At 37.6% G+C, this 57,671-nt stretch carries 53 protein-coding genes (2 of these 53 only partly in view); 37 read left to right on the forward strand and 16 right to left on the reverse strand.

Translation table 11 applies throughout. From position 1 onward, the window contains the following. From dusA to AC27IF_RS01695, 8 genes are all read left to right on the forward strand, one after another. On the forward strand, nucleotides 1-625 hold the 3' portion of the coding sequence (gene dusA, locus AC27IF_RS01660) for a tRNA dihydrouridine(20/20a) synthase DusA (protein ID WP_487051535.1). It extends 362 nt beyond the left edge of the window; only the last 625 of its 987 coding nucleotides appear in the window; its start codon lies beyond the left edge, outside the window; the stop codon is at nucleotides 623-625. 885 nt (nucleotides 626-1,510) lie between these two features. Then, on the forward strand, nucleotides 1,511-1,816 hold the full coding sequence (locus AC27IF_RS01665) for a hypothetical protein (RefSeq protein WP_487051537.1): 306 nt from the start codon (nucleotides 1,511-1,513) through the stop codon (nucleotides 1,814-1,816). A gap of 34 nt (nucleotides 1,817-1,850) precedes the next feature. Continuing rightward, nucleotides 1,851-2,525, forward strand: a complete 675-nt coding sequence (gene pspA, locus AC27IF_RS01670) for a phage shock protein PspA (RefSeq protein WP_487051539.1) — start codon at nucleotides 1,851-1,853, stop codon at nucleotides 2,523-2,525. A gap of 32 nt (nucleotides 2,526-2,557) precedes the next feature. Further along, complete coding sequence (locus tag AC27IF_RS01675; protein ID WP_487051541.1) at nucleotides 2,558-2,779, forward strand: PspC domain-containing protein; 222 nt, start codon at nucleotides 2,558-2,560, stop codon at nucleotides 2,777-2,779. Nucleotides 2,780-2,811: 32 nt separating this feature from the next. Beyond that, nucleotides 2,812-3,165, forward strand: coding sequence for a hypothetical protein (locus AC27IF_RS01680; protein WP_487051543.1), 354 nt, complete (start codon nucleotides 2,812-2,814; stop codon nucleotides 3,163-3,165). A gap of 337 nt (nucleotides 3,166-3,502) precedes the next feature. Further along, nucleotides 3,503-3,997 (forward strand): copper chaperone PCu(A)C, encoded by a 495-nt coding sequence (locus tag AC27IF_RS01685; protein ID WP_487051545.1) that lies wholly within the window; start codon nucleotides 3,503-3,505, stop codon nucleotides 3,995-3,997. Nucleotides 3,998-4,018: 21 nt separating this feature from the next. After that, on the forward strand, nucleotides 4,019-5,020 hold the full coding sequence (locus tag AC27IF_RS01690) for a DUF2333 family protein (RefSeq protein ID WP_487051547.1): 1,002 nt from the start codon (nucleotides 4,019-4,021) through the stop codon (nucleotides 5,018-5,020). A 4-nt stretch (nucleotides 5,021-5,024) separates the two neighbouring features. Beyond that, nucleotides 5,025-5,801, forward strand: coding sequence for a TIGR04219 family outer membrane beta-barrel protein (locus tag AC27IF_RS01695; RefSeq protein ID WP_487051549.1), 777 nt, complete (start codon nucleotides 5,025-5,027; stop codon nucleotides 5,799-5,801). A 59-nt stretch (nucleotides 5,802-5,860) separates the two neighbouring features. Here AC27IF_RS01695 and AC27IF_RS01700 read toward each other — a convergent pair whose 3' ends face one another. Further along, nucleotides 5,861-6,487: a lytic transglycosylase domain-containing protein gene (locus tag AC27IF_RS01700; RefSeq protein WP_487051551.1), complete on the reverse strand. Its 627-nt coding sequence runs from the start codon at nucleotides 6,485-6,487 to the stop codon at nucleotides 5,861-5,863. A 190-nt stretch (nucleotides 6,488-6,677) separates the two neighbouring features. On the opposite strand from AC27IF_RS01700, the gene AC27IF_RS01705 reads away from it, so the two are divergent. From AC27IF_RS01705 to AC27IF_RS01715, 3 genes are read left to right on the forward strand one after another with little or no spacing between them, the layout of a single operon-like run. Next, nucleotides 6,678-8,504 (forward strand): assimilatory sulfite reductase (NADPH) flavoprotein subunit, encoded by a 1,827-nt coding sequence (locus AC27IF_RS01705; protein ID WP_487051553.1) that lies wholly within the window; start codon nucleotides 6,678-6,680, stop codon nucleotides 8,502-8,504. Next, nucleotides 8,504-10,219 (forward strand): assimilatory sulfite reductase (NADPH) hemoprotein subunit, encoded by a 1,716-nt coding sequence (cysI, locus tag AC27IF_RS01710; RefSeq protein WP_487051555.1) that lies wholly within the window; start codon nucleotides 8,504-8,506, stop codon nucleotides 10,217-10,219. Before AC27IF_RS01705 ends, cysI begins: the two co-directional genes overlap by 1 nt. Continuing rightward, a complete protein-coding gene (locus tag AC27IF_RS01715; RefSeq protein WP_487052203.1) occupies nucleotides 10,212-11,015 on the forward strand; it encodes a phosphoadenylyl-sulfate reductase in 804 nt (267 codons plus the stop codon). The genes cysI and AC27IF_RS01715 overlap by 8 nt, the downstream gene beginning before the upstream one ends. 43 nt (nucleotides 11,016-11,058) lie before the next feature. Here the strand turns inward: AC27IF_RS01715 and AC27IF_RS01720 are convergent, their stop codons facing one another. Beyond that, nucleotides 11,059-11,955: a TIGR03899 family protein gene (locus AC27IF_RS01720; RefSeq protein WP_487051557.1), complete on the reverse strand. Its 897-nt coding sequence runs from the start codon at nucleotides 11,953-11,955 to the stop codon at nucleotides 11,059-11,061. Nucleotides 11,956-12,205: 250 nt separating this feature from the next. Here AC27IF_RS01720 and AC27IF_RS01725 point away from each other — a divergent pair, with 250 nt between their 5' ends. Next, on the forward strand, nucleotides 12,206-14,431 hold the full coding sequence (locus AC27IF_RS01725; protein WP_487051559.1) for a bifunctional diguanylate cyclase/phosphodiesterase: 2,226 nt from the start codon (nucleotides 12,206-12,208) through the stop codon (nucleotides 14,429-14,431). Between the two features lie 123 nt (nucleotides 14,432-14,554). Here the strand turns inward: AC27IF_RS01725 and AC27IF_RS01730 are convergent, their stop codons facing one another. Next, nucleotides 14,555-15,685: an MFS transporter gene (locus tag AC27IF_RS01730; protein ID WP_487052205.1), complete on the reverse strand. Its 1,131-nt coding sequence runs from the start codon at nucleotides 15,683-15,685 to the stop codon at nucleotides 14,555-14,557. A 379-nt stretch (nucleotides 15,686-16,064) separates the two neighbouring features. Here AC27IF_RS01730 and fadB point away from each other — a divergent pair, with 379 nt between their 5' ends. Further along, the gene (gene fadB, locus AC27IF_RS01735; protein ID WP_487051561.1) at nucleotides 16,065-18,233 is read left to right on the forward strand and encodes a fatty acid oxidation complex subunit alpha FadB; all 2,169 of its coding nucleotides are present in this window, start codon (nucleotides 16,065-16,067) and stop codon (nucleotides 18,231-18,233) included. 16 nt (nucleotides 18,234-18,249) lie between these two features. After that, a complete protein-coding gene (gene fadA / locus AC27IF_RS01740) occupies nucleotides 18,250-19,413 on the forward strand; it encodes an acetyl-CoA C-acyltransferase FadA (protein WP_487051563.1) in 1,164 nt (387 codons plus the stop codon). Nucleotides 19,414-19,518: 105 nt separating this feature from the next. Here fadA and AC27IF_RS01745 read toward each other — a convergent pair whose 3' ends face one another. Further along, nucleotides 19,519-20,439, reverse strand: coding sequence for a manganese-dependent inorganic pyrophosphatase (locus AC27IF_RS01745; protein ID WP_487051565.1), 921 nt, complete (start codon nucleotides 20,437-20,439; stop codon nucleotides 19,519-19,521). 161 nt (nucleotides 20,440-20,600) lie between these two features. Between AC27IF_RS01745 and AC27IF_RS01750 the strand changes: the two genes are divergently transcribed. Continuing rightward, complete coding sequence (locus AC27IF_RS01750; protein ID WP_487051567.1) at nucleotides 20,601-20,984, forward strand: hypothetical protein; 384 nt, start codon at nucleotides 20,601-20,603, stop codon at nucleotides 20,982-20,984. A 71-nt stretch (nucleotides 20,985-21,055) separates the two neighbouring features. Then, nucleotides 21,056-22,267: an EAL and HDOD domain-containing protein gene (locus tag AC27IF_RS01755; protein WP_487051569.1), complete on the forward strand. Its 1,212-nt coding sequence runs from the start codon at nucleotides 21,056-21,058 to the stop codon at nucleotides 22,265-22,267. A gap of 76 nt (nucleotides 22,268-22,343) precedes the next feature. Here AC27IF_RS01755 and AC27IF_RS01760 read toward each other — a convergent pair whose 3' ends face one another. Beyond that, complete coding sequence (locus tag AC27IF_RS01760; RefSeq protein ID WP_487051571.1) at nucleotides 22,344-23,312, reverse strand: class 1 fructose-bisphosphatase; 969 nt, start codon at nucleotides 23,310-23,312, stop codon at nucleotides 22,344-22,346. Between the two features lie 334 nt (nucleotides 23,313-23,646). On the opposite strand from AC27IF_RS01760, the gene AC27IF_RS01765 reads away from it, so the two are divergent. Next, entirely contained in the window at nucleotides 23,647-24,138 is a 492-nt protein-coding gene (locus AC27IF_RS01765) for an RNA polymerase sigma factor (RefSeq protein WP_487051573.1), read from the forward strand. Continuing rightward, the gene (locus tag AC27IF_RS01770) at nucleotides 24,139-24,780 is read left to right on the forward strand and encodes a hypothetical protein (RefSeq protein ID WP_487051575.1); all 642 of its coding nucleotides are present in this window, start codon (nucleotides 24,139-24,141) and stop codon (nucleotides 24,778-24,780) included. Between the two features lie 85 nt (nucleotides 24,781-24,865). Here AC27IF_RS01770 and AC27IF_RS01775 read toward each other — a convergent pair whose 3' ends face one another. Further along, nucleotides 24,866-25,780 carry a DMT family transporter gene (locus AC27IF_RS01775; protein WP_487051577.1) on the reverse strand — a complete coding sequence of 305 codons (915 nt, stop codon included), beginning with the start codon at nucleotides 25,778-25,780 and terminating at the stop codon, nucleotides 24,866-24,868. Nucleotides 25,781-25,914: 134 nt separating this feature from the next. Between AC27IF_RS01775 and AC27IF_RS01780 the strand changes: the two genes are divergently transcribed. From AC27IF_RS01780 to elbB, 3 genes are read left to right on the forward strand one after another with little or no spacing between them, the layout of a single operon-like run. Beyond that, nucleotides 25,915-27,402, forward strand: coding sequence for an aminotransferase-like domain-containing protein (locus AC27IF_RS01780; protein ID WP_487051579.1), 1,488 nt, complete (start codon nucleotides 25,915-25,917; stop codon nucleotides 27,400-27,402). Continuing rightward, nucleotides 27,399-28,607: a multidrug effflux MFS transporter gene (locus AC27IF_RS01785; RefSeq protein WP_487051581.1), complete on the forward strand. Its 1,209-nt coding sequence runs from the start codon at nucleotides 27,399-27,401 to the stop codon at nucleotides 28,605-28,607. The genes AC27IF_RS01780 and AC27IF_RS01785 overlap by 4 nt, the downstream gene beginning before the upstream one ends. After that, nucleotides 28,604-29,257: an isoprenoid biosynthesis glyoxalase ElbB gene (gene elbB, locus AC27IF_RS01790; protein ID WP_487051583.1), complete on the forward strand. Its 654-nt coding sequence runs from the start codon at nucleotides 28,604-28,606 to the stop codon at nucleotides 29,255-29,257. Before AC27IF_RS01785 ends, elbB begins: the two co-directional genes overlap by 4 nt. 135 nt (nucleotides 29,258-29,392) lie before the next feature. On the opposite strand, the gene AC27IF_RS01795 is transcribed toward elbB, so the two are convergent. The 3 genes from AC27IF_RS01795 to AC27IF_RS01805 all read right to left on the reverse strand — a co-directional run bounded on the left by AC27IF_RS01795 (nucleotide 29,393) and on the right by AC27IF_RS01805 (nucleotide 32,372). Beyond that, on the reverse strand, nucleotides 29,393-29,584 hold the full coding sequence (locus AC27IF_RS01795) for a hypothetical protein (protein WP_487051585.1): 192 nt from the start codon (nucleotides 29,582-29,584) through the stop codon (nucleotides 29,393-29,395). Nucleotides 29,585-29,737: 153 nt separating this feature from the next. Beyond that, the gene (locus AC27IF_RS01800; protein ID WP_487051587.1) at nucleotides 29,738-30,919 is read right to left on the reverse strand and encodes an anhydro-N-acetylmuramic acid kinase; all 1,182 of its coding nucleotides are present in this window, start codon (nucleotides 30,917-30,919) and stop codon (nucleotides 29,738-29,740) included. Further along, nucleotides 30,912-32,372: an OapA family protein gene (locus AC27IF_RS01805; RefSeq protein ID WP_487051589.1), complete on the reverse strand. Its 1,461-nt coding sequence runs from the start codon at nucleotides 32,370-32,372 to the stop codon at nucleotides 30,912-30,914. Before AC27IF_RS01805 ends, AC27IF_RS01800 begins: the two co-directional genes overlap by 8 nt. A 189-nt stretch (nucleotides 32,373-32,561) precedes the next feature. Between AC27IF_RS01805 and tyrS the strand changes: the two genes are divergently transcribed. The 14 genes from tyrS (at nucleotide 32,562) to AC27IF_RS01875 (ending at nucleotide 48,397) form a co-directional block, all read left to right on the forward strand. Continuing rightward, nucleotides 32,562-33,761, forward strand: a complete 1,200-nt coding sequence (gene tyrS, locus AC27IF_RS01810; RefSeq protein WP_487051591.1) for a tyrosine--tRNA ligase — start codon at nucleotides 32,562-32,564, stop codon at nucleotides 33,759-33,761. 28 nt (nucleotides 33,762-33,789) lie between these two features. After that, a complete protein-coding gene (locus tag AC27IF_RS01815) occupies nucleotides 33,790-34,869 on the forward strand; it encodes a hypothetical protein (RefSeq protein ID WP_487051593.1) in 1,080 nt (359 codons plus the stop codon). Nucleotides 34,870-35,237: 368 nt separating this feature from the next. Then, a complete protein-coding gene (locus AC27IF_RS01820; protein ID WP_487051595.1) occupies nucleotides 35,238-35,849 on the forward strand; it encodes a PEP-CTERM sorting domain-containing protein in 612 nt (203 codons plus the stop codon). Nucleotides 35,850-36,182: 333 nt separating this feature from the next. After that, on the forward strand, nucleotides 36,183-38,336 hold the full coding sequence (gene nosR / locus AC27IF_RS01825; RefSeq protein WP_487051597.1) for a transcriptional regulator NosR: 2,154 nt from the start codon (nucleotides 36,183-36,185) through the stop codon (nucleotides 38,334-38,336). A gap of 41 nt (nucleotides 38,337-38,377) precedes the next feature. Continuing rightward, nucleotides 38,378-40,276, forward strand: coding sequence for a TAT-dependent nitrous-oxide reductase (gene nosZ / locus AC27IF_RS01830; protein WP_487051599.1), 1,899 nt, complete (start codon nucleotides 38,378-38,380; stop codon nucleotides 40,274-40,276). A gap of 450 nt (nucleotides 40,277-40,726) precedes the next feature. Beyond that, complete coding sequence (locus tag AC27IF_RS01835; protein WP_487051601.1) at nucleotides 40,727-41,947, forward strand: Nramp family divalent metal transporter; 1,221 nt, start codon at nucleotides 40,727-40,729, stop codon at nucleotides 41,945-41,947. A 113-nt stretch (nucleotides 41,948-42,060) separates the two neighbouring features. Continuing rightward, nucleotides 42,061-43,434, forward strand: coding sequence for a nitrous oxide reductase family maturation protein NosD (locus AC27IF_RS01840; protein ID WP_487052207.1), 1,374 nt, complete (start codon nucleotides 42,061-42,063; stop codon nucleotides 43,432-43,434). Beyond that, nucleotides 43,427-44,377 carry an ABC transporter ATP-binding protein gene (locus AC27IF_RS01845; protein WP_487051603.1) on the forward strand — a complete coding sequence of 317 codons (951 nt, stop codon included), beginning with the start codon at nucleotides 43,427-43,429 and terminating at the stop codon, nucleotides 44,375-44,377. Before AC27IF_RS01840 ends, AC27IF_RS01845 begins: the two co-directional genes overlap by 8 nt. Continuing rightward, nucleotides 44,374-45,192: an ABC transporter permease gene (locus tag AC27IF_RS01850; RefSeq protein WP_487051605.1), complete on the forward strand. Its 819-nt coding sequence runs from the start codon at nucleotides 44,374-44,376 to the stop codon at nucleotides 45,190-45,192. Before AC27IF_RS01845 ends, AC27IF_RS01850 begins: the two co-directional genes overlap by 4 nt. 12 nt (nucleotides 45,193-45,204) lie before the next feature. Next, the gene (locus tag AC27IF_RS01855) at nucleotides 45,205-45,717 is read left to right on the forward strand and encodes a nitrous oxide reductase accessory protein NosL (protein ID WP_487051607.1); all 513 of its coding nucleotides are present in this window, start codon (nucleotides 45,205-45,207) and stop codon (nucleotides 45,715-45,717) included. A 527-nt stretch (nucleotides 45,718-46,244) separates the two neighbouring features. Next, the gene (locus AC27IF_RS01860; protein WP_487051609.1) at nucleotides 46,245-46,790 is read left to right on the forward strand and encodes a DUF4136 domain-containing protein; all 546 of its coding nucleotides are present in this window, start codon (nucleotides 46,245-46,247) and stop codon (nucleotides 46,788-46,790) included. Between the two features lie 19 nt (nucleotides 46,791-46,809). Beyond that, entirely contained in the window at nucleotides 46,810-47,277 is a 468-nt protein-coding gene (locus AC27IF_RS01865; protein ID WP_487051611.1) for a hypothetical protein, read from the forward strand. Between the two features lie 103 nt (nucleotides 47,278-47,380). Continuing rightward, nucleotides 47,381-47,704, forward strand: coding sequence for a ribonuclease E inhibitor RraB (locus tag AC27IF_RS01870; RefSeq protein ID WP_487051613.1), 324 nt, complete (start codon nucleotides 47,381-47,383; stop codon nucleotides 47,702-47,704). A gap of 30 nt (nucleotides 47,705-47,734) precedes the next feature. Further along, nucleotides 47,735-48,397 (forward strand): lysophospholipid acyltransferase family protein, encoded by a 663-nt coding sequence (locus AC27IF_RS01875; RefSeq protein WP_487051615.1) that lies wholly within the window; start codon nucleotides 47,735-47,737, stop codon nucleotides 48,395-48,397. Nucleotides 48,398-48,420: 23 nt separating this feature from the next. Here AC27IF_RS01875 and AC27IF_RS01880 read toward each other — a convergent pair whose 3' ends face one another. Genes AC27IF_RS01880 through mtnN form a run of 4 tightly spaced genes read right to left on the reverse strand, consistent with a single transcriptional unit; the run spans nucleotide 48,421 to nucleotide 51,223 of the window. Next, the gene (locus AC27IF_RS01880) at nucleotides 48,421-49,044 is read right to left on the reverse strand and encodes a trimeric intracellular cation channel family protein (protein ID WP_487051617.1); all 624 of its coding nucleotides are present in this window, start codon (nucleotides 49,042-49,044) and stop codon (nucleotides 48,421-48,423) included. Between the two features lie 8 nt (nucleotides 49,045-49,052). Beyond that, nucleotides 49,053-49,448: a rhodanese-like domain-containing protein gene (locus AC27IF_RS01885; protein WP_487051619.1), complete on the reverse strand. Its 396-nt coding sequence runs from the start codon at nucleotides 49,446-49,448 to the stop codon at nucleotides 49,053-49,055. A 46-nt stretch (nucleotides 49,449-49,494) separates the two neighbouring features. Beyond that, nucleotides 49,495-50,478, reverse strand: a complete 984-nt coding sequence (locus AC27IF_RS01890) for a cobalamin biosynthesis protein (RefSeq protein ID WP_487051621.1) — start codon at nucleotides 50,476-50,478, stop codon at nucleotides 49,495-49,497. 34 nt (nucleotides 50,479-50,512) lie between these two features. Next, nucleotides 50,513-51,223 carry a 5'-methylthioadenosine/S-adenosylhomocysteine nucleosidase gene (mtnN, locus tag AC27IF_RS01895; protein ID WP_487051623.1) on the reverse strand — a complete coding sequence of 237 codons (711 nt, stop codon included), beginning with the start codon at nucleotides 51,221-51,223 and terminating at the stop codon, nucleotides 50,513-50,515. 195 nt (nucleotides 51,224-51,418) lie between these two features. Between mtnN and AC27IF_RS01900 the strand changes: the two genes are divergently transcribed. Further along, entirely contained in the window at nucleotides 51,419-53,500 is a 2,082-nt protein-coding gene (locus tag AC27IF_RS01900; protein WP_487051625.1) for a M13 family metallopeptidase, read from the forward strand. Between the two features lie 80 nt (nucleotides 53,501-53,580). Here the strand turns inward: AC27IF_RS01900 and AC27IF_RS01905 are convergent, their stop codons facing one another. The 3 genes from AC27IF_RS01905 to AC27IF_RS01915 all read right to left on the reverse strand — a co-directional run bounded on the left by AC27IF_RS01905 (nucleotide 53,581) and on the right by AC27IF_RS01915 (nucleotide 56,279). After that, nucleotides 53,581-54,231 carry a DUF2726 domain-containing protein gene (locus tag AC27IF_RS01905; protein WP_487051627.1) on the reverse strand — a complete coding sequence of 217 codons (651 nt, stop codon included), beginning with the start codon at nucleotides 54,229-54,231 and terminating at the stop codon, nucleotides 53,581-53,583. A 153-nt stretch (nucleotides 54,232-54,384) separates the two neighbouring features. After that, on the reverse strand, nucleotides 54,385-55,029 hold the full coding sequence (locus AC27IF_RS01910) for a dUTP diphosphatase (RefSeq protein WP_487051629.1): 645 nt from the start codon (nucleotides 55,027-55,029) through the stop codon (nucleotides 54,385-54,387). Between the two features lie 212 nt (nucleotides 55,030-55,241). After that, entirely contained in the window at nucleotides 55,242-56,279 is a 1,038-nt protein-coding gene (locus AC27IF_RS01915) for a GlxA family transcriptional regulator (protein ID WP_487051631.1), read from the reverse strand. 129 nt (nucleotides 56,280-56,408) lie between these two features. On the opposite strand from AC27IF_RS01915, the gene AC27IF_RS01920 reads away from it, so the two are divergent. Continuing rightward, nucleotides 56,409-57,671 carry the 5' portion of a beta-ketoacyl synthase gene (locus tag AC27IF_RS01920; protein ID WP_487051633.1) on the forward strand. Its footprint extends 633 nt past the window's final position, so 1,263 of the gene's 1,896 nt are visible here — the first part of the coding sequence; its start codon is at nucleotides 56,409-56,411; its stop codon lies beyond the right edge, outside the window.

Raw genomic sequence — 57,671 nt, forward strand, 5'->3', positions numbered from 1 at the left:
GGCGGCTACTAGTATTCCTGTTACCGTAAAGTCTCGTATTGGTATTGATGATTTAGACTCATATGAATTTTTACACACCTTTATTGAGCAAGTTGCTCAAGCAGGGTGTCAGCATTTTATTATTCATGCTCGTAAGGCTTGGCTTACTGGTTTAAGTCCTAAACAAAATAGAGATGTTCCACCTCTTGATTACAGTCGTGTATATCAAATTAAACAAGATTTTCCCGCGTTAGAAATCTCAATTAACGGTGGTATTAAAACGCTTATTGAGACCAATGAACATTTACAGCATATTGATGGTGTGATGATTGGTCGAGAAATATACAATAATCCCTATATGCTCGCTGAAGCAGATCAATCAATCTACGGCAGCAATAAAACTAAAATATCTAGGCAAGAAGTTGTAAATTTAATGGCTGAATATGTAGATGATTATGTTAGTACAACACCTGAGCACGGAAGTAATCGAGCATGGCATGTACTTCGTCATACATTAGGTCTTTGCAATGGTTTAGCCGGTGCTCGCCAATATCGTCGATATTTGAGTGAATGTGCAGGTCAGGCGAATGCCAATGGCGATACACTTAAAGAAGCGTTTTTAAAAGTAAGCTCAATTTCAGCGTAATTGGTATCCTTCTAATTTGGTAAAATTGTAATACAAACTATTTTGTTACATATTTTACCAATAATTGGTTTTTTAAACCAAATCAGTGTTGTTTTAGCGGATAAATTAAAAGAATGTAAAAAATAATACAACTTTATTTCCTTTAAAATCAGTGTGTTGTTATTTTTATTCAACAATGGCACAACCTTTGTAACATTTGTTGCGACTTAACTTATATAGCTAACCATTATTAACCTAAAATTTTAGGCAAAAATATTTGGAGAAGTTATTAAAGTTTAAACAAATGATTAATAAGGAACCACCATGATAACTTCAGCGACTCTTTTTACTTTGATGATAGTACCTGCTGTTGCAATGCTAGCATTTTCTTTAGTCGTAGCTATTTTTGAACAAAAATCGTTATAGTGGCAAAGTCAATTTACCACTATAACCTTATACACTAACGTTACTACTTAGTTTCTTCCACTCAATAAAACCTGCTCTATTGCAAATATATCGATCCTTTCCTAGCAATATACTTTCCTAAATTCTTATATACCAAACAGCTTACGCATATATCCTCAGTTTACTTTCCTTTTATGGCAAATGACTACGTCAGCATAGCTGTTTTAAATCTCCTTAATCATCACAATATTTTATGTGGTTAATTTGACCACACTATAGGTTTATTTAACCAAAAAGTCGCATGACATATTATGTCTTTTTTTGTACTGTCTAGTGGTTTATTTATTTTATCCTTATAAATCATTAGTTTGAAAAATATTTTGCGGTTGGCACGGCACTTGTAATAGTTAAATCACAAATGATAACAACCAATACGTTGTTAGTTATTTAAACAAATTTTTATTTAAACCAATTAATAGATACATAAGAAGGAATTTCAACATGAACACATTTAACCGTAAAAATATTAGCGTTGCATTATTAATTACTTTAGGTGCAATTTTCAGTGTTAATGCCAATGCAGAACAAACTAGCAGCATTGAAAGCTCATTAACTGAGATGGTTGTCGAACAAAGCCAACAAGTAATGTCTGATTTATCAATGCAAGTACAAGAATCAATTAATGAAGAGTTAGCAAGTTTTAGCATCGACTTTTCTTTTGAGGAGTCAATTGCTTGGTTAACTGATGAAGAAGCTGAGCCAGAAGTAGTAAAAGTTAAACAAATTACACAAGTGAAAGTTAACTAAGAAAATATAACCATTGAAATACTAGGAGAAAGTTATGGGATTGTTTACACGTTTTACCGATATTGTTAATGCCAACATCAACAGCATGCTTGATAAAGCAGAGCAACCAGAGAAAATGATCCGTTTGATCATTCAAGAAATGGAAGAAACTTTGGTAGATGTTAGAGCTACAGCTGCTAAAAATATAGCAGAGCAAAAAACGCATGCAAGACGAGTGAAAGCGGCTCAAGCTAGCGTTGAGCATTGGCATAGTAAAGCACAGATAGCGTTAACTAAAAATCGTGAAGATCTTGCTAAGTCAGCGCTAGCGCAAAAGCACAAATATCAACATGATTTAACTCAGCTTGAAGAGGAAGCACAGCATATCAGTGAGTTTCTTTGCAAGATCCAAGAGGATGCTACGCAATTACAAGAAAAGTTGTCAGAAGCTAAGCGTCGTCAGGAAGCATTAACGCTTCGTCAAGAATCAGCGCATGTTCGTTTAAAAGTAAGAGAGCAAGCGGTTGTTTACAATATTGAAGAAGCGATGAGTAAGTTTGAACGATATCAACAGAAAATAGATAGAGTTGAAGCACAAGTTGAAGCTTACGATCTCACTCAAACTAATAGCAAAGATCAAAGCTTAACAGCTCAATTTGCAGAATTAGAACAAGATGAGAGTATCGAGCAAGAACTTGCCGAAATGAAGAAGCCAACGGTTAGTGCTTAAACGCATTAACCTAACCAGTAAGAAGGAAAAACATGATGAGATATGAAAAAGAGTACGTAGTTAATAATAAGCTAGCCAAAGACAGTATTCATAAGAAGTTAACTGGAGTTTGTGCAGGTATTGCCAGGCATTATGATCTACCAAGGTTAGCAGTACGAATAGCCGCTATTGCAGCGCTTATTATGGTTCCTGTAGCGACTGGTGTTGCTTATGTTGTTGCTACTTTGTTACTACCTGAGGGGAGATCTCGTTAATTTAAGCGTTAACGTGAAAATAGGAGTTAGTTATGTCATTTTTCAAATCTTTATTGTTAGCTATTTTAGCTACGTTATTTTTAACCTATGTATTAGGGATAAGCTTTTTACAGCTACTTGATATTAATGTTTATATGGATGGCGAATTAATTGAACCGTTAAAAGCAATAGGAGTATCCGCTGTGGCAACCGTTATTTTGGTGTTAATTGCACTAGCAATTGTATTAAGTGTTTTTGGCTCATTAATATTTCTAAGTTTATTACTGGTTGGCTCTTTAGCCATGGTAGCTGTAGGTGTTTTTTGGCCAGTACTATTGATTGCCGTGGTGATTTGGTTAATGACTAGAAATAAGAGTGGTCATCAAGAACATAGGCAATACAATTAACGTCACTCATTATAATATGAAATGCGTTTAAACCTCTTTGTTACCTATATCGCTCTTACACAGAGCGAGTAATAAACTATTTAAATCAAGATAAGTAATTCTCAAAGGTTTAATTAGCGTTACTTTCTATGGTAATGACAAAACCTAATCTCACGTTCACCTCGTTAATCATTGTATGTAAATTAATTAGCTGACTAAGTGAAATGAGTTTAGGTTATATATTACTTTATTAAGTCGCTTGAATTTCTTTGTTTATCATTAAGTAAGTCGTTTTTTTACTTGTGATTGAATGCTATGGTTAGCTAACTATTTTGTAAGCGAGGATGTTAAGCGTCAGATGAAAAATTACTATTTTATTTTATTATCTTTATTATGCAGCCAATTGAGTTTAGCTCATTCATCAAAAGCAGAAATTAGTGTTGAAAAAGCTTATGCCAGAGCCTCTATACCTGGTAGTAATATTTCTTCAGCATATATGATAATTACAAATAATGGTGAAAAAGCAGTGACTTTACTTGGCGCTAGCAGTAATATTTCACCGCGAGTTGAAATTCATCAACATACAATGTCAGATGGAATGATGCGTATGCGTAAAGTGGATAACGTGCAAATTAAAGCAAACGAGCGCGTTGTTCTACAGCCATCAGGTTTACATTTAATGTTATTTGATGTTACAAAGCCCCTGCAATCCCAACACAAGGTTGAACTAACCTTGCGTTTTTCCGATAAAAAGTCTGTATTAGTACAGGTTCCTGTGTATAGCCCCATACAGGAAAAATCAGCACAGGAAGCTGATAAAACGTTAACAATAATGCAGCATCACCACCACTAGATGCATTACTAGGAGCAAACAATGAAAATGAATTTTTCTGCAAAGACCATTAGCTATATTGTTATTGGTACTTTTTTATTTTTTTACTTTATTGGTGTTTATTGGAGCCTTATCCCAGATGATATTGATATCAAGAAAGAGGTAACTGCTGCGGCAACGGCTGAAAATGTCTCGCCAGTGGTTGGCTACACAACTACGACTACATTGATTAAAGCTGCACAAAGCATTCTAGATAAGCCGGGCGGCTATTTATCTAATGATGCATTACCTCCAGGAGTGTTTTTAGATAACATGCCTGCGTGGGAATTTGGTGTATTAGAAATGGTACGTGATATGGCATTAGTTATGCGAAAAGATCTAAGCCGTTCGCAATCACAATCATTAGCCAATAAACATATTAAAGTAGCGCAGCCAAAGTTTAATATTGACCATAAAAGCTGGGCCATGCCAAGTGCTGAGTCGGAATATAAACAAGCGATAAAAAGCTTATATGATTATCGAAATGCGTTGGTGGGTATTAGTAAAGATAAGGATGATCATGCACAGTTTTATGCAAGAGCTGATAATTTAGCTTCTTACTTTGAAGAAGTGCAAAAGCGTTTAGGTGGCTATTCACAGCGCTTAAGTGCTAGTGTTGGTCGTGAACAAGTTAATACCGATTTAGCGGGTGATAATGTTGCTCAACAATCAAGTTATGAGGCATCTCACGTTCAGTTGAAAACTAGCTGGTGGCAATTAGATGATGTTTTTTATGAGTCTCGCGGTGCCGCATGGGCATTAGTGCATTTTCTAAAAGCAATTGAGATTGATTTTGACAGTGTACTAGAAAATAAAAATGCTAAAATTAGTCTGCAACAAATAATAAGAGAGCTAGAAGCAAGCCAGCAAACGCTATGGAGCCCAATGGTGCTAAATGGCGATGGTTTTGGTGTTTTAGCCAATCATTCACTTGTGATGGCTAATTATATTTCTCGCGCCAATGCCGCATTAATCGATTTAACTGAATTACTAAGAAAAGGGTAACTTAATGAAAAAGGCAATATTAGCCGCAGGCTTAAGCACATTACTTTGTACGGCTGCACAAGCAGATACATTACTAGGTCTATACATAGGCGCTCAAGCATGGAATGTCGAGACTACGGGCAGTGTCGGTGAATTTAATAGCGGCGTGGACGAAGCTGTTTTACAAAAGCTTGACTTTAATGATCAAACTCAAGGCAGTTTTTACATAGCCCTTGAGCATCCAATTCCATTAATTCCTAATATCAAACTTGCTTCAACTACGTTAGATACTGATGGCCAAACCGTAATTACAGAAAGTGATTTTGAGTTTGGTGGTATTTCTTATCCAATTGATACAGTAGTGGACACTAAATTTAATGTTAGCTACTTAGATTATACTTTCTATTACGAGATTTTAGATAACGATTTAGTCACTGTTGATATAGGTATCACAGCTCGAGATTTTGATGGCGATATTACTATCACAGATGATATCGGTATTCTGTCAATCTCAGAGGAGAAGTTCTCAGCTATTGTTCCTATGTTATATGGCTCAGCAATTATCGGTTTACCGTTAACCGGTTTCAGTGTGTTTGCCCAAGGCAATTACACAGGGTATGACGATAGCAGTATTTATGATTTTCAAGCCGGTGTAAGTTATGCCATTTTAGATAACTTAGCGGTAGATTTAAATGTGGAGCTAGGTTACAAAGTAGTATCAATGGATATCGAAGATATTGATGATGTTTATGCTGATATGGAATTTAAAGGTTTGTACGCTGGCGCAACAGTACACTTTTAATCTCAGATCATACTAAATACTAGAGGCACTTAATTCGTTTTAAGTGCCTTTTTTTATCCTTAAAGGTTTGTCACCTGTTGGTAGCGTTTATGTAAAATTTCTACACGCTCTACATACACGCGTGTTTCAGCAAAAGGTGGAATACCAGCATACTTTTTCACTGCTCCTTCGCCAGCATTATAAGCTGCAGTCACTAAACGTTTATCACCTTGATATTTCTTAAGTAAGGTGGATAAATGTTTTACCCCGCCATGGATATTTTGCTGGGCAATAAATGCATTATGTACGCCAAGCTCTCTAGCGGTATCAGGCATAATTTGCATTAAGCCTTGGGCTCCTTGTTTGGAGATAGCATTAACGTCAAAGTGCGATTCAGCGTGGATAATAGCCCTTATAAAAGCGGGTTCAACGTTATAGAGGTAGGCTGCTTTATTAATCGTTTGTTGATATTGAGTAATATATAGTTTTGCATTATGCCAATCGATAAGTGAATTAACTTCGCATGCATAACAGCCCACTTTCACTTCTTCAAAATCGGCATTTAATGGTTCAATATCTGAAAAAGAAATGACACCGTCAGCAGATTTATATTTGTAAACACGAGCCTCTTGTCCAAAAGTGAGAGCACAAGGAAAAAATATAATGATTACCATCACAATAAACCGATTTTGTATTGAGGTAGTCATGTTGATTGAAAGCCCATAAAACTGTTATTTAACTACAACATAGCGCTTTAGTTTTTTGTTGTCTAAAAATATTTATATTCAAAGAAAAACTCTTATTCATTTTTGGAATAAAAAATCGTCATCTATTCTTTTTGGTTTTTATCTATATTGACTAAAATAGCTTTATAAATTGTTATAGGTGACTATTCTCATGACGAAAGAGCTGCTAAATATACAGCAAAATACAACGACAACATCAAGCGCACTTGATGTTAATCAGCTAAGTTTACTTCAACAAGCAACATCGAGTTATTCTTCGTTGCAGCTTGCATGGGCAAGTGGTTATTTAGCAGCAAAAAGTGAGCAAGGACAAACTGCACAAGTGAGTGTAGCGAGTGCGGCAACTGTGTCTAAAACACTGACTATTTTATATGCATCGCAAACAGGTAACGCTAAAGGTGTTGCTGGCCAAGTTGAAAAAAGTGCTAGTGCAGCGGGTATAACGACTAAGCTAATCAATATTAGTGATTTCAAAGCTAAATCATTAAAAAATGAAACACATATACTTATCGTTGCCAGTACTAATGGTGAGGGTGAGCCACCAGATGATGCTATTGAGTTTCATGAGTTTTTATTAGGTAAAAAAGCACCGAAATTACCAAACTTAAGCTACAGCGTATTAGCGCTTGGTGACAGCAGCTATGAGTTTTTCTGTCAAACAGGTAAAGATTTTGATGATCGTCTTAAAGAGCTAGGCGCTAAACAAGTATTACCTCGTGTTGACTGTGATGTTGATTATGATAGCGACAGTGAAAGCTGGACAGTTAGCATTGTTGAAAATCTTAAAGAAGAGTTGACTCAAACGGATGCGCCTTTAGCACCTGTAATTGACTTGCCTGTGGCTGCAGTAAGTCAATATAGCAAGCAAAACCCTCTTAGTGCTGAGTTTACCTTAAGTCAAAAGATCACTGGCCGAGATTCTGCAAAAGATGTTCGTCATATTGAAATAGATTTGGGTGAGTCTGGCTTAACCTATCAAACGGGTGATGCTTTAGGTGTTTATTTTGATAATAGCAGCGCATTAGTTGCTGAACTATTAACGACGCTGAACTTTAGCGGTGAAGAAAAGGTGAGTTTAAAAGTTAGTGGTGAACAACAAACTTTCTCACTACAAGAAGCCTTAACGACTCAATTAGAAATTACTCAAACGGCTCCTGCCTTTATTGAGTTTTGGGCTCAGCAAAGCGGTGATGAAAAATTAGCTAAAATTGCTGAAGATAAAAACGAAGCTAGAGAATTTGCTGGTAATCATCAAATTGTTGATGTTGTTGGTTTAGCAAAAGCTGAAATAGATGCTCAAACATTCGTAGATGCCTTACGTAAAATTACCCCTCGTCTTTATTCTATTGCCTCGGCTCAAGCTGAAGTGGAAGAAGAAGTACATTTAACGGTTGGCTTAGTTAATTATGAATATAAAGGTAAGCAACGTTTTGGTGGTGCTTCTCATTTCTTAGCTGAAGGTGTAGAAGAAGGACAAAGTGTTCGAGTATTTGTTGAACACAATGATAACTTCCGCTTACCAAGTGACGGTAATACTCCTGTTATTATGATTGGTCCAGGCACTGGTGTAGCACCATTTAGAGCCTTTATGCAACAACGCGAAGCTGATGAAGCCAGTGGTGATAACTGGATGTTCTTTGGTGATCAAACTTTCACGCAAGACTTCTTATATCAAGTTGAGTGGCAGAATTATTTAAAATCGGGTTTGCTATCTCGAATGGACGTTGCTTTCTCTCGCGATCAAGCTGAGAAAGTATACGTACAAGACCGGTTAAAAGAGCAAGCCAGTGAAGTTTTTTCTTGGCTTGAGCGTGGCGCACATCTTTATATTTGTGGTGATGCAAATCGCATGGCAAAAGATGTACACCAAACATTACTCGATATTATTGCCGAGCAAGGCAACTTGAGTGGTGAAGACGCAGAGCAATATTTAAAAGATTTACGTAGTAATAAACGCTACCAGAAGGATGTTTACTAATGACAAGCGAACTTATTGTAAAAGGCAAATTAGCCGATAATGAACGCCTAAAAGCAGAAAGTGATCATTTACGTGGCACTATTACTACCGATTTAAAAGATCGTATTACTGGCGGCTTTACTGCGGATAACTTTCAGTTAATTCGTACGCATGGTATGTATCAGCAAGATGATCGTGATATTCGTGCCGAACGTCAAAAGCAAAAGCTAGAGCCGTTACACAATGTCATGCTTCGTGCACGTTTACCGGGTGGTATTATCACCACTAAGCAATGGTTAGGTATTGATAAGTTTGCCGATGATCATACCTCATATGGCAGTATTCGTTTAACTACGCGTCAAACTTTCCAGTTTCACGGGGTATTAAAGCCAGATATCAAATTAATGCACCAAACTTTAAATAGCATTGGTCTTGATTCTATTGCAACTGCCGGCGATGTTAACCGTAATGTCTTGTGTACTTCGAACCCAGTAGAGTCAGAATTGCATCAAGAAGCTTACGAGTGGGCGATAAAAATTAGTGAACATTTATTACCGAAAACTCGTGCTTATGCTGAAATTTGGTTAGATGAAGAGCGCGTAGAAACTACTGAAGGTGAAGAGGTAGAGCCAATTTTAGGTAGTACTTACTTACCGCGTAAGTTCAAAACCACAGTAGTTATTCCACCAAATAACGACATTGACCTACATGCCAACGATTTAAACTTTGTTGCAATAAGCGATAATGGCAAGTTAATTGGTTTTAACGTGCTAGTTGGCGGTGGTTTAGCGATGACACACGGAGATAAGTCAACTTATCCACGTTGTGCAGACGACTTAGGTTTTATTCCATTAGAGAAAACTTTAGATGTTGCTGCTGCTGTTGTGACTACCCAACGTGACTGGGGTAACCGTGTTAACCGCAAAAACGCAAAAACTAAATACACATTAGACAGAGTTGGTATTGATACTTTTAAAGATGAAGTTGCTCGCCGTGCTGGTGTTGAATTTGGCGAATCTCGTCCGTATGAATTTACTCACCGTGGCGATAGCTTTGGTTGGGTTGCCGGTATTGATGGTAAGCACCATTTAACATTGTTTGTTGAAAATGGTCGTTTACTCGATTATGAAGACAAAACCTTAAAAACAGGTATGGCAAAAATTGCGGCAGTGCATAAAGGTGACTTCCGACTAACTGCTAACCAAAATATTATTATTGCTGGTGTTGCCGAAGCAGACAAGGCTCAGATTGAGCAACTGGCTCGTGAACATGGTTTACTGAACGACGGTGTTTCAAATCAACGTAAAAGCTCAATGGCATGTGTAGCATTTCCTACTTGTCCATTAGCAATGGCTGAAGCTGAGCGCTACTTGCCAACATTAGTTGATAATGTTGAAGATATTTTAGCAAAAAATGATTTAGCTGAAGAAAGCATTATTTTGCGTGTTACTGGCTGTCCAAACGGCTGTGGTCGTGCCATGTTGGCTGAGATAGGTTTAGTAGGTAAAGGTCCAGGTAAATACAATATGTATTTAGGAAGTGATTTAGCCGGTACTCGTGTTCCAAAACTTTATCAAGAAAATGTGAGTGAAAGTGACGTTCTAGAGCAAATTGATCTATTATCTTCGCGCTGGTCTAAAGAGCGTAATGATAAAGAAGCTTTCGGTGATTTTGTTATTAGAGCTGGCATTGTTGATGAAGTGAAAATTAGTATGAGAGATTTTCATGATGAGTAATTCACTTATCACTGCCAAACCTGACGTGGTGACGCAGTTATCAACAAATCAAGCGCTAAGTGTGAATCCGGTAAGTAATCGCTTTCCGGCATCACTGCCTAAGCCTTGGCTTGCACAATGGAATGAAGATTTAGAAGCTAAAACACCACTTGAGCGTATTGAATGGACAATGGAAAACTTGCCTAGTCAATTTGTGCTTTCTTCAAGCTTTGGTATTCAATCTGCGGTTATGCTGCATATGATGACACAGGTAGATCCCAATATTCCTGTGTTGTTAACAGATACAGGGCATCTATTTCCAGAAACGTACCGTTTTATCGAAGAAATGACGACACGTTTAAAACTGAATTTACATGTTTACAGTGCCGTTGAAAGTGCAGCGTGGCAAATGGCTAAATATGGTGAGCAATGGGACCAAGATGAAGAAGCCCTTAAGCAATACAACCGTAAAAATAAAGTTGAGCCATTAGAGCGAGGGCTATCAGAATTAAACAGTGGTACTTGGTATTCTGGTGTTCGAAGACAGCAGTCAGAGCATAGACAAGGTTTATCTGTGGTGGGTATATTACGTGGCCGTTTTAAAGTGCACCCAATTATTGATTGGAGTAACAAAGACGTCCATCAGTACCTTACCAAGCATGGTTTACCTTATCACCCATTATGGGAGCAAGGTTACGTTTCTGTTGGTGATGTACACAGTACAAGACCGTTAACTCTAGGCATGGATGAGAGTGAAACTCGCTTTGGCCCAGGTCAAAGAGAATGTGGTTTGCATACCGATGGTGATGGCATATAAAAAGTAGCGAAGTATTTATACTTATTAAGCTAATGTAAATTTATTATTTATCACTCACTTCAAAATGATGGTTTAATTGCTGCTTTAAATGGCTAAAAAAATCATCATTAACTTTATCCGCTATCAGGTGCGCTAACTCTGTGCCAATAGCGGTAAATTTATAAAACTGTACGCTTACATTGGCTTTTTTACTGGTTAACTTCAGTGGTAAGCCATTATAACTAAAGTTAACCGGCTCACTTGCTGCCATCATGCTCGACTCACTTTCTTGTAAGAAGATTAAGTGATTATCAGCAAGGGACAATAAATCGGCATAATTTAAGCCATGGCTACTCAAATTGACATATTGCTGTCGTTCTTTTGAAAAGAAATTAAACAAGCCCGGTTGCTGATAACTCCCCGTTATAATTCTGATATTTTTTCGACTTTGATCTTTAACCGCGAGTGAGCAGGCTTTAGCAAGTAACTTTGCATCAACAATACTCATGTCTCGAAAGACTTTCAGTGCTTTAAGAGAATATGAGCCTGGACGAGACAATTCACCCGCTAATATCTTAGCCCATAAATCTTGCATGGTATTATTGCCCACATCTTCTGCTAAGGCGATAAAGCGATTAAACCAGTCTAAATCTGTGCGTTTATCGATAGTCTTGCTGGCACAAAAACCGTAAGTTTTCTCCATGATAGCTTCTATATTCTTTTGCTTTCGCTGGCTAGATAGTCGTGCACGCTTAATACTACGATCTTCAATAGGCATTTGCTTCGTTTGCGGCAAAAGAGCTGCTTCAAGTCCAAACTGCTGACTAATACTAAAGAACTGTTTGTGAGCAGCAGACTCAGAGGTTTTTTTTGAGGACTCTTGTTTAACTATTTCTTGAGAGTCGCTCTGGATCACTTCTCCTTCAATAATTACTGCTGATGCTTTATCAAGTTTTGCCATAATATCTCATGCCTTGTCGGGGCTTACAGGTCTTTTATTTACGAATTTTACAACGATAGGTAAAATTTATTGTATTGATTTATTGAATATTGTCAAAGTGCCTTTTATTATGTAGAAGAATAGAGTAAAAAAGTAGCTTTAGTGAATAGTTAAGTTATAGTTATATAATTAATATCAAAATCAATTTTAGTTAATCGTGGGTTATTACATTTTTGTGAGCCATTAATGTGATTAATTACTTGAGGGCAGTATGCAAGCATCAGAAAATTCTAATGATGACTTCCTATTTATCGACGATAGCGATGAAGATGAAATTTTAGACGGCGACGGCAAAGAGACTTGGCAAGTTCTCATTGTTGATGATGACCCAGAGATCCACTCTGTCACTCAATTAGCCCTGTCTGATCTCGTCGTTTTAGGTCGTCGTCTCGAGTATTTGCATGCCTATTCAGGTCAAGATGCTTGCGCGTTAATTGAAAAAAACCCAGATATTGTCTTGGTACTGCTTGATGTCGTTATGGAAACAGATGATGCAGGCTTGAATGTTGTTAAACACATTCGTGAAAATTTACGCAGACAAGATATTCGTATAGTCTTACGTACAGGGCAACCTGGTTATGCACCAGAAGAAAGTGTTATTAAAGAATATGACATTAATGATTATAAAACTAAAACTGAATTAACTCGCCGTAAACTCGTGACAACTGTTTATGCTGCGATACGCTCATATCAACAAATTGCCACGGTTACTGAAAATAGAAAAGGTTTAGAGAAAATTGTTTCTGGCTCAGCTAACTTGTTAGAGCTGCATTCAATGACTGAGTATTGTCAGGGCGTTTTACAGCAACTGACTAAACTTATCGATTATGATGTTGAGTGCTTACTTTGTGCCCGAGGACAAGGCATCATCGACAACGCAGATGATTTAAGCTTTTATATCATTGCTCAGCAGGGTTTTTCTACGGTACTGACGAAACAAAAATTAGACACGCTTAAAAATGAGCAAATTAGCCAACAAGTTAAGTATTGTTTTACTCAGAAAACTCATCAAGACCAAGATCTTTCTCAATATTATTATTTGGCCAGAGGCGGGTACCGCGCCGTAATCTACCTTTCATTGCAAGAGCCATTAACAGAAATTCAGCAACAATTGATTGAGGTTTTTTTAACCAATGCCGCTGTGGGTTACGAAAACGTACACCTATTTCAAAAATTAAGTAGTGCGGCCTATAAAGATTGGTTAACTAATTTACCTAATCGTCTTGAGTTTGTACGCTTATTAGATCTCTTTGCAAAAAATGACACCGAGAATGAAGTAGCGGCACTAATTGACTTAAATCATTTTAGCGATGTTAATGACGGTTTAGGTCAAGATATTGGAAACATGTTGTTGGCTGCGGTTGCACAGCGGTTACAAGGTTTAAGTTGTGCTTGTAAAGTTGCCCGCGTTGGCGCGGATGTGTTCGGTATTATCGGTACTGAAAAGTGTTTATCACCAGAAGTGTTAATGGAGTTATTTGAACAGCCGTTTGTAGCAGGCGAGCAAAAATTACCTATTAATGCTTGTTTTGGTTTTTGCACTAAAGAACATGCTAGTGGTAGCGGCGTACAAGTGTTGAATCAAATCAACATCGCCTTGAACCTAGCCAAAAAGCAACGTAATGAACACTTTGCTTTTTATAACCCTGAAATGGAAGATGCCACATTGTGGCGTTTGAATATGATTCGGGAGTTAAGAACAGACTTTGCCAATAATAGATTGGAGCTTTGGTATCAACCACAACTTTCTCTAGATACAAGTAAAGTGATTGGCGCAGAGGCCTTACTAAGGTGGCGAACAGCTGATGGTAACTTTATTTCACCTGCGGTATTTATCCCTTTGGCAGAATACTCAGGGTTAATTGTTGATATTGGTGATTGGGTTGTCAATCAAGCGTGTCAGCAAATTAATGATTTAAGCCAACAGAATTTTAATGATATTACCATTTCGGTTAATGTTTCAATACCACAATTTAGACGTGGTAACTTTGTTAATACCGTTTTGAGTGCGATTCAAAACCATCAAGTGCAGCCAAATAAGCTTGAGCTAGAAATTACCGAAAATATTTTAATGGATGATCCTCAAGTAGTTATTGATGCTTTGGTCAAATTAAAATCTCATGGTATTCATATTGCTCTTGATGATTTTGGTACTGGTTTCTCTTCCCTAAGTTATTTACAAAAACTACCGCTTGATCGATTAAAAGTTGATCGGGCATTTATTACCGACATCGCGAAAGATGGTCAGTCAGTTATTGCTGAAACGATCATAGATTTAGGTAAGAAAATGGGTTTAAAAGTTATCGCTGAAGGTATTGAAGAGCTTGAGCAACAAGAACGTCTTATAGAGCTTGGTTGTGATGAGGTACAAGGTTTTTATTACGCTAAGCCTATGCCACAAGAAGAGTTTTTAGATTTTCTTAAGAAGAATAGCTAAAACCAATTACACTAATTTATTGTTCGACTTAGCGTTACATTAGCGAGTTTATAACAACAATTAGATGAATATAAAAGCTAACAAATGTAATTCATTTGTTAGCTTTTTTTATGGTAACTGCTGCTAAGCTTTAGCTAATAACCTTGTCTCAACACCTTGTTGTGGTTGATCAGGGATTAATGTTGCTAGAAATAACGAACATAAAGCAAAGCCGGCACCAATATAGAATACCCAAGCAGGTTCAACAATCCATAAAAGGCCTAAAAGAGCAGGAATGAAGACAGCGGCAATATGGTTAATAGAAAAACTTACACCAGCGCTTGAGGCAATATCTTCTGGTTTAGCTATTTTTTGAAAATAAGTTTTAATGGCTATGGCCAGTGCAAAGAAAAGGTGGTCAATCACATAAAGTGCAGCAGCTATATTAGCGTTATCGACTAAGCCATAACTGATAAAAATGACTATTAAACCAATATATTCTATACGTAATGTTGCTCGCTCTCCTATTTTACCAATTAACTTGCCAATTTTAGCGGCGAACAACCAGTTAAATACATAGTTAATCAAAAAGAGTGCACTAATATCTGCAACACTATAGTTAAACTTTTCTACCATTAAAAAGCCGGCAAACACTACAAATATTTGTCGACGTGCGCCACTAAAAAAAGTTAAAGCATAAAATAGCCAGTAACGCTTTCTTAATATTAATTTTTTTGTCTGAGGTGTTTTCTCTGGAAAATGCTTGAATGATATAGTTAATAAAAGTGTTAACAATAAACCTATGCTGCCAAACAATGCATAAGTGACTTGATAGCCCCAGTTAAATTGCTCCATTAAAATCCAAATACTCGAGAATGCTAGTAATGAAGCCACTGCTTTAACCGATAACAAACGTCCCATAAAGTGGGCCGTTTTTTCTTTGTCTAGCCATTGGAGCGTCAGGGACTGGCTTAAAGTCTCGTAATAATGAAATCCAACAGACATTAACACCGTCGTTAAATATAAACCGAGCACACTTGGGAAAAATCCAGTGAGCAACACACCTAAGCTAGTTACAGCTAACGAAATCAACGCCAAGCGTTGTTCTTTAATGAAAATTAATGCGTAAATAACAGTGAAGGCTAAAAAGCCAGGTATTTCTCTAAGGCTTTGTAAAATCCCTATTTCAATACCGGTAAAATTAGCTTTTTCAATAACAAAATTATTGAGTAAAACCATCCAAATAGAGAAAACTAATGGCATGGTAAAAGCCATTGCTAATAATAAATGTTCAGGTTGATTAAAGCGCTGGAATATTTTTTTCACGTCGTTGGCTACTATCGGAAATCTTTAAGGCTGTATATTTTACGCGCTTTTCCATGACATTCAATTATTGATCTCAACTATGGTAAAAATAACATCAAGCTATAGTACCTTTATTGCTAGCGGCTGTTAAACACCTGATTAAAACAGGTGTTTAAAAAATATTGCATTTATCTTTCTTTCAAGGCACACTCAGTCGTCTATTATTAATAGGCACAGCTATTTAGTATTAGAATATTCAATTAGACAAGTGGGTATAACTACCGGTTTGACTAGCAAAAAATGAAAATCATCAAACATCAACACCACTTTTAGGTGAAGGAGACAAAGTATGATATATCAAGGCAAAAGCCTTAGTGCCCAATTACTCGACGACGGTATTATTGAACTTAAGTTCGATGCCCAAGGCTCAGTAAATAAATTCGACCAAGCAACTTTTTCAGAATATACAGAAGTCGTTGCCGCTATTAATAACTGCAGTGAAGCAAAAGGGGTATTGGTTACCTCTGGCAAATCAACATTCATTGTTGGTGCAGACATCACAGAATTCTTAGAAACCTTTAAACAACCTGAAGAAGCTTTAGTGCCTTGGGTAAGAAATGCCACAGACGTTTTCGACTCGTTTGAAGATATTGAATTACCTTCCATTGCCGCTATTAATGGCGCAGCACTAGGCGGTGGTTGTGAAATGACTTTAGTGTGTGACTATCGTATTGCCGATACCAACGCCACTATTGGACTACCAGAAGTTAAATTAGGCTTAATGCCTGGTTTTGGCGGCACAGTGCGATTACCTCGTGTTATTGGTGCAGATAATGCTGTTGAGTGGATGAGTACAGGTAAAGCTTATAAACCTCAACAAGCATTAGCGACAGGCTTGTTGGATGCTGTTGTAGAGCCAGAAAAATTGAAAGACTCTGCGATTAGCATGTTAAAACTTGCTATTGACGGTAAGCTTGATTGGCAAGCTAAACGTCAACCTAAACTAGATCCTTTAGGTTTAAGTAAAATTGAAAGCGTGATGACTTTTACTACCTGTAAAGGCATGATTGCTGCAAAAGCGGGTAAACATTATCCTGCGCCAATGATTATGGTAAAAACCATTGAGACAGCTTCGACTCTTGATAGAGCAGGCGCAATGGCTGTAGAAAATGCTGGTTTTGCAAAACTTGCTAAAACTGATGCTGCTACAGCGCAAATTGGTTTGTTTATGTCTGACCAAGTGATTAAAGGTAAGGCTAAAAAAGCAGCTAAACAAGCAACTAAAGCTGTCAATAAAGCGGCTGTGTTAGGTGCAGGTATTATGGGGGGCGGTATCGCTTACCAGTCAGCCTACAAAGGCACGCCAATTGTAATGAAAGATATTAACGATCAAGCGCTTGATTTAGGGTTAACTACCGCTGCCGGTATCTTAACTAAACAAGTTGATCGTGGCCGTATGAATGCTAAGAAAATGGCTAGCGTATTAAACAATATTACCCCAAGCTTAAGCTATGATAGCGTTAAAGATGTCGATGTTGTTGTTGAGGCTGTTGTCGAAAACCCGAAAGTAAAAGGTATGGTATTAGCTGAGGTAGAAGGTGTAATTGCTGATGACGCAATCTTAACTTCTAACACGTCAACTATATCTATCGACTTATTAGCACAAAGTGTTAAACGTCCGGAAAACTTCTGTGGTATGCATTTCTTTAACCCAGTTCACAGAATGCCTTTAGTTGAGGTTATTCGCGGTAAAGATACTTCAGATGAAACCGTTGCAGCTGTTGTAGCTTATGCTGCAAAAATGGGTAAATCTCCGATTGTTGTCAATGATTGTCCTGGTTTTTATGTAAACCGTGTTTTGTTCCCTTACTTTGCAGGATTTAGCCATTTAGTACTTGAAGGTGCTGATTTTGCTGCGATTGATAAAGTGATGGAAAAACAGTTTGGTTGGCCTATGGGCCCAGCATTTTTACTGGATGTTGTCGGCGTAGATACTGCTGATCATTGTACTGGTGTAATGTCTGCTGGTTTCCCTACTCGTATGAAAAAGTTAGCCAATGATCCTGTTAGCACCTTATACAGCAACGATCGTTTTGGTCAGAAGAATGGTAAAGGATTCTACGATCATATTAAAGATAAACGCGGTCGTCCTAAAAAGGTTGCAGCACAAACGGCTTATGAGTTATTTAGTCCACATTGTGCAGATAAAAAAGAATTTTCAAGTGAAGAAATTATTGCTCGCTTAATGATTCCTATGGTGAATGAAGTGGTACGCTGTTTGGAAGAAGGTGTGGTTGATACTGCAGCTGAAGCTGATATGGGCTTGATTTATGGCATTGGTTTCCCTCCATTTAGAGGTGGTGCAATTCGCTATTTAGAAACGCTAGGTTTAGATAATTTTATTGCTCTAGCTGATAAATATGCTCACTTAGGTGAAATTTATCATGTAACTGATGGCCTACGTGAGATGGCTAAATCAGGAAAATCTTACTTTACCACTAACGTTAAAACTGCGTAACCAAAGGAGAATTATTATGAAAGAAGTCGTTATTATTGATTGCGTTCGAACTCCTATGGGGCGTTCAAAAGCCGGTGTTTTTAGAAATGTTCGCGCTGAGACATTATCAGCACATTTAATGGAACAAATTTTAAAGCGTAACCCAGGACTTGATCCAAATGAAATTGAAGATGTTATTTGGGGTTGTGTAAAACAAACTAAAGAGCAGGGCTTTAATATTGCACGTAATGCTTCATTGCTTGCCGGTTTACCAAAGTCTATTGGTGGCTTAACGGTTAACCGTTTATGTGGTTCATCAATGCAGGCACTTCATGATGCAGCAACGAGTATTATTGCTGATCAAGGGGATGTGTTTTTAGTGGGTGGTGTTGAGCACATGGGCCATGTACCTATGATGTATGATATTGATTTTGATCCAGCATTAAGTAAACACATCGCACGTGCTTCAGGTAACATGGGTTTAACTGCTGAATTACTTGGTAAACAACACGGAATTACTCGTGAAATGCAAGATGCTTTTGGTGCTCGTTCACATCAACGTGCTCATCAAGCAACCCTTGCAGGTCGTTGGGATAATGAAATTGTACCTACTTTAGGTCACGATGCTGATGGTGCATTAACACTTGTTGAACATGATGAAGTTATTCGTCCTGATACAACCGCAGAAAGCTTGTCTACACTACGACCTGTATTTGATCCGGTTAACGGTACGGTAACTGCTGGTACTTCATCAGCATTGTCTGATGGTGCTTCTGCTATGTTAGTCATGTCTGCTGACAAAGCTAAAGAGCTAGGTTTAACACCACGCGTTAAAATTCGTGGTATGGGTATAGCCGGTTGTGATCCTGCTACTATGGGTTACGGTCCAGTACCAGCAACGAAAAAAGCATTAAAACGTGCTGGCTTATCTATTGAAGATATTGAGTTGTTCGAATTTAACGAAGCGTTTGGCGCGCAAGCATTATCATGTGTTCGTGCATTAGGCGTTGAAGATAAATTAGATGACAAAATTAACTTAAATGGTGGTGCCATTGCATTAGGTCATCCACTAGGTTGTTCAGGTACTCGTATTTCAGGTACTTTAATAAACTTAATGGAAGGGCAAGATGTAAACCTAGGTTTAGCGACTATGTGTATCGGACTCGGTCAAGGCATAGCAACTGTCTTCGAACGCGCTTAATTAATTTTTCTCTTCGAGAAAAGTAATTAATTTCAATTAGACTTTAAGTAATAAAAAACCAGCAATTGCTGGTTTTTTTGTTACTTGAGAAGCTGAAACTAGCTATTAAGCAAACACTGCTTGTAGTGGCGGTACAACTTGTTTCTTTCGGCTAAGTACGCCATCAAGCCAAACTTTGCCATCGGTAGTCGCTTTATCGAAAGCCGATTGTGTCAGGTCTGCATTGTCACTAATAACTAATAATTCAGAGCCTTCTTTCATAATGTCAGTAAGAAGTAATAACACACTGTGACGATTGCCTTCAGCTTTTAATTTAGCTATATCTGCTTCAAGATCTGCTTTCATATCATCAAAAATCGCTAAATCGATGACTTCTAATTGACCAATACCAACCAGCTCACCGTTCATATTGAAATCTTTAAAGTCACGTAATACTAGATCACGAACCGGCGTACCTTCTACAGCAGACTTAACTTTAAACATTTCCATGCCTAAGTCAGTAGGATTTTCGATACCTGCAATTTCAGCGAGTGCTTCAACACACTTGATATCGGCTGTTGTACAAGTTGGTGATTTAAAAATCACAGTATCACTTAAAATAGCGCACATCATGGCGCCAGCAATATTTTTTGGAATCTCTACATTGTGAAAGTCATACATCATTTTAATAATGGTGTTAGTACAACCTACTGGGCGAACCCATATTTCAAGCGGTGTTGAGGTAGTAATATCACCTAATTTATGATGATCGATAATGCCTAAAATAGTGGCATCATCAATATCATCAGGTCCTTGGGTACGCTCAGAGTGATCAACAATGTAAAGGTTTTCACCAGCATAGCTAGTTTTTAACTCTGGCTGTTCAAAACCAAATTTATCTAAAATAAATAAGGTTTCTGGGCTTAATTCACCTAAACGTGCAGGAACGGTTTCTTCACCTAAGGTGGTTTTTAAATATGATAAAGCGATAGCAGAGCAGATAGAATCTGAATCTGGAATCTTGTGACCAACAACATAATTTGGCATGAAAGTACTCTCCTATAATTTTCCTATATTCTAACAAACTCTTTATAGCTTGTGTATATAACAAAAAGCTAACTTAGCCCATATTGGGCTTAAGAAGTTTTGTTAGATTGAGTGGAAATATAGAAGAGATTCACTAAGCTTAGATTATAGATAAAACAAACATGAGCCATCAAATGTCATCGTATTTATTTTGGCAAACTATCACAACACATATTCGAGAGTTTACCTTGGAAGATTTTGACTTTATTAAGGAAAAATTTTCATTATCTACTAAACAGTCATTATTAGACTATGTTTCGCAAGAATATAATATTACCAATCCTATTCTAAATATTTCTTTATTGCATATAACACCTTCAGTGAAACGACAGATGCACTTACTAAGTTATGAATACGCGGATACAGAATTTGAAGGGCTATTATTTGCTATTGCCAGTTATATTTTTTCTACTTGGAGTGTGGAATTGCACCAAGCATTAGGTAATAGTCAGTTTACTACAGAAGAAGATGTTAGCGACGATTTTGGCGATATTGAGCTTTTTTAGCGGTTATATTTGTTTATATACGGTATATTAATTCAATAGTAAAATCAGCAGTTATGTTTTAAGGGGATAATTTGTATTCATATATCGCAAGACAGCCCATATTAAATATCGAACAAGAAACAGTTGGTTTTGAATTGCTTTTTCGTGACGGAGAGAGCAATAGCTTTCCTGGCATATGCCCAGATAAAGCAACCTCTCAAATTATTGTGGATAACCAACTTACGCTAGGAATAGAAGAGATAACTGGCGAACTACCTGCATATATTAATTTTCATGCAGATACACTCATCTATCATTTTCCTGAATTTTTAGATCCTAAAAAAATTGTTATTGAAATCCTAGAAGATGTGCCCATTAGTGATGAGCTTTTGGCCGCTTGCAAGCGATTAAAAGAGAAGGGTTATACTCTTGCTTTGGACGATCATGACTTTGATACTAAGTGGGATGTTTTTCTGCCTTTTGTTGATATTATAAAAGTCGATGTTCTTGATGTAAGCTTGCTTGAAATCAGTCGATATATATCAAGGTTGAGCAATTATGATATTACCTTTTTGGCTGAAAAAGTTGAAACATTGACAGAATTTGAACGCTTAAAAATGTTGGGTTTCACTATGTTTCAAGGCTACTTTTTTGCAAAACCTGAAATGGTAAAGCAAAAAAATATCCTTTCTTCTAAACAACACCTTATTGATTTACTAGAACACTCAAGCCGCTCTGAATTTGATTTCGAAGCGATCAGTGAAATATTTAGACGGGATTTAGGACTGACCTACAAACTCTTACGATTTATTAACAATCCAGGCTATGGGCCTAGTAAAGAGATAAGCTCTTTGAAGCACGCTTTAGTCTATATTGGTGATCTTGAGCTGAAGAAATTTATTGCTTTATTGGTACTTGCTGACTTAAATGAGAGCAAACCTAATGAAATAATTAGAGTTTCTTTAATTAGGGCTAAATTTAGTGAGCAAATATCAGTATTGAAAAAAGAAAGTGAGGATCCCCCAAAGGCATTTTTAACAGGTATGCTATCGCATATCGATGGTGTATTAGATCAAAGTATAAATGATGTAATGAATATTTTGCCTGTGCACAGTGAAATTAAAATAGCATTAGTTAAGAAAAATAATTACTTGGCTAAGTATTTAGAGCTTTATTTATCGATAGAGCAGGGGAACTGGTTATTAACTAAAGTTCTTTCTGATTCTATTGGTCTAAGAGAGTCCGAGTGTTTAGATGTATATCAAGACGCTATTTGTTGGTCTGACAGTATGCTAGCTCTCTAATTTATAGATAAAAATAAAGCCTCAAACAGTCATTGTTTGGGGCTTTTTTTTAAATAATTTAGAATTAATTTATCGTTTACTTATAGTAAGAAAGACAGGCTTCAACTTCATTTTTAGAACCCATAATAACTTCAACACGCTGATGAATACTTGAAGGGGCTATCTCCATGATTCGTCCTTCACTAGTTACAGCAGCACCGCCCGCTTGCTCTATTAAAAATGCCATTGGATTGGCTTCATACATTAGGCGCAGTTTATTGGGTTGATCAGGATTTTTACTATCAGTAGGGTAAGTAAAAATACCACCGCGACATAAAACACGATGAATATCACCAACCATGGCAGCAATCCAACGCATATTAAAGTTCTTTTCTCTCGGGCCAGTATCACCCGCTAGTAAGTCTTTTATGTAGTTTTGCATTGGCTCTTGCCAAAAGCGCTGATTGGACATGTTAATAGCAAATTCTTGTGTCTCGGTAGGTACCTTCACATTACGATTAACTAAAAGGTAGCCACCGTGAGTTCTATCAAGTACATAAAAGTGCGTACCGCTACCTGTAGTCATTACCAACATTGTTGATGGACCATATAAAACATAACCAGCACAAACTTGTCTATCACCTGCCTGCTTAAACATATCTGGATTACTTGCTTCCATATGCTCTGGTGCTTCATGAATAGAAAAGATAGTACCGATAAGTGAGTTAATATCGATATTTGAGCTACCATCTAGTGGATCAAACGAAACTATGTACCTACCAGTTTGTTCTCCGGCAACAGAGCTATCTTCTTCTTCAGAAGAAATGGCTTTAACAAAACCTGATTCAAGCAAAATATCTTTAAATAATTCATTCGCGACTACATCTAATTTCTTTTGAACTTCACCTTGAATGTTTTCATCCAAAGTTGAACCTAATAAGCCACCTAAGTGTGCTTGGCTAACACGAAAAGAGATTTCTTTAGTTGCCGCCAAGATAGTCTTTATAAGGGCAATAAGATCTAAAGGAACATTGTCTTGGCGTAGAGCTGGTGCGAGTCGTTGCATTGGGTTACCTAATATCGTTAAATTTGTGTACGATTGATAATAGCCATTAATGAGGGTGCGTACTTGTTAATAGCCGTTTATATTTACAAAGTGTTAAGTAATATTTTTTGTAATCATTTATTTTTACTTTCAACAGCGCTGATTATAACAAGTTTATAATTGCTTTCTAAAGCCCTAACTCGTATTAATTATATGTTTATTAACTAATCAGCGTTTAGTTAATAAATCTTCGGTAAATTTTCGCTGTAAATAAAGTTGTTTATTGGGTGTAATAAATTTGAATTTAAGCCACTAACTAAGAAAACAAATAAAGTGAAGGGAATATCAAAAGGTTATGAGTAGTGATTTCTATACCAATTTTATCCTACCTTACGCCGCTATTATCATAAAAATTTGTCGAGCATATACCAATAATCAAGAAGACTTTGAAGATTATTATCAAGAAGTGTGTTTACAAGTTTGGCGAAGTAGGGAGGGCTTTAAAAAGCAATGTGAGTGGTCAACTTGGATTTATAAATTATCATTGAATGTGTGCTTAACTTACTTAAAAAAAGCGAAAAATAATCATCAGCATTTTGTCTCTGATAGCTTACCGGAAGCATTGATTGCCGATAGTCAAAGTTATTCAGAGCAGTCAATAGATCAACTGTATGGTGCGATAAAGCAATTATCTGAAATTGATCGTGCTGTGATCTTACTGTACCTAGAAGACAAGTCGTATCAAGATATTGCCGAAATTATAGGTACTAATCCAAATAACATTGGTGTTCGAATTAAGCGTATTAAAGCAAGATTAAATAAAATTTTAAATTTACAGGAGCAATAAATGACTCAGTCAATTGAAAAAATTTGGCAAGAAGGCTTTATTAACGATAAAGCGTTAGTGGCACCTAAGCTGAATGACTTGTATAACCAAAAATCGAAGAATATTGTCGATAAATTCGAAAGGGTCTTTAAATGGAACTTGATTGGATTAATGATTTTTGCATTGGCGGTAGTGGTATATCTAACCTTTATGGGCATTCCTTACTTAGGGGTATTTATTGCCGCTATGCTAATTGTCTTGGTGATTAGAGGTAAAAAGGAGTTAGAATATTTAGCTTTACTCGATAAAAATGTCAGTAGTTATCAATATTTAAAATCATTTGATAGTTGGCTTAAAAATCAAATGAAAGTCTACGCAAAGTTATACAGTTTTTTTTATCCGGCATTATTTTTATCGATAGTACTACAAGTCAGATTTATGGAGTTTGGTGAAAAAGTGATTTCAGGATTAATTTCTAAGTTTCCACAGGCACCCTTGTTATTTTCCATGCCTTTATATTTATTGATTGGAATAGCTGTAGTAGCGGGACTGTTATTTTATTTTTCAGGGCCTTTATATCGTTTAGACTTTAATTCACTTTATGGCCGGATGTTCAATAAGTTGCAAGAGCTTATTAGTGATATGGAAGAGTTGAGGAAATAAAAAAAGTAAAAAAAAACGACATAATTAGAAGGAGTAATTATGTCGTTTGCCATTGGCAATACCATAGGTAATGGTGCCTTGAGCATTAAACCTTTATTGCTTGTTTAACATTTAACAAGCGTTTCAATGTACTTGGTTTGCTTAAAACAACTAAGTTTCCAAGCAAGACAAAGCTTAATCCGATAACTGTGTATTCACTCCAAACAAACCCTTCAACAACGGTTGAAATAAGCACGGCAATTGCAGGAAAAATAATATTGGCATATGAGGTTTTGTGTGAGCCAATACGTGTCATTAAACTTAAATAACAGCCGAATGCGATCACCGAGCCAAAAAGTGATAAATATAGCAATGAACTTAGGTAAGGTAGCTCGAATGAAAAGTTAAATTGCTTACCTTGCGCGAGTACTATCAAAGCAGTGAACAAAGCGCCATAGAGCATTCCCCAAGCATTAGCTTGCACAATAGGAACATTATTCTTTTGGTTTTTTATGGATAACATATTTCCGATGGAGGCCGAGAATGTTCCCACCAAACATAGCCCTAATCCCAAGAACGTTGCGGCACTCAGTTGAACATCTGTTAATTGTGGCCAAAATAGCGTGACTATCCCAAATAGGCCAAAAGCACCGCCAAAATACACTTGTTTGGTGATTTTAGTATTATAAAAAAGCCGAGTATTGATTATGTTCATCAACATTAAAGTGGAAAACGCAATACAAGTTAATGCTGAATTTATGTGCTGTTGAGCGGTATACAGTAATAAATAGTTCATGCCAAATAAACAAACACCAAAAGCTGCGAATAAACCATGTTGTTTAAGTGAAAAAGCCAAAGGTAGGCGTTTAATTATTGCAAATAAAAACAATATTCCGGCAGCTAGTGCAAAGCGATAAGATACGGAGGCTTCGGGAGCAACATCACCTAACTGGTAATTAATGGCAATCCAAGTAGATCCCCAAATCAGTACGGTGATCAAATACAGTAAGCTGTTACTCATTCTTTACTCCCTCATTGTCGCTTTATTTATGATAGCTGATGACAGTGTAGAGTTTTTTTGTTTTAATAACATATACAAAATAATGAAAATGAAACCTATACAGTTTGTTTCTTCAATAATGTAAAGATAACGCTATGAGATTACTCGATAAAACATCACCAGCTTTTTTATATCAACAAGTTATAGATTTTGTCGAACACCAACAAAAGATCGGCGCATTATTACCTGGTGATAAACTACCGAGTTTACGCAAGCTAAGTCGACAATTTGAGATCAGTGTTCCGACAGTAAAACAAGCTTACCTTGAGCTAGAGCGTCAGGGGAGAGTGTGTGCTAGACCTCAATCTGGATACTATTTAACGGCTTTACAAGCTAGAACCTTAAAACCCAGGCCGGCAAAGTGGTCTCATTGTGCACCGGCAACTGTGCAATGTCGTAGTATGATCGAGCAAGTTCATGAAGCTGTGCATTTACCTGAAACTGTGGCTTTAGGTATTTCAAATCCTATTCAAGCGAATCCACCAGATAAAACCCTAGCTAGATTAATGCGCTCAGTTATCTCAAAAGTGGCTGAGAAGGCTGTGAGTTATGGTCCACCTTCTGGTGATCAAAAATTACGTATGCAGTTAGCGTTTCGCTATCAAGATCAAGGAGTGGCGATAAATCCTGATGATATTTTGATGACTAATGGTGCTCAAGAAGCACTGTCGATTGCATTACAGTGTGTAGCTAATCAAGGGGATGTTATTGCGATAGAGTCGCCGTGTTTTTTCGGTATGATCGAATTGATTGAAACCCTTGGCATGAAAGCGTTAGAAGTATATACCTGCACCGAAGATGGTGTGGGTTTGGATGAGCTTACTAAGGCGATTCAACAACACCCTATTAAAGCCTGTTTATTTTCTACTGCTATTAATAATCCTTTAGGCTCAATGAAAACCGATCAACAGCGCCAAGCGATCGTGAGTTTATTAGAGCAACATGACATCCCTTTAATAGAAGATGATGTATACAGTGAATTATATTTTAGCGAGCAGAAACCAAAACCTGCACAGTTATATTCTGAAAAAGGTTTAGTGATGACGTGCTCATCATTTTCTAAAACAGCAGCGCCGGGATACAGAACGGGTTGGTTATTACCAGGGAAATATGAAGAACAAGCAAAACGTATCAAACGGGCGCAATCTTGTTCGACACCTATGTTGCAACAATGGACGTTAAATGAATATATACAAAGTGGCGATTATGATCGACATTTGAGCGTGTTGCGTAAGAAGTTAGTTTATAACTGTGAGCGTATGCGAGCCCTTATTGCAGAGAATTTTCCACCTGAAGTATGTATCTCCAAACCTCAAGGAGGCAGCGTTTTGTGGGTTAGATGTCAGTCACATGTTAATACCAGTGAATTTTTCCATGCAGCCCTAGAGCAAGGAGTTAGTTTTGCTCCAGGGGTTATTTTTTCACCGTCAGGTAAATATGCTAATTACATGCGCATCAGTTACGGGGTGCAATGGAATGAACAAGTGGAACAAGCGATAGAAAAGCTAGGTCGTTTAGTCTTTGAGAACTCGTATAAATCTCATGGTGTTGAACAAAGTGAATTGAAAAGAGCATCATCATGATAAATAACAATAACGCGAGTCATGTCTCACTGAAGTTATTACTGCCTTTACTCGCGTCTATCATGGCTTTGTCACCATTAGCTATTGATATGTATTTACCGGCTATGCCTGTATTGTCAGAGCATTTAAATACCGATATGCCGATGATTCAAAATAGCTTGAGTATTTATTTATTTGGTTACGCTTTAGGGCTCATACTTTTTGGGCCGATGGCAGATAAATACTCTCGACGTACACTTGTCATATTGGGAGTCAGTGGCTTTTTAATTGCCAGTATCTTATTGCCTTTTGTAAGTAATATAGAGCAATTTTTAACATTGCGATTTGCACAAGCATTTATCAGTAGTGCGGCAACGGTAGTCGTGCCTGGAACCATTAGAGAATATTATCAAAAGGATACTGCCAAAGGACTTTCTTATGTGTCAATGATCATGATGTTAGCACCTATGATTGCTCCTAGTATCGGTAGTGTTTTGTTAGTCGCTCATAGTTGGCAGCTAATATTCTATGTTCTATCGGCATACAGTATTTGTGTGTTATTGCTAGTGATTAAGTATTTGCCTGAAGTGATAAGAGAGAAGAAGGAAGCAGAAAAGGAAATTAGTTTTTTAACTCGATATAAAATTGTATTTTCAAATCGTGAAGCACGGTTAGACATTGTTAGCTCGATGATGATTTCATTAGCCTTTTTTTCCTATATTACAGCAATACCCTTTGTGTATTTGAGTGTTTTTAATGTGTCAGAGTACAGTTTTAGTTTGTTATTTGGCATCAATGTTCTGGCATTAATGATCGCTCACTTTATCAATACTCGATTAGTCACTCGTATGGGCTCAAGAAAAATGCTCAGGTATGGACTCACTTTATCGGTGGTTACTTCAACGGCACTAGTGATGGTTAATGTTTTATCAATGCCGCTTATGTTTACTGTAATTGCAATTTTACCTTTAATGGGCAGTATTTCGATGGTTGCTGTCAATTCGGATGCTTTAGTACTGACCAAATTTCCGCAACAGTCGGGTACTGCTACAGCGGTTATAGGAACATTACGCTTTGGTATTGGAGCGCTAGCCGGACCAATATTGGCATATTTTTATGACGGTAGTGCGTTGCCATTTGCAATGTTAATGTTTTCATCTGTACTGGTGGTGCTAATATGTCAAATAACAATTTATTTCTTAGATGTTAAAAGGAAGTCAGCATGAAAAATGTGGCGGTGATTTTAAGTGGTTGTGGTGTATATGATGGTAGTGAAATTCATGAGACGGTTATCACCTTATTAGCCATAGAGCAATGTGAGGCGAAATATCGTTGTTTTGCTCCAAATATTTCTCAACATCACGTTATTAACCATTTTACTGGCGAAGTCAGTGAGGGTGAAAGCCGTAATGTTCTGGTAGAGTCAGCTCGAATTGCACGAGGTGATTGTGAAGATTTAACTGAGCTTAATGTTGAAGAGTTTGATGCTTTGATTGTACCGGGTGGTTTTGGTGCGGCAAAAAATTTATCCAGTTTTGCTCTTAACGGTGAGAATTATCAAGTCAATGAGCAAGTATTAACTGCCTGTCAGGCCTTTTCTGCAGCTGACAAACCGGCGGGATATATGTGTATTGCTCCAGCTATGTTGCCATTTATTTACCCAAATGGTGTACAAGGAACTATTGGAACTGATGTAGGGACAGCGTCATTGATCAGTGCAAAAGGCATGGTGCATAATGATTGCAATGTCGATGAAGTAGTGATCGACCATGCTAATAAGTTAGTGTCGACGCCAGCTTATATGTTAGCAACGACAATGACTGAAGCAGAAAGTGGCATCAAAAAACTGGTGAAAAGCGTGCTATTAATGGTGTAGTTTTATACCCGTCTCATTAAATTCTCGCTACGTGATCACTTTCTTATAGGGATTGGTATTACGTAGTGCTATTAGCAATAAAAAAGCCCGATAATTCAATATTATCGGGCTTTTTTATTAACTTTGTTCGCAGCTTTAATAAAAAGTATCTTCTCTATTATGTGCTTGTGGATCTTCAATTAGCTCTTCAAATTCCACTTCAAAATTATTATTATCACACGTGTTTGCCATATAAATTCTACGGGTTGAACCATCAATCCAAGTTACAGTGCCGCTACCTTTCTTGCTGCCGCATTTCATACCAATATGTATATCATTAAACTCCATAGCCCCTCCTCAATATAAATTATCAGATGCAAAGACTTAGATGGTCGTGTTATTCATAAGTTCAATAAACCATCAGTTTTTGCTGTTTTTTTATTCTTTGAATGATTCATTATAGAAGCTAAATGGATCTTTACTAGAGGTGATTTGTTATTTTTACGGAAAAAAAGCTACTCCAAGAGTACAACTTTTGCTAGCCCCCGTCACTGCTGACATGCTGCTTAATAACTTTTTGTCATAAGCAAAAGCTAGCCAAGCAAAAGCAATAGCTTCTAATTGATCACCATCAATATCTTTTTGATTAGTAAGAAGAAGTTCGTAATTCTTTGGTGATGAATCAAGCTGTTGCTTTATTAATTCTTTTAATTCAGTGTTATGCGCACCACCACCACAAAGGTAAACTTTAATACGACTATTTTCTTTGGTGCTATGCTGTTTAATCGCATTCACTAAAGTTTGTGCGGTAAAGGCGGTAAGTGTTGTTTGCACATCTTGTTTGTTAATAGCTGGCATGTTCGACAGGTGATTTTCAAGCCAAGAGATATTGAAATATTCCCGTCCCGTACTTTTAGGTGGTGCGAGTGCAAAGTAATCATCGGCATTTAATTGTGTTAATAAATCAGAGTTTATCTTCCCTGTTGCCGCCCAATCTCCATTTCTATCGTAATTGTATTCGCTATTAGGATTATTCAGTTGAAACCAATCGTCCATAAGTGCATTGCCCGGCCCCGTGTCATAACCAACCACTTTTTGGCTTTCACTGACAGGAAGAAAGGTAATATTAGTAATACCGCCAATATTAACCACGAAAACATCATGACTATCTTGAGCTGAATTTTCACTAAAAACTTTTTCATGAAATGCAGGTACTAAAGGTGCTCCTTGGCCTCCTAACGCCATATCCTTGCGTCGAAACTGCCCAATAACTCTAATATCGGTTAATGTGGCTAATGTTTGGCTACAACCAATTTGCAAGGTAAATGGAAAATTAACCTGCGGTCGGTGGCGAATAGTTTGGCCATGATTACCAATAGCCGTAATATCATCAGCGGTTAAATTTGCTTGCTTTAATAGCGCGTTAATTCCCTGAGAAAAGTGATGTGCTAACTCGACATCTAATTCAAAAGCACGGTCCACTTCATTGCTACTGGGATTATATAAAGAGGTGATTTTGTTTGCTATTTCATTGTTATAAGCTTGGTAATAACTTGCGTGTAACTTAGGTTTCATCGCTTGATCAAACGTTACTAACGCTAAGTCGACACCATCGGCACTCGTTCCTGACATCAACCCTATGTAATAATCTTTTTCTTGTGCAGAATATGAAATGTTAGTCACTGGTTTGCAAAGTCCTATCTTCGTTTTTTGACATACTCATCATAGCGTTTTTAGAGCCGTTTAGCTCTTGTAAGAGCTTTTCAGCTAAGTCAGTAAATTCACTTTTATATTTTTTATCGATGGGTTTAGCGTCAGGCAACTTAACTGTTCTTGGGTTACGGTGTACGCCATTGAGTAAAAACTCATAATGAAGGTGTGGCCCCGCAGCTAAGCCTGTTGCGCCAACTTTACCAATTAATTGACCTTGCTTGACGCGTTGGCCTTTTTTTACCGCCCGTTTAGAAAAGTGCAAGTATTTAGTCACTATGCCATTGCCATGTTGAATAAAGACATAGTTACCATTGTATTTATTATAGGTTGAGTGCGTTACTTTTCCGTTACCCGCGGCAACAACAGGCGTACCCGTTTTAGCGGCGTAGTCAACGCCATTATGTGCTTTCCAGCGTTTTTGAACTGGATGAAATCTGTTACGTTTAAAGCTAGAGCTGATGTATTTAAAGTTCACTGGCGCACGTAAAAATGCTTTACGCATACTTTTGCCATCAGGCGTATAATACTCACCATCAGTAAATCGTACTGCTTGGAAAGGATCATCTTGGTTGATAAATTCAGCAGCTAAAATATTGCCCGTACCTATATATTCACCATCAACATACTTTTTCTCATAGATCATATGAAAACTATCACCAGCGCGCAGATCCAAGGCAAAGTCGATATCCCAACCGAAGATATTGGCGAAATTAATAATTTGTGAATCGGTTAAACCGGCTTTAGTACCAGCATTCCAAAAGCTTGAGCTAATTGTGCCATGGGCAAACGCCTCTCGTACTTCTACGGTTTTACTTTCTTTATGTGATTGGTAACTGTCACCAACTAGATTGATATACAGGGTGTCTGTTTTAGATAAAGGATATTCTAATGCTGTTATTTGTGCTTCATCATTACTAGCAATACGCAAAGTATCACCGACATTAATTTTTCGAAGTAATGCGCTATCTTTTCCTTTAGCGGTGCTTACTGCATAAGTTTCTTGAGCGCTAAAGCCTAAACGTTTGAAAATTCTTGCTAATGAATCTCCACTTCGTACTTTGACCGTTTGCCAAGTGATATGGCTTTGTTGCTCTGAATTTACTGTGCTAGTGGTATTCTCGACAGTAGGCAGTTGCTGTTTAGCGAGTGAAGGGAGTGCAATCTCTTTAACTTCTTTCACTGTAGTTTCGTGTTGTGGTAGCGCTACTTGATAGCGCTTTCCTACTTCTAAGCGCTCTTCAGGTAATGTGTTATCACTTTTCTGCGTAGATTCAGGTAATAATAATAGCAATATCAACAACGCGAATATCGTGATAATAATAGCGCGGTGTTGCTTGGGTAATTGCAGAAAAATTTCTTGCAAACGTTGAAAAATAGCCTTGAGGCTTTTCAACTGACGTTGGATTATTTGTTGTTTATTCACAGGGGCTTTATAAGTAAATGGCAACTAATACACTGGGTATAAATTACGATGTTTATCAATAACAGAATTATCACTATAACAAAACTTTCACAAAAAATACTGTCACATTGGTTTTTATACTTTTATGTGGAAGATAAAGTGAGTAGAATCCGCTTATTGTAGTATTTTTATTAACCTCGGAGTCAAGTAATGACCGATGTCAGCCAAGCGTTTGCCGAACTTAAACGCGGTGCGGAAGAAATTTTAGTAGAAGATGAATTATTAGAGAAATTAAAAACGGGAAAACCGTTAAAAATTAAGGCCGGTTTTGATCCAACTGCGCCGGATCTTCATCTTGGTCATACAGTACTAATTAATAAGTTACGACAGTTTCAATTACAAGGTCATGAAGTTATCTTCTTAATTGGTGACTTTACTGGTTTGATAGGCGATCCAACAGGTAAGAACGTTACCCGTAAGCCGTTAACTAAAGAAGATGTTTTAGCTAATGCAGAAACATATAAAGAGCAAGTATTTAAGATTTTAGATCCTGCTAAAACTACTGTAGCTTTTAACTCTACCTGGATGGATAAATTAGGCGCAGCTGGTATGTTAAAGCTAGCTTCTCGTCAAACGGTTGCTCGTATGATGGAGCGTGATGACTTTAAAAAGCGTTATGCCGGTGGTCAATCCATTGCGATTCATGAATTTATGTATCCGCTTGTACAAGGCTGGGATTCAGTGGCGTTAGAGTCAGATGTTGAGTTAGGTGGTACCGATCAAAAATTCAACTTATTGATGGGCCGTGAATTACAAAAGAGTGAAGGGCAACGTCCACAAACAGTATTAATGATGCCACTTCTTGAAGGTTTAGATGGCGTACAAAAAATGTCTAAATCGTTAGGTAACTATATCGGTATTACTGATAGTCCTACAGATATGTTTGGTAAAATCATGTCAATATCTGATGTACTAATGTGGCGTTATTATGAGCTATTAAGTTTTAAACCTATTGAAGAAATCGAAGGGTATAAAACTGAGATTGAAAATGGCAAAAACCCACGTGATGTCAAAATTGATTTAGCGAAAGAGTTAATTGCACGCTTTCATGATGAAGCGGCCGCTGAAGCTGCGCATCAAGAGTTTATTAATCGCTTTCAAAAAGGTGCTATGCCAGATGAAATGCCTGAGGTTGAACTTACCCCAGAAGGTGGTGAAATCGCTATTGCTAATTTATTAAAAGAAGCCGGCTTGGTGGGTAGTACGTCTGATGCTTATCGAATGATCAAGCAGGGAGCAGCTAAAATAGAAGGTGAAAAAGTTACCGATAGAAATCTTGTCATTACAAGTGGTAGCGAAGCTGTATATCAAGTAGGTAAGCGTAAGTTTGCTCGTGTTAGTGTTAAGTAACCTTGAGAACATTTAAGGAGAGGGAGCTATGATTAACAAGATGATTGCTAATACAGTAAAAATGTATGGGGTAAAACTATGTAGCTCTATAGTGCTCGTTCTTGCTCTTTCTGGATGTGTAGCGCCACCTTTACTTGATTATACTGACTCTATTACGGCTAGTTCTTCCTCTAATAACCCTATTCAGGGGGCTGATGTCTATTGGGGAGTATCAAGGCAAGATATAACTGCGCATGTCGGTACTACGCCATATAACCAGAATGTTCGTAGTATAAGTAGTGTATGGCCGGCAGGTTATTATAAAATTGTAAAGAGTGGTTTTAAGCCAGCAATAATTAAAGTAGAAAGTAGCGCTGAGTTGACTAGAAGTAATACCGTTGAGCTTATCCCTTTACCTAAGCAACCAGCGGCACCACAGTTTTATTTTCCTGATGCGAAGGAAGCTGCGATCACTGATTTAGCGATTAACGCAGATCGTAAAAACTCTTTTTATATTAATAAAAAAGATACCATTGCGGTTGTGGCTTTTAAAGAGCCCAACGGCTCTGGAGCTGGCTCTTTACTCGCGGATAACATGATTTTAGACTTTCTTGTTAAAGGGTATGATGTTGTTGACCGTGAGCAAGTACAAAGTGCGATCCGTAAAGAAAGCAAGCTTTCTAAAGGTAAGGTTAAGTTAACTGACTCAAGCTTATTGAAAAAAATTGCCCAGTTAAATGATGTTGATTACATTATTCATGGAGCGATAACTGAATATGTAGCTAAACATGAAAAAATTCAAATATTACCAAAAGTGATTGCTAAAGACCGAGCACGTTATGTTAAAGAACGTGATGAATTTATAGCATTTTATGATGAGTTTTCAAGGGACTTTGACCTCTTGCCAACTATGCCTAAACCTATAGAAGAATTAGAACAAAGCTCAGGAAAAAAGCCTCAAAACTCAGCTATTAATATTGCTCGTGTTGGCGTAACAGTTAGCATTATTAATGTAAAAACTTCAGAAGAAGTATGGGTTGGCTCAGCTAATTTGCAAGACTTAGGTATTCAAGCCGGTATGCGTAGATTGGTTAAAGGATTGAACCATAGTTTCACTAGCGCTCCTTAATATATTCATTATTATCAATTTAATAAAACCTATATTAGTCTAGAGTGAACACCAGTTATACAGCTCGGTGTAGATAAGAAGATTTACAGAGCTGAACATTGACTGTTATTTGGCATAGATAAAGTACGAATAGACAAGGTACTTTGAAACAAGATGTAGTTAAATACAGAACAACCCTAATTATCTATTTTACTGTCAAGTTACTTTACAAAGTGTAAATGGATAAATATTAATGGTTACTAACTTGTTGTTTTTTTTAAAGTTAACAAGTTGGCATGTTGTATGAATTAAATGCCATCAGCAGTATCTATTTTAATTTTATTAATTACCTACCATTCTCAATGGAAAGGAACAAAAGGAATGTTCAAATGAAAAATAAATTTTTTAAAGGCTTAGCAGTAAGCTTCGCTTTGGCGACAAGTGGTTTTGCTAATGCAGGCTTGATATCATTATCTGAGTACGATGCATTGTCTGAATTAGTTGAGTTTAACTTATTAGCAGATGGTGAACTTTTAGCATCACAATACAGTTCCCAAGGTGTTGATTTTAGTGGGCAGATAGTCGGTCAGACAAACGGAGATGGAGTATTTAGTTCAACGTCAGCTAATACATATTATGCTCCGAATAGAACCGATGAATGGACTGCAATGTTTTCAAGTGGCATTAACTCTGTAGGTTTTTATGCTGAATTTTGGCAAGCTGATACAATCAAATTAGAAATATTTAATCAGGGTAGTTATATCACTGAATACAGTTTCACTAAAGAAAACAATAATATCTTTGATACCGACCTTATTGGAGTTACTGAAGTTAATCAATTTGATGAGGTTAGATTCTCAATATCAGGAAATGGTAACAACTTCTTTAATATGGATGATTTTAAATTCTCCACAGCAGCTGTTGATGTACCAGAGCCATCAACATTAGCTATTTTTACTTTAGCTATAATGGGGTTAGCTTCACGAAAGTTTAAGAAATAACCTTAAGCTTTAAATTCGAAGTTTAATAAAAACACTGATCGTAATAGTCAGTGTTTTTTTTATATTTATAAACAGGATTTTGAAAGAAAAATCTGGCGTTTTATCGTTCCAATCACCTAATTAATGAAACGTGAATTATATCTGCTCTATTTGAGCAGCCAATATGGCTAAAATTTTCTAAGATTTAAGGGAAATATTGCACTGATACCTCTCGTTATCATTTTTTGATCTACATCATAACGAGCAAAATTCTTAAAGAGTACACTGTGACATATTGTCGCAGTAGGTAATTATTTGTTAGTTACTGGTTTTCTATTAAGAAGTGAATGCTTGATGAATTTCTTTTCCATTAAAAGTGTATTACCAAAAGCGCTGAGCCTATTAGCGTTTATATGCTTGTCGCTTGTTGTAACGACTTTCCCTGCTCAAGCATTATTCGTTAGCCCGCCTAAAGATCCTATGCCGTTGATAAAAGAGATCTTTCCAACACACACTAGTATTTCAGAAAAGATTTCGACCAAGGAAGGTTCTCCTGCTATTTGGACTATTTCAAAGGATGATGAGGTACTGGGATATGCCTTTGAAACAAATGACATAGCTAGAATCCCTGCGTACTCAGGCGAGCCAGTAAACATGTTAGTTGCTATTAATACCGAAGGAGTTTATCTCGCGGCTAAAGTGCTTGAGCATCATGAGCCAATCATTCTCGCTGGCATTCCAGAGAGTAAATTACATGCTTTTACTGAGCAGTATGATGGTTTAAAAGTAAGTGACCGATTAAAAGTTGGCGGCAACCAAACCGAAGGTATTGTCCATATTGATGGCCTTTCTGGCGCAACAGTGACTGTGATGGTAATGAATGTTGCTATTGTTAAAGCGGCAAAAGAAGTGGCTTTATCTCTGGGGCTTATCAGTGCTAGTCAAGAAGCCATTCAGCCGATGGGAACCGTTTATAATGATGCTTTTGAGCAAGCTAATTGGACGACACTTACCGGTGACGGCTCTATTAGGAAACTATACCTTAATAGACAAATGGTTGATGAAGCTTTTGCTGGCACTGAAGCTGAGCATGTTGATGAAGCTACTGCAGCTCAAAAACAAGATATGTTTGCTGAGATATATTTTGCTCAAGTGGATATTCCAACAGTAGGTCGTAACTTGCTCGGTGATAGCGAATACGAATATTTAGTGTCAAGTTTAAAAGCTGGTGAGCACGCTATTGTCATAATGGGCTCTGGCTATTCGTTTAAAGGCTCAGGCTATGTTCGAGGAGCCATTTTTGACCGAATTCAAATATTACAAAATGGCAATGCTTTTGCTTTTAGGGATTTAGACCATAGTCGCTTACCTGATATTTATATTGAAGGTGCACCGCAATTTAGTGAGCGCTCCATTTTTATTGTTCGTGAGCACCATGAATTCAACCCCGCTGTGGACTGGCAGTTAGAATTATTAGTACGTCGTCAAACCGGTCCCTTAGAAAGTATATTTACTAGCTTTAAAGGTGATTATCATACCTTAGAAAAGTATGTAGATAGACCACCGTTAATTATGCCTGAGCCAGAGCTATCTCTTACTCAGCAGGTGTGGAAAGAGAAGAATTCAGAGGTCATCATTCTTGTAATTTTATTATTCATTGTCGTAATGAGTTTATTTTTCCAAGATATTTTAGTACGCCACCCAAGCTTTATGCACAATTTTAGACATTTATTTTTAATCATAACTGTCGTCTTTATTGGTTGGTCATGGGGGGGGCAATTATCCGTGGTGAATGTTTTCACCTTCTTACAAGCCTTTATGTCAGATTTTTCATGGGATTTATTCTTACTTGATCCCGTTATTTTTATTCTGTGGGGAGCTGCTGCCGTTACCATGATCTTATGGGGCCGCGCTGTCTATTGCGGTTGGTTATGTCCTTTTGGCGCGCTGCAAGAATTGATGAATATCTTTGCTCGCTATATCAAAATTCCACAATTTGAATTGCCTTGGGCTGTACATGAACGTTTATGGGCAATTAAATATTTAATCTTATTAGGCTTGTTTGGCTTATCAATGGAATCGTTAGCGCTTGCTGAACAATTTGCTGAAGTTGAACCGTTCAAAACCACATTTTTACTAAAATTCGATCGTGAATGGCCATTTATTTTGTACGCCAGCACGTTGTTAGTTATCAATATTTTCAATCGTAAGTTTTTCTGTCGTTACTTATGCCCGTTAGGGGCTGCGTTATCTACTAGTAACAGTATTCGACTATTTAGTTGGTTACGTCGTCGCCCTGAGTGTGGTCAACCATGTAAAACCTGCGCTAAAGAATGTGAAATTCAAGCCATTGATCCTGATGGGGTCATTAATATGCGTGAATGTCACTACTGCCTTGATTGCCAAGTTACTTATTTTAATGAAGAAAAGTGCCCTCCATTGAAAAAATTAGCAAGAAAAAAAGCCAAGTACAAAGAAACGGAAATTAAAGTAAAAGAAGTCGCTTAACACCAAATTGACATAACAAATTTTAAAAACGGAGAATAACAATGAGTAATGAAGAGCAAAAAAGTAACGAGGTCGACATTGAAAGTGAAGGCCGAAGAAAGTTTTTCGGTAAAACAGCACTCATTGGTGCTGGAGCCGTAGCTGCACCTATGACGGCTGCAATGTTTGCAGCAACCGCGAAAGCAAAAGCCTCTGAGGCGAGTAATAGCGCTGTAGTTCACCCTGGTGAACTCGATGAATATTATGGTTTTTGGTCAGGCGGTCACTCCGGTGAAGTACGTATTATGGGTATTCCTTCAATGCGTGAATTGATGCGTATTCCGGTATTTAATACTGACTCTGCTACTGGTTGGGGTTTAACCGACGAAAGTAAGCGTATAAAAGGTGATAGTGCCGATATCATGATGGGAGATTCTCATCACCCTCATATGAGTATGACAGACGGACGTTACAACGGTAAATATGTATTTATCAATGATAAAGCTAACTCTCGTGTTGCGCGTATTCGTTGTAATGTGATGAAAGTAGATAAGATGATCACGATTCCTAATGTACAAGCAGTACATGGTTTACGTGTTCAAAAAGTGCCACAAACTAAGTATGTTATTTGTAATGGTGAATTTGAAATTCCTATGAATAACGATGGTAAAGCTAGCATGAAAGATGTGAGTACTTACCGTTCAATCTTTAGTGTTATTGATGCTGAAAAAATGGAAGTTGCCTTCCAAGTTATGGTTGATGGTAACTTAGATAACACCGATGCTGATTACGATGGTAAATATTTTGCCTCTACTTGTTACAACTCAGAAATGGGCATGAACTTAGGTGAAATGATCACTGCAGAGCGCGATCATGTTGTGGTATTCAACCTTGCACGTTGTGAAGCGGCCGTTAAAGCGGGTAAATTTAAAAACTATAATGGTAATAATGTTCCTGTGTTAGATGGTCGTAAAGGCTCTGAATTAACACGCTACATTCCTGTACCAAAATCACCACACGGTATGAATACTTCACCTGATGGTAAGTACTTTATGGCTAATGGTAAGTTATCACCAACAGTATCTATCATTTCTATTAAGAAACTTGATGCTTTATTTGCAGATAAAATTAAAGCCCGTGACACTATTGTAGGTGAGCCAGAATTAGGTTTAGGTCCATTGCACACCGCGTTCGATCAAAATGGTTTCGCTTACACCACTTTATTTCTTGATAGCCAAATAGCTAAATGGAATATTGAAGAAGCGATTCAAGCTTACCAAGGTAAAAAAGTTAACTATATTCGCCAAAAATTAGATGTTCATTACCAACCTGGTCATAACTCTACTTCTTCTGGCGAAACCCGTGATGCCGATGGCAAATGGTTAGTGTCTTTATGTAAGTTCTCTAAAGATAGATTCTTACCTGTGGGACCATTAAAACCAGAAAATGATCAATTAATTGATATCTCTGGCGATACTATGAAGCTCGTCCATGATGGTCCAACTTTTGCCGAACCTCATGACGGTACTATTATTCACCGTAGTAAAGTTAAACCAGATAAAGTGTGGAGCCGTGATGACTCAATCTTTGCTGAAACGTTAGCCATTGCTAAACGAGATGGCGTTAATACCATGGGTGATAACAAAGTCATTCGTGATAAAAAAGACCCTAAAAAAGTACGAGTTTACATGACATCAGTTGCACCTACTTATGGCATGGAGTCATTTAACGTTAAGTTGGGGGATGAAGTCACTGTGATTGTAACCAACCTAGATCAAGTTGAAGATGTAACTCACGGATTTTGTATGACTAACCATGGCGTGCAAATGGAGATAGGTCCACAGCAAACGGCTTCAATTACTTTTACTGCGAATAAGCCTGGCGTACAGTGGTATTACTGTAACTGGTTCTGTCACGCACTTCACATGGAAATGCGTGGAAGAATGTTTGTAGAAGCATAAGCATACTTTAAGTTGCGTGGTAGTCCCAGAACAGGCTCTGTCACGCGCTTATACAATTTACACATGGAAATGCGTGGAAGAATGTTTGTAGAAGCATAAGCATACTTTAAGTTACGTGGTAGTCCCAGAACAGGCTCTGTCACGCGCTTATACAATTTACGCATGGAAATGCGTGGAAGAATGTTTGTAGAAGCATAAGCATACTTTAAGTTGCGTTGTAGTCCCAGAACAGGCTCTGTCACGCGCTTATACAATTTACGCATGGAAATGCGTGGAAGAATGTTTGTAGAAGCTTAATTTATTAGTGCTTAGTTTACTGTTACTAGGCATTAGCTCCGGTTCTATGTAGCAATAACTTTAAAAGCTCAGTATCGAAAGGTATTGAGCTTTTTGTATATATCACTATTAAAAATAAGTATGCTGTGGGAAACAATAATATGGAGTAAATTTATGAAGCTTCCTCAACTTGGTCCGGCAATTTTAGTGACGGCAGCCTTTATAGGTCCGGGCACTGTTATTACAGCAACATTGGCCGGTGCTAACTATGGCTATGCCTTATTATGGGCACTACTTTTTTCGGTGCTCGCTTCTATTATTTTACAAGAGATGACGGCTCGATTAGGTATAGTTACTCAACAAGGTTTAGGTGAGAATATTCGCCAAGCTTGTCAAAACCCTACCTTGAGATATGTGGCAATTGTCTTGGTGCTATCTGCTGTAGTTATTGGTAATAGCGCTTATCAAAGTGGCAATTTATCCGGTGCCAGTCTGGGATTAATAAGTATCTTCGAAAGTATGGATATCTCGGTTCCGCTGGCAGGGGCATTATTGCCGATCATTATTGGTGTTGTAGCTTTTTTTCTTTTAATTTCTGGTAGTTATAAAGTTATTGAAAAAGCGCTTATTGTCTTGGTTGTACTGATGAGCCTTGCTTTTATTACCACCTTTGTTTTAACAAAACCTGATTTACTGAGTTTATTTTCTGGTTTATTTACACCAGTCATACCTGACGGAGCTACGCTAACTGTTATTGCGCTTATTGGTACAACGGTCGTACCTTATAATTTATTCCTTCATGCTGCCAGCGTTAGTAAAAAGTGGCAATCACCTAGCCAGTTAAAAGAGGCAAGACAAGATTTGATGATCTCAATCCCTATTGGCGGATTAATTTCAATTGCGATAGTGTCAACTGCTGCAACAGCATTCTTTGGTCAGCAAGTTTCTATCACTTCAGCTGCGGACATCGCCCCTTCTTTACAACCTTTATTTGGAGACAAAGCGAGTATTTTTGTAGGTGTTGGCTTGTTTGCATCAGGCATTTCTTCTGCGGTAACAGCGCCTCTGGCGGCAGCATTTGCCTTAAGTGGCGTGTTAAATTTAAATAAGGATTTACAGTCAACTAGCTTTAAAGGTATTTGGATTATCGTTTTATGCCTAGGGGTATTAGGGGCAAGCTTGGGTTATAAACCTATATCCATCATTTGGTTTGCGCAAGTAGCCAATGGTATTTTACTGCCGATAGTGACTGTTTTTCTGTTGTGGATAATGAATAGTGACATATTGGGTAGTTATAAAAATACTCGTTGGCAAAATATGCTGGGCTTATTGGTCGTTGGTGTTTCAATCTTATTAAGTGGCCGTAGTTTATTATCTGCTTTTGGTGTTATTTAAAGTTTAGCCATGAGTATTTTGTGAATTATTTATTTAAGATCAATAGCCAGATATTTAAAAATGCTAAGCTGTCCTCAATTCAAATAATCAATGAAGAAATCTTCTTGGTAGTGATGCATAAAATTTATACTCTACTTTTGTTCTTGTTGTTAATTACGAACAGTTTTAGTCAGAGCCTACACGCAGAAAATTATAGTGTTAATGTTTCTGATGACTTGCAACAGGTGCTAGATTCTAGTCGTGACGGTGATATTATTTCGCTATCCCCTGGGCGCTATTTAGGGAGTTTTACTGTCAGCAAACAAATTAGCCTGCAAGGTAAAGTTGTTGCCGGTAAAAAAGCAATTATTGACGCCCAAGGCAGTGGACATGCCCTAATACTAACTAACTCTCACATCACGATAAGTGACCTTACTATTGTCAATTGGGGAGATGATCTGACTGAGCAAAACTCAGGTATCTATTCCAATGGAAAAGTAGCCGGTGAGCGGGCAATAGGCTTAGTTATTAAAAACAATACCTTATTAGGTGATGGTTTTGGTATATGGCTAAATCATGTAACAAAGGCGACAGTGTTCAATAACCACGTTAAGGGAAATTTAGCCCTGCGCTCTGCAGATAGAGGCAATGGTATTCAGCTTGCCAACGTGACTCACAGTCATGTTTTTGAAAATGAGTCTTATGAAGTAAGAGATGGCATTTATGTCATTTCTAGCCAAAATAACCTGATCGAAAATAATGTCATGCATGATTTACGTTATGGCATTCATTATATGTACTCATATGACAATACTGTAAAAGATAATTTTGCTTACAATACCCGAGCTGGCTATGCGTTAATGAGTTCACGACGTTTAACCATCACTGGCAATAAAACCATAGATAGCGAAGATTATGGCTTCCTACTAAATTTCATTACGCAGTCGACTTTTACTAACAATCACATTAAAAACGTTTGGACCAAAGCAGAAAACAAAGTATTAGGTCGTGATGGTAAAGGTTTATTTGTTTATAACTCAGGATATAACACCATTGCTGACAATATTATTGATACCGCTGAAATAGGTATTCATCTGACCGCAGGCTCTGAAGAGGTGAAAATATATGGCAATAGTTTTATTAATAACCCCACGCAAGTGAAATATGTCTCTAATAAAAAGCAAGAGTGGAGTAAAGACGGTCGTGGTAATTATTGGAGTAATTATTTAGGTTGGGATATGAATAATGATGGCATTGGCGATGCTATTTTTGAGCCCAATGATGGTATTGATAAACTTGTCTGGCAGTATCCAGAAATGAAAATACTGATGGATAGCCCGGCCATTTTAATTTTGCGTTGGGTGCAAAATCAATTTCCAGTTTTAAAACCTCCGGGAGTAAAAGACAGTTACCCATTGATGTTAAAGCCTGAGGGTATTCAACCTTCTTCATTAGCGACATCTAAAATGATGCCAGATTTATTGGCAAAGGAATCAGAATATGAGTAAACCCATAGTCTCGCTTGTTGATGCAGGCAAAAGTTATGCACAGTTAGATGCCTTGAAGTCGATGAGTATGACCTTAAGTGAAGGCGAAGTTTTAGGTTTGTTTGGGCATAATGGCGCCGGAAAAACCACCATGATGAAGTTGATTCTAGGCGTTATTTCACCGACACACGGTAGAGTTGAAGTGATGGGAATGGCGCCTGATTCCAAAGAAGCTTGGCATTGTCGAAGTAAAGTGGGGTATTTGCCCGAGAATGTCAGCTTTTATGAACAGTTGTCAGGTTTGGAGGTGCTTACTTACTTTACTCGTTTGAAAGGCTTTTCGAATAAAGCGTCTAAAAAGGTCGCGGTTGATTTACTCGAGCAGGTGGGTATTACTCATGCGATGAAGCGCCCAGTTAAAACTTACTCAAAAGGAATGCGTCAACGTCTTGGTTTAGCACAAGCTTTTATCGGAGAGCCAAGATTACTTTTACTTGATGAACCTACAGTAGGTCTTGACCCTATTGCTACTCGAGACTTTTATAACACCGTTGATGAATTAAAGTCCAATGGATCAAGTGTGATTTTATGCTCACATGTATTACCTGGAGTAGAGCAACATATTGATAGAGCCATGATACTGTCGAGTGGGCAGTTATTAGCTATGGGAAGCTTACAAGAGTTACGTCAACAAGCATCTTTACCAGTAACTATTAAGCCACAAGGATTAAATGGCTCAGTTGCTAGCAATGCTAAGCTTCATGGATTTTTATCGTCAAGTTGTCAGCATACCTTAATGGTGCCAGAGCAAGAGAAGTTAATGGTTTTAAAAGAGCTACTCAATTTAGAGGGGTTGCATGACATTAATGTTGAAACGGCAAATTTAGAGCAAGTATATCAGCACTTTCTTGCTGAACATGAGCTTTCAAAGAATGAACTAGCGGGTAAAGGAGCTAGCAAATGAAGCAAATATTGACCGTGGCAAATAAAGAGTTTCAAGATGGCTTACGCAATCGCTGGTTAGTATCTATTACCCTTATTTTCGCTTTACTCTCTATTGGGTTAACGTATTTCGGTGCTGCTGCATCAGGTGAAATTGGCGTTGCCTCACTTTCAACAACAATCGCTAGCTTAGCAAGTTTAGCGGTATTTTTGATCCCCTTAATCGCTTTACTACTCAGTTATGATAGCTTTGTTGGTGAACAAGAAAGTGGCACATTATTATTACTATTGACATACCCGCTAAGTAAGAGCCAATTGTTATTGGGTAAGTTTATTGGCCAAGGTGGCATTATCGCCTTAGCAACCTTATTAGGTTTCGGTGCTTCAGCAGTGCTTTTATATTTTCAGCCAGGCAACAGCGAAATTATTGGTGCTTTTAGTCTCTTCATCTCTAGCGCTATTTTATTAGGTTTAAGTTTTACCGCAATTTCATACTTGATCAGTTTGTCAGTGAGTGAAAAGTCAAAAGCTGCAGGTTTTGCCTTAATTACTTGGTTTATCTTTGCATTAGCGTTTGATTTGGCATTATTAGCGTTATTAGTAGGCGTAGAAGATGGAGTAAATCAACAAGGATTAACACAATTAATGCTGTTAAATCCAGCTGATATCTTTAGGTTAGTCAACTTAGCCGCACTTGATGCCAGTGACGTTAATGGTGCTTTAGCCGCTGCTATTAATGCTAGTTTGTCGCAGGGACAATTACTTTTTGCTTTAACGGCTTGGGTCATTTTGCCGTTAACACTCGCTATTTTTATTTTCCGTCGTAAAAAACTTTAAGAAGAACTATTCATGAAACCTTATAAATTATTAGCACTATTGGTTGCTGTCTCTCTCATTTTAACAACGTTAATATCATGCTCTAAAAATGATGAGCAAGCACAAATTATTCACCAAGCGGTGGCAATTGAATCTAGTGATGAGTGTCATTTATGTGGCATGTTAATCACACGTTTTGATGGTCCTAAAGGCGAAGTATTTCGAAAAGAGCAGGGTGAACAAGTTTTTAAATTTTGTTCAACACGCGATATGTTTAGTTACTATTTAGAGCCTGAAAATAAACGTAATGTTGAGCAAATGCTAGTACATGATATGAGTAAAATGCCTTGGGGTAGTGAGAGTATTGATGATAAATATTTTATCGATGCTAAACAGGCATGGTATGTTGCGGGCTCAGAGAAAACAGGTGCGATGGGGAAAACGCTTGCATCCTTTGGTCAAGAAAGTGATGCTCAAGCTTTTGCTAAAGAGTTTGGTGGCACTGTTATACAGTTTAATGATATTAACCTTGAAACGTTAATATAAGCACTTATTTATGCGAAGTGGTATTAGTCATTTCAGCCAGTAACTTCACCAAGAAAAAGGCACAACCTTAAGTTGTGCCTTTTTTGTTTCTAGCCGTTGCTAGGTGATTTAATCAGTCTACGGCTGTAAAGTTGCGGTAGCACTCCAAATTTCACCATCTGAGCCAACAGCTCTGATTCCTCCATCAAAACTGTTAGGGGTAATTGGTACCCCAAAACATTCATCAGCTTCATCATACCTTTCAGTGATCTATGGTTACACATGAATGTGAAGTGTATTTGCCCTGTTTCGTTTTCTATAGCGTAAACCCAAGTTGGTAGCATTTATTCATTAATATTATAAAAATCAAACTATTCTCAACGCATCAATAAAGCCTTAATCAAAAAATGTTAATGCCACCTGTTTCAGTATTAATAAATTGGAAGCTTATGAATTTTTAGCTTTTTAAATTGTCTTTATGGCGAATACTTTATAACTTATCTATATATTGCTAGGCTAAGGGACACTTTTCATTTTCACAGCTTAACATGTTTAAAAACCTAGCTATTTTTTCTTTACTTATTTTGTTGACTGCTTGTGCGGCTAACCGTAATGCCGGAGTTGTCCATCATGATAGTTTTGATTTTTCTGCGGTTGAAAGTTATAGCTTTTATGAAAGGAATTCAGATTTTACCGAAGTGCAGAGTTTATTAGGCTCTCACCGAAATGTTATTGAAATAGCTATTGAACGTGAAATGGCCAACCAAAAATTCAGTTATTCATTACTCGAGCAAGCTGATGTAATCGTCACTTACTATTTATTTTATGGTAATCGAGCTGAATATTCAAACTACAATAAAGTCGTCCATTTTTGCCAGCCTTGCTTGCGCTCAACCAGTTGGAAAAAAGATAATATCTATGCAAAAGCCTCTCATGGTAGTTTAGTATTAGATTTAGTTGATCCAAAAAAACAACGCTCTGTTTGGCGCAGTGTTTACTCATTAGGTTTACAAGATAAAGAAAATAGCGCTAAACGAAATCAAAAAATTCAGCAAGCAGTTAATAGTATGTTGGCGCAGTTTCCGAAAAGCTAGAAGAGGAGTAAGTTAGTAGATGTTTTATCGAACGGCATTTAAGTGGCTTACTATCACGGTTATTGTCATGACTGCATTTTTAGTGGTGCTATTATTTTTAGGTTATCTTTTAAAAGAAAATGAGGCTATCACAACTAAACTCCAGGATAAATTAGCGCAAGAGGCGATACAAAAAAAAGCTAAAGAAGCACGTAGAAATAATCCTTTTGACGGTATTGCCTTACCACTATCGGCTAATGAAAAGTCCCAACAAAAAATTATCGCGGATAACCAAAGTTGTGATACCGATAAACAATGCTTTTTAGTGCATACCCACAGTAAAGCGATTGGTTGTATTGCTTCCGTGAATACAAAAGGCGCAGCGATATTATTAAAGGTTGTTGGTCAAAATAAAAACCATCAAACATCTCACTTATATTGCCAAGAAGTTTATGCAAAACAGTCATCATTAACAGCACAATGCCAACAAAATCGTTGTTCGTATTAGGTTGAATAACAAATATATGCAAAAAACTATTCAAGGCGCAATTCACTGTTTATAATACTGCTCACTAAAACTCCCCCTAAATGAAGACAATAGAGATATTTATATGAGCTTTCCCACCGATGAAACAGGTCAAGTACTCGCTGAAATGCAGCAAGCAGGTATAGATCTTAGTGTGATTCATGATGTGGTGTTTTTTCATTTATTTGAGCAAAAATCTCAAGCACAAGCGATGGTAGATCATATTTCTGAAAATATGCCCTCTGTCACTGTCAGTCTTCATGAAGATGAAACCCCTAACGTTTGGGATGTAGATTGTACCTTAGCAATGCTACCTAGCTATGAAGCAATAGTGAAACAAGAAGCTGACTTTGAAGAATTAGCCTCAAAGTTTTCTGGTTATAATGATGGCTGGGGAATTGAAGCTTAAATTTTACTAAGCCATACAATTATCACGTTTATGTTGTCTTTTACGATAAAAAAATACAAAGTTTATTTAACTATAGCAGCAGAGTCGGTAGTACTTTCTCTTTGCAAGCGGCACGGTGATCGATTTAACCGTTTACGTCGCTCTTTCAGTAATAGTATTGTCAAACGTGCAGGTGCTAAGGTTAATTTAGTCGGCGCTATTGATGAAGATACTGATATCTTGATTGTTAATCATCAAACCATGATGGATATTTTTGTGTTAGAAGTCGCTATTGGTAATGATGTACGCTTTGTTGGGCGTACCGGTATTATGGATAAGTGGCCTGTTTCTAAAATAGTTAATTTAGTAGGGCACATAACGGTTGATCAGCAAGATCGCAAAGCGATTATTAAACTACTAAAAGATATTAAAAGCTGTAAAGGTAAAAAAGTTGTTATTTTCCCTGAAGGCACCCGTTCTCAATCAGGAAAAATAGAGCCTTTTGAAGGTGGTACTAAACTGATTGTTGAAAAGCTTAAGCTCAAAGCTCAGCCTATAGTTATTAAGAATATTTTAACTGTTTATAATGAGTCAGCTAAAGTTGCTAATAATGGTGTTGTTGAGTTGGAAGCTCTACCTGCTATCTCTATCGATGAAAATTGGTATGAAAAGTCTTACCAAGATATGAGTAAGGCTTTCAATCAAGCACAATAGCTTTGAATATCGGGTAATCAATGTTACTTGTCTTCTTCATTAATGTGAAAAGCCGGTAAGGACACTTTCCAATATATAGCGGCGAGTCTTAATAATAATGCCCCTAACACCGCTACAATTGTCGCTTCATTTTCCGACCAAGATAAGTAACGTAATCCTACAAATAGACCGCCTCCTAGCATTGCTGCTAACGCATAAATTTCTTGACGTAAAATCATTGGAATTACATTACATAATACATCACGGATCATACCACCAGCTACGCCAGTAATTGTTCCCATCACTATTGCCACTGAAAATGGTGCGCCTAGCATTAATGATTTTTGTGTACCGACTACGGCAAATAAAGCTAAACCGAAGGCATCGGCAATGAGTAAGAAACGTTTGGGTATACGTTTAGGCTGACGTACTAAAATAATAGTCAGTAAGGCAGTAATTAAAATAACATACAGATAATATGGCTGGACGACCCAAAATACTGGCGCTTGTAGAATTACATCACGAATAGTGCCGCCGCCAATAGCCGTTACAGCAGCCAACACTACGACACCAAAAGGGTCTAGTTTATACCTACCAGCCATCAATGCCCCTGACAGTGCAAACACTATGATGCCAAATAGATCTAGCCAGTATAAAAGTTCGTTCATTTGAATAGCTACTCTTTGCTTACTACTGGCAACTTAGAAGCTACCCAAGCGTTCATATCTCCGGTTAAGTGACGAATATCAGAAAAATCATTTGTCTTCAGGATGTCTTCAGCAATAGCAGCCCGACGACCTGAGCGGCAATAAACCACGATAGTTGTATTTTTATATTGAGATAGTTGGGCTATATTTTCATCAATTTTGTCATGGCTTATATTAATGGCACCCTCGATATGTCCGCGATTAAATTCATCTTCAGAGCGCACATCTAATAACACTACTTTATCTGTCTTTTTTTCAAGCGTAGAAACCAACTCTTGCTGCGACATTTGCAATGTGTTGCATGCAAAGGCCGTAAAGATATATAAACTCAATAATGTAATAAGTATAGTTTTGATTTTTAACATAATTAGCGTCCCACTTTGTTGATTATTTATCAGTTTACAACATTCACTAAATGTTGGCTCTCACGATTTCACCAGCGATAGCAAGCAGTATAATAAAAAGTAAACTAAAAGTGACTGTATAGGTGATTTTATTATTGGCATGAATAATATCAGTCACTTGCGGCTGTCTAGCGAGATCATTAAAACTGGCTTTACGTAATTTTGCGTTAACATTATCACTATTAGCATACATGGCGACGCCACCGAGTTTTACTTCTAATGACAAGGCCAACAACAACAGTGCAATATTATTATCTAGCGTAAAAAAGTGCTGCTTACTTAAGCGCCAAAATAGCCTAAAGTTTTTGCCTAAACTGGTAAACAGAAGTAATAAAGAGAAAATTCTAACGGGTAACCATGCCATCAGATTAACTAACTTTCTTGCATACTTACCAAAATGATTAAACCGCTCTAGTTTACTATTCCAACAATAATGCATTTCCAGTAAAAGCCTAAACAGTAAAGCGGTTAATGGACCGGCGAGTATAAATATCACTGCCACAGTATAGCCTTGTTGCAAGGTGCGCAATAAAATCATTTCAATAGCGGTTTTACTTAAGCCTAAACTGGATAAAGGCTCCGTTGCTCTTAATACCCAAGGTTTTAGCGTTTGTTTCGCAAAGTAGTTTTGCTTTGCTACGATTGCGGTGGCAATGGTTTTATTTATTTGTGATAACCCAAATGAGCCTAAGGCAAGATAAAGCAAAAAAGTTTGCCATAAAAACTCGACTTCAATAAAAGCTTCAAATAAATAGAGAATAATAGCAATGGGCGCTAAAGTAACAACAATGGCCACTAAGCCTGCGATAGTTTGCTGTTTAGTACTATTTTGTGGCTTGTTGACTTTATCACTCAGTTTTCGGCAATAAAATTGAAAAAAACTGAGTGGCTCATGTTGAATAAAATGACTGAGCACTCCTTTACTGAATACTGCTGTTAGTAATATCAATAATTGGTAACTAAATGGAGTTAGGTTTAATAATTCAGTCATTAGCTATGTCAGTCATTAGTTATATCAATCAGAATTAATTTAGAGTTTTACCTGCTAATGCGCCTAGCATATTAATCACTAATTGTGAGGAGTTAACAGATGCTGTTTCTAAGTATTCATCAAAAGAAGTTGGCGATTCTTTTCCGGCAATATCAGATAGCGAACGAATAATCACAAAGGGTACATTAAATTGGTGACAAGTATGTGCAATAGCTGCTCCTTCCATTTCAACAGCAGCCATTGTAGGGAAGTTCTTACGTGCCTTAGCAATGTCATCATCTTTTGTCATAAACGTATCACCTGTGGTGATCAAACCCACCATAGTATTGATGTTATTTAATGATTCAATCCCTGTTTTAGCTGCGGAAACTAGCATTTCATGAGGAATATAAGCCGCAGGGTTTGCAGGTAGTTGGCCAATTTCATAACCAAAAGCTGTGACGTCAACATCGTGATAACGGACTTCCGAGCTTACAACGATATCGCCAACTTTTAATTGAGCATCAAAGCCACCAGCAGAGCCGGTATTAACGACATAATCAGGATTGAATTTATCAATGAGTATTGCCGTTGCCAATGCGGCTGCAACTTTACCTATTCCTGATTGCACAATAACAACGTCATTACCATCAAGTTGCCCTTGGTAAAAGGTATAGCCTGCGTGAGTAGTCACTTTACTGTCTTGTAATTTTGCTTTTAAAATTGCAACTTCTGGCTCCATTGCGCCAATAATGCCTGCTTTCATTGAATTATCTTCTATGTTTTTACTTAATAATGAATGGATTATAACCTGACTTAAATGATAAATCTTTAGAAGACTTAACTGAGTCAATTAAAAATCCCGCCATGGAAGGCATGCTTGATAGTTTGAAATTTGTTCATTAGTATGAATGTGTAGTAGGACTACCCTTATTCATGTTAAAGATAACAAGGAAAAATAATGATAATAAAAAAACAATTTCTAATCCCAAGTATCATACTGACTTCAGTTGCATTAGTTGCTTGTGAACCCGCAACAAAAGTCAATGATGCACCCACAGTTGATACCCCGAAAACTGAAACGGTACCGGCATTAACTTCAGGTTTATATTTAAAAGATATGGACACGAGTATAAAACCAGGTGATGACTTTAATGCTTATGTTAATGGTACTTGGATTTCAAACACTGAAATTCCAGCGGATAAAGCCAGTTATGGTGTTGGTTATATTGTTCATGAAGAATCTCAAGCGAATATTAAAACCATTATTGATGAATCTGCCACAGGTAAGTTTCCACAAGGCAGTGATGAACAAAAAGTGGGGGATTTATATTTCTCATATACTGACAGAGCAACTCGTGACGCACTAGGCGTTAAACCGTTAGCAAATGAGTTTGGAAAAATTGCTGCTATTAGCAATTACGATGAGTTAGCGGTTTATTTCGCCGCAGCCAATAAATTAGGTTACGGCTCGCCTTTTGCGCTTGGTCAATACGTAGACTTTAAAAACCCTAATACTTACATGATGTATACCTGGCAAGCAGGTCTAGGGCTTCCAGACAGGGAGTATTATTTTACTGATGATGAAAAGTCAGTAAGCATCCGCGCTAAATATGTTGAGCATGTTGAAAAAATGTTTTCGCTTGCCGGAGTCACAGCCGCCGCTGAATCAGCTCAATTAATCATGGCGCTAGAGACCCGATTAGCCGCTGAACATATGAAAAAAGAGAAAACCCGCGATATGGTGGCGTTATATAATAAAATCCCGCTAAATGAGCTAGATACCATCATGCCAGATTTTAATTGGCAGGGATATTTAAGTGAGGCTGGCATCAATGATATTGACGGTGTCGTTATTACTCAGCTTGATTATCAAAAAGCGTTGAATGATATTATCACTTCAACGGATATTAACGATTGGAAAGTATTTCTTCAATGGGGTGTTATCAATGCGAATGCTACCGCGTTAAGCCAAGCTATTGATGATGAACACTTTAATTTTTACTCCACTACTTTACGAGGTATTGAAGCTCCTTTACCTGACTGGCGTCGAGGTGTTTCATTAGTTAATAACCATTTAGGCGAAGTCGTGGGTAAAGTGTATGTTAAGCGTCATTTTCCACCACAAGCAAAAGAGAAAATGTTGACCTTAGTTGATAACTTACTTAAAGCCTATGAAGTCAGTATTAAGCAACTTGATTGGATGGGTGAAGAAACTAAACTTCAAGCATTAGATAAGCTCTCTAAATTCACACCTAAAATTGGTTACCCTGATATCTGGAAGGATTACAGTGCATTGAGCATTGAACGTAATGACCTTATCGGTAATATTGAAAGAGCTAACTTGGTGGTTTATCAACAAAATTTAGCCAAGCAAAAAGGACCTGTGCAAAAACATGAGTGGAATATGACGCCACAAACAGTTAATGCATATTATAATCCGCCAATGAACGAAATTGTCTTTCCAGCGGCCATATTACAACCACCTTATTTTGACTTAAACGCAGATGACGCCGTGAACTATGGCGCTATCGGGGCTGTTATTGGTCATGAAATTGGTCATGGGTTTGATGATAGCGGCGCAACCTTTGATGGTGATGGCGTACTTAGAAACTGGTGGACAGATGAAGATAAAGAAGGTTTTAAGCAAAGAACGAATCAGTTAGTGGCACAATATGATGGCTTCAAAGTGTTCGATGATTTACACGTGAATGGTACCTTTACTTTAGGTGAAAATATCGGCGACTTAGGTGGTTTAAGTATTGCGCTTGCAGCTTACAAAAACTCTTTAAATGGCAAAGAGTCTCCGGTTATGGATGGCTTTTCTGGCGAGCAACGAGTTTTCTTATCTTGGGGTAAGTCATGGCAAAAAGTTATGCGTGATGAAGCGTTAAGAGTTCAGGTAAAAACTGACCCTCATTCTCCTGCTAAATTTAGAGTCAATGGTGTCGTAAGAAATATCCCTGAGTTTTATACCTTGTTTGATGTGAAAGAAGGGGATGCTTTGTATTTACCGGCTGAAGAACGAGTTAAAATCTGGTAAACACGGACATTTAATCCGATTGGAATAATAAAAAACCAGCAATCATTGCTGGTTTTTTTGATGAGGAATTAAGGTTTTAGCTAATGAGGTAAAGCTGCAACATTTTGCCCTGAAAGTTGTGCAGGCATTTGTTGTCCTAGTTCGGCTTGTGCTGCCGCAGGGCTAAGTGCTCCTGTCGTTCTTGGTCTCGCTTTTACTAACGGCGCAGGAATGACTTTACCTTTTACTTTCGGCAAGGGTGAGCGATTACCTAGCAATCTTGAATTGATACAAGCACGTATCTCATCTAAGGTATAGTTCGCTTTTACCTTGATACGTAAGTGTGGAATAGCTGCAGCTTCAAGGGCACCACTAACAAACCAATCTTTTTTGATTTTATAGCCTGTTCCTTGCGTATCTACTAAATCAATCGCACCCAATAACTTCATTGAGCTGCGATCACAAATAACAAAATCTAAATACTTACCTTCAGCATTTGTGGCAGCACTTTGGCTGGCGCGATTAGAAACACCATTTCGAATAGTGACTATATCGGCTAGCTTAACTCGGTTGAGAATACGGTATTTATTTCCCATTGCCTGTTCAACTAGGTTTTGAAAGTTTTTTTCAGCTGGAGTAAATACAGCAGACTTGCTGTCAAAAGGAAAAGGAAAACTGTTGTCATTTAAACGACTTGCTAAGACACCCACAATGACAATTAGGCTGATTAAAGCAAATAAAATAAGTTCCATAAACATCTCCGGCAATTCAAATTCTTGACGCTTTACTCAATATGTTGAGTAAAGCGACGACTTAATAGGGATTAAGCAGAATTTGTGCCAAAGAATAAAAGCTCTGTAGTGCAGCGGTTATTCTGACGCTATTTTGTCAGATGACAATATAGCCTAGGCGGGATATTTTTCTTCTAGTGCTTGGTATAGCTGCTGTTGAAAGTCATCGGCACTAGCATCAAGAGAGGTCACTAAATTAGCCAATACTTCGTTATCTTCTTCACCGTTCCAAATTTTGATATAACTACCATCTTTGTAGCCATGATCTTGACGGAAAAAGTTTAAGGTGTTTTTTCCAACATATTGACGAAATAATTCGTTCAGATCCATGCTCATTAAAGACATGCAATCAGCCAATGCTTTAGCGTCAAAAGCTTTATGCGTTACTGCGCTCGATGCTAAATTTTCAAGGGCAATTTTAAAGTCATCTTCGGCTGTGCCTTGATGAAGTTCTTTGGCTAATTCGCGTGAAATTTTCTCGACGCTATCACCTGTCATTAAGCGTAAACTTAAACCAAAGTGAAATATATCGACTAATTCTAATTGTACTTGAGCAATGTCAATCTCTTGATGCTTCCACCATTTCCAACCATGGTGATCAAGCATTTCAGCGCACTCTACCCAAATGGCACGATACCATTCATAACCATTGTCTCGCCAAGTTTCGCTGACTCTACTGTTCATGGCGTCTTGCATGGTTAGCATTTGATTAATTTGCTTTTGTGCAATTGAAAGGGCGGTTGATAATTGTTCGCTCATTGTCTTCTCTGATAATTTAATATGGTCAGGGTTATTTTGCCTAAGCTTAGCTAGTCTGACAAGTGTTTGCTGTCTTTAGATTCGTTTTAACGTGATTTACTCTTTGTTGTAGCCGATTTATATAGAGTCACTACACTTCAATCGCTACGCCTTGGTTAAATCACACTTAATTCGAACGAAAACTGTATCGAAAAGGTTATCATATTAGAATGTTAAGTCTGGCTAAATAACTTCTTTCTCACCATAGCGCGATAATCCTTAGGGGTTGTCGTTAAATTTTTCTTAAAAAGTCGCGTTAAATGGCCTTGGTCTTGATATCCAACCTGATAAGCAATCTCTTGGATGCTTAAGTTACTCGAAGCTAATAAATCTTTGGCTGTCTCTATGCGGAGCTGTTGCCAATACTCGGTGGCCCTTATCCCAGTGGCTAACTTAAAACGTCGACTAAAGGAGCGCTGGCTTAAGCCAAATTGCTCGGCTAATTCAGCTAAACTAATTGCGCTATTGAGGTTTGTACGAAGCCAAAATTGAATTTGGGCAATAAGCTCATCCGCATGGCGGTCAACTGAGCCTTCTAAATAACGTTGTTCTTCATAAGGTTTTCTAATTTCATGGGAGAAATTACGTTCAACATTTTGAGCCGCAGTTCGACCATAAGTTTGACTAATGATATGAACAATAATATCAGCTAATGCGTTTAAACTTGCTGCACAGTAAATACGATCAGATTGGGTAATAAAAAAATCAGGTTTTAATTCTACTTTAGGATAGTCACGGGTAAATTGTTCAACGTAATGCCAGTGTGTGGTCGCACTGTGATTATCAAGCAATCCTGACTCTGCTAAAAAGCAAACCCCAGTACCCACCGCTAATAAAGTTGAGCCTTGTTGCCAACAGTGCTTTAACCAAGCGATTAGCTTGGCATGTTGACGTAATACTGGCCTAGGATTACGCCAAAGGCTAGGCACTAAGATGATATCTGGTACGTACTCTTCGTGGCTAGTTAGATTATCTAAAGTGATATCAGGTAGAAGTTGTATGCCGGCTCGTGAAGTAATGGCTTTATTTTCTTGGCTCACTAAGTGGGTATGCAGCTTTACGGTTGATTTGTCATAACGACGAGCGAAGGCTTCACCTGCTAAGAGCATTTCTAAAGGCAGCGTTAAGCCAGTCGCTAATACATGTTGATAAATGATCAAACTCACCTGTAACGGCTTAGTCTGTGAGCTGTTATTTTTAATTACGGGCATGAACTGTCTAAAATGTCACTCTTTTGGCTATTATGGCATATTTTATGGCCGTTATTGCTAATTATTTTCTTTGCTTTGGTTATAAACTTACTTTATTAAATTTTTTGTTTTAGTTTGATTAGGTTTCACATGACTTCATTACCAGTAGTTATTGGCATGGGGGGGATTAACGCCTCAGGTCGTACTTCATTTCATCAAGGTTTTCGCCGCATTGTTATCGATAAAATTAATGCTCAAGCACGTGAAGAAACTTTTGTTGGCTTAGCGAGCTTAATGAACTTAGTGTCATTTAAAGATGGTCAATTGGTTGATACTCATGGTGATGCTATTGCTCCTAAAGATATTGAGGGCAAACTTGGTCAAGCTATTCTTGATGGTACGTTAATTCGAAAGATTGAAAAAAATCATTTTGATGTCGATGCTACGCATTGGCACCAAAAGATGCATGTTCGTCCTATAGACAAAAATATTTGTTTTGAATTACGTGCTAAAGAATTACCACACCCTTTACCTAATGCATGGCAAGTTACTGAATTAAGTGATGGGCGAGTTAGTGTTGAGATCCCTGAGCATTTAATTATTTCGCATGATGCTTATCGTGATAACCCAATAAAAGCCGCCGGACAAATGCCAACAGGTTTTGAACCAGGCTCATTATATAACAGCCGTTATCAACCACGTGGCTTGCAAGCGACTATTTTTGCTGCAACTGATGCAATTCGCTCAACAGGAATTGAGTGGGATACTATTTTAGAAAAAATCAATCCAGACCAAGTGGGAACTTATTCCGCTTCTGTTGTTGGGCAAATGCAGCAGGAAGGTTTAGGTGGCTTATTGAAAAGCCGCTTAGCTGGCTCTCGTGTTAGTACTAAGCAATTAGCGCTTGGATTAAATACTATGTCCACTGATTTTATTAATGCGTATGTTACCGGCAATGTAGGGACTACTTTTTCATCATCGGGTGCTTGTGCTACTTTCTTATATAACTTGCGCTCGGCAGTGCAAGATATGCAAGCCGGTAGGATTCGTGTTGCCGTGGTAGGAAGTGCCGAAACACCTATCACACCAGAAGTTATCGAAGGCTTTGGTAATATGAGTGCTTTAGCCAATGAAGAAGGGTTAAAGAAGCTTGATAATAGTGACACAGCGAATCACCGCCGTACTTCTCGTCCATTTGGTGAAAACTGTGGCTTTACCATAGGTGAAGGAGCGCAGTTTGTCGTATTAATGGACGATGCTTTAGCGGTAGAGATGGGGGCAAAAGTAATGGCATCCGTCGCGGATGTTTTTGTTAATGCTGACGGTTTTAAAAAATCTATTACCGCGCCGGGCCCAGGTAATTACATTACCATGGCAAAATCGGTTGCATTGGCACAAAGTATTTTAGGCAAA

This window comes from Colwellia sp. KS18-150, from assembly GCF_057551365.1.

What these genes read in the sequence shown, in the direction of transcription:
- AC27IF_RS01665 (WP_487051537.1), top strand. Translation starts at nt 1,511, where the DNA reads ATGAACACATTTAACCGTAAAAATATTAGCGTTGCATTATTAATTACT.
- pspA (WP_487051539.1), top strand. Translation starts at nt 1,851, where the DNA reads ATGGGATTGTTTACACGTTTTACCGATATTGTTAATGCCAACATCAAC.
- AC27IF_RS01675 (WP_487051541.1), top strand. Translation starts at nt 2,558, where the DNA reads ATGATGAGATATGAAAAAGAGTACGTAGTTAATAATAAGCTAGCCAAA.
- AC27IF_RS01680 (WP_487051543.1), top strand. Translation starts at nt 2,812, where the DNA reads ATGTCATTTTTCAAATCTTTATTGTTAGCTATTTTAGCTACGTTATTT.
- AC27IF_RS01685 (WP_487051545.1), top strand. Translation starts at nt 3,503, where the DNA reads ATGAAAAATTACTATTTTATTTTATTATCTTTATTATGCAGCCAATTG.
- AC27IF_RS01690 (WP_487051547.1), top strand. Translation starts at nt 4,019, where the DNA reads ATGAAAATGAATTTTTCTGCAAAGACCATTAGCTATATTGTTATTGGT.
- AC27IF_RS01695 (WP_487051549.1), top strand. Translation starts at nt 5,025, where the DNA reads ATGAAAAAGGCAATATTAGCCGCAGGCTTAAGCACATTACTTTGTACG.
- AC27IF_RS01700 (WP_487051551.1), bottom strand. Translation starts at nt 6,487, where the DNA reads ATGACTACCTCAATACAAAATCGGTTTATTGTGATGGTAATCATTATA.
- AC27IF_RS01705 (WP_487051553.1), top strand. Translation starts at nt 6,678, where the DNA reads ATGACGAAAGAGCTGCTAAATATACAGCAAAATACAACGACAACATCA.
- cysI (WP_487051555.1), top strand. Translation starts at nt 8,504, where the DNA reads ATGACAAGCGAACTTATTGTAAAAGGCAAATTAGCCGATAATGAACGC.
- AC27IF_RS01715 (WP_487052203.1), top strand. Translation starts at nt 10,212, where the DNA reads ATGAGTAATTCACTTATCACTGCCAAACCTGACGTGGTGACGCAGTTA.
- AC27IF_RS01720 (WP_487051557.1), bottom strand. Translation starts at nt 11,955, where the DNA reads ATGGCAAAACTTGATAAAGCATCAGCAGTAATTATTGAAGGAGAAGTG.
- AC27IF_RS01725 (WP_487051559.1), top strand. Translation starts at nt 12,206, where the DNA reads ATGCAAGCATCAGAAAATTCTAATGATGACTTCCTATTTATCGACGAT.
- AC27IF_RS01730 (WP_487052205.1), bottom strand. Translation starts at nt 15,685, where the DNA reads ATGGCTTTTACCATGCCATTAGTTTTCTCTATTTGGATGGTTTTACTC.
- fadB (WP_487051561.1), top strand. Translation starts at nt 16,065, where the DNA reads ATGATATATCAAGGCAAAAGCCTTAGTGCCCAATTACTCGACGACGGT.
- fadA (WP_487051563.1), top strand. Translation starts at nt 18,250, where the DNA reads ATGAAAGAAGTCGTTATTATTGATTGCGTTCGAACTCCTATGGGGCGT.
- AC27IF_RS01745 (WP_487051565.1), bottom strand. Translation starts at nt 20,439, where the DNA reads ATGCCAAATTATGTTGTTGGTCACAAGATTCCAGATTCAGATTCTATC.
- AC27IF_RS01750 (WP_487051567.1), top strand. Translation starts at nt 20,601, where the DNA reads ATGAGCCATCAAATGTCATCGTATTTATTTTGGCAAACTATCACAACA.
- AC27IF_RS01760 (WP_487051571.1), bottom strand. Translation starts at nt 23,312, where the DNA reads ATGCAACGACTCGCACCAGCTCTACGCCAAGACAATGTTCCTTTAGAT.
- AC27IF_RS01765 (WP_487051573.1), top strand. Translation starts at nt 23,647, where the DNA reads ATGAGTAGTGATTTCTATACCAATTTTATCCTACCTTACGCCGCTATT.
- AC27IF_RS01770 (WP_487051575.1), top strand. Translation starts at nt 24,139, where the DNA reads ATGACTCAGTCAATTGAAAAAATTTGGCAAGAAGGCTTTATTAACGAT.
- AC27IF_RS01775 (WP_487051577.1), bottom strand. Translation starts at nt 25,780, where the DNA reads ATGAGTAACAGCTTACTGTATTTGATCACCGTACTGATTTGGGGATCT.
- AC27IF_RS01780 (WP_487051579.1), top strand. Translation starts at nt 25,915, where the DNA reads ATGAGATTACTCGATAAAACATCACCAGCTTTTTTATATCAACAAGTT.
- AC27IF_RS01785 (WP_487051581.1), top strand. Translation starts at nt 27,399, where the DNA reads ATGATAAATAACAATAACGCGAGTCATGTCTCACTGAAGTTATTACTG.
- elbB (WP_487051583.1), top strand. Translation starts at nt 28,604, where the DNA reads ATGAAAAATGTGGCGGTGATTTTAAGTGGTTGTGGTGTATATGATGGT.
- AC27IF_RS01795 (WP_487051585.1), bottom strand. Translation starts at nt 29,584, where the DNA reads ATGGAGTTTAATGATATACATATTGGTATGAAATGCGGCAGCAAGAAA.
- tyrS (WP_487051591.1), top strand. Translation starts at nt 32,562, where the DNA reads ATGACCGATGTCAGCCAAGCGTTTGCCGAACTTAAACGCGGTGCGGAA.
- AC27IF_RS01815 (WP_487051593.1), top strand. Translation starts at nt 33,790, where the DNA reads ATGATTAACAAGATGATTGCTAATACAGTAAAAATGTATGGGGTAAAA.
- AC27IF_RS01820 (WP_487051595.1), top strand. Translation starts at nt 35,238, where the DNA reads ATGAAAAATAAATTTTTTAAAGGCTTAGCAGTAAGCTTCGCTTTGGCG.
- nosR (WP_487051597.1), top strand. Translation starts at nt 36,183, where the DNA reads ATGAATTTCTTTTCCATTAAAAGTGTATTACCAAAAGCGCTGAGCCTA.
- nosZ (WP_487051599.1), top strand. Translation starts at nt 38,378, where the DNA reads ATGAGTAATGAAGAGCAAAAAAGTAACGAGGTCGACATTGAAAGTGAA.
- AC27IF_RS01835 (WP_487051601.1), top strand. Translation starts at nt 40,727, where the DNA reads ATGAAGCTTCCTCAACTTGGTCCGGCAATTTTAGTGACGGCAGCCTTT.
- AC27IF_RS01840 (WP_487052207.1), top strand. Translation starts at nt 42,061, where the DNA reads ATGCATAAAATTTATACTCTACTTTTGTTCTTGTTGTTAATTACGAAC.
- AC27IF_RS01845 (WP_487051603.1), top strand. Translation starts at nt 43,427, where the DNA reads ATGAGTAAACCCATAGTCTCGCTTGTTGATGCAGGCAAAAGTTATGCA.
- AC27IF_RS01850 (WP_487051605.1), top strand. Translation starts at nt 44,374, where the DNA reads ATGAAGCAAATATTGACCGTGGCAAATAAAGAGTTTCAAGATGGCTTA.
- AC27IF_RS01855 (WP_487051607.1), top strand. Translation starts at nt 45,205, where the DNA reads ATGAAACCTTATAAATTATTAGCACTATTGGTTGCTGTCTCTCTCATT.
- AC27IF_RS01860 (WP_487051609.1), top strand. Translation starts at nt 46,245, where the DNA reads ATGTTTAAAAACCTAGCTATTTTTTCTTTACTTATTTTGTTGACTGCT.
- AC27IF_RS01865 (WP_487051611.1), top strand. Translation starts at nt 46,810, where the DNA reads ATGTTTTATCGAACGGCATTTAAGTGGCTTACTATCACGGTTATTGTC.
- AC27IF_RS01870 (WP_487051613.1), top strand. Translation starts at nt 47,381, where the DNA reads ATGAGCTTTCCCACCGATGAAACAGGTCAAGTACTCGCTGAAATGCAG.
- AC27IF_RS01875 (WP_487051615.1), top strand. Translation starts at nt 47,735, where the DNA reads ATGTTGTCTTTTACGATAAAAAAATACAAAGTTTATTTAACTATAGCA.
- AC27IF_RS01880 (WP_487051617.1), bottom strand. Translation starts at nt 49,044, where the DNA reads ATGAACGAACTTTTATACTGGCTAGATCTATTTGGCATCATAGTGTTT.
- AC27IF_RS01885 (WP_487051619.1), bottom strand. Translation starts at nt 49,448, where the DNA reads ATGTTAAAAATCAAAACTATACTTATTACATTATTGAGTTTATATATC.
- AC27IF_RS01890 (WP_487051621.1), bottom strand. Translation starts at nt 50,478, where the DNA reads ATGACTGAATTATTAAACCTAACTCCATTTAGTTACCAATTATTGATA.
- mtnN (WP_487051623.1), bottom strand. Translation starts at nt 51,223, where the DNA reads ATGAAAGCAGGCATTATTGGCGCAATGGAGCCAGAAGTTGCAATTTTA.
- AC27IF_RS01900 (WP_487051625.1), top strand. Translation starts at nt 51,419, where the DNA reads ATGATAATAAAAAAACAATTTCTAATCCCAAGTATCATACTGACTTCA.
- AC27IF_RS01905 (WP_487051627.1), bottom strand. Translation starts at nt 54,231, where the DNA reads ATGGAACTTATTTTATTTGCTTTAATCAGCCTAATTGTCATTGTGGGT.
- AC27IF_RS01910 (WP_487051629.1), bottom strand. Translation starts at nt 55,029, where the DNA reads ATGAGCGAACAATTATCAACCGCCCTTTCAATTGCACAAAAGCAAATT.
- AC27IF_RS01915 (WP_487051631.1), bottom strand. Translation starts at nt 56,279, where the DNA reads ATGCCCGTAATTAAAAATAACAGCTCACAGACTAAGCCGTTACAGGTG.